Here is a 44637-nt window from a genome sequence, read left to right on the forward strand (position 1 = left end):
GATTAAAACATTTCATCAGGAATCCCGTGTGCTACGCACACTCGCATCGTGCTGACGCACGCTGCGCCGTCTCATGCAGAATCTGACGCGCCCTCGGCGCTATAAAAAGCTTTTAAAGCTTTTTATCAGATTCTAGTATAAACGCACATAAAACCAGCCCGCAGCGGAAACACTTCCGTTGCGGGCTTTTTCTGTCCCGATTTGAATCATCCGGAGGGATCGCGAATGCAGAAACGAGGAACATGGCTTCGGGCCGGGCTGACCGGCGCGGCGGCCGGGGCAGTAAACGGTTTATTCGGCGCCGGGGGCGGCATGCTGCTGCTTCCCCTGCTCCATCGCCTGACCGATCTGCGGGAGCATGAGGCCTTTGCCTGCAGCGTCTGCACGATGCTACCGCTGTCCGTCGTTTCTCTTGTTGTCTACTGGCTTCGCGGCGGTGAATTCCTGACTGCGGCCCTCCCCTATCTTGCGGGCGGCGCGCTGGGCGGCATTGCGGCAGGACTCCTGCTGCGCCGCCTGTCCGCCGTGTGGCTGCACCGCGCGCTCGGCGCGCTGATCGTTTGGGGCGGACTGCGCCTCCTGCTGCGATGAATGCGTGGTGGGCCGCAGCTCTCGCAGGCGCAGTCTGCGGCCTGCTCTCCGGCCTCGGCATCGGCGGCGGCACGCTGCTCATGGTCTGGATGACCGGCGTTGCAGCCCTCCCGCAGCAGACCGCGCAGGGCATTAATCTGCTGTATTTTCTGCCGTCGGCTGCCTGCGCGCTGTTCTTTCATATTCGCAACAGGCTGATCCGCTGGGATATCGTGCTCCCGGCCGCATTGGGCGGCTGCGTGACGGCGGCGATCGCCGCATGGATCGCCACGGGGCTGGACGTCTCGCTGCTGCGCCGCCTGTTCGGCGGCTTCCTGCTGCTCACCGGCCTGCGCGAGCTGTTTTTCCGTCAGCAGCGCGACAAGAACGCCAGATAGCCCTCGAGGATCAGCGAGGCGGCGACGGCGTCGACGGTATTTTTGCGCTTTTTCCCGTGATAATTGCAGTCACTCAGGATCTGGTGTGCCTCAACGGTCGTCCGCCGTTCGTCCCAGAGCACGACCTCCATGCCGCAGGCAGCCTGGATCGTGGCGGCCATCTCGCGGTACAGCGCCGCGCGCGGGCCCTCCGTGCCGTCCATATTGCGCGGGAATCCCATCACGAGCCGCTCCGCGCCGCTCTCCTGCACAAGTGCGGCAATGGCTTCCGCTGTCTGCTGCGGGCGGCGGCTGTGGATGACGGTCGTGCGGCCGACGATGCTGCCGCTCGCATCGGAAATGGCGATCCCCGTCCGGGCATCGCCGTAGTCAATGGCAAGAACTCTCATGGTGCCTCCGTGGTTTTTTACTTTACCAACACTGCACAATTGCAGCTTCAGCCTACGCCGGATATTTTTCGCCGATCCATCGGCTTGAAAAGGTTGAGGTACACAAAGTACATCTGCGCCTTTCAAGTCTTGTCTCGACAAAAAATTTTTCGGAGTTCTCTTGCTGAATTATGCGGTGCTTTTCTTTCATTATAGCATGCTTTTACGTACAGGACAAGGGAAATCAACCTGGCTGGAAGTTTCTTTCGACTCCGCTTCAAATCAGCATTGGCTTTATCTTCAAACTATGCTAAAATAAGAGAAAAGGCGGCGCTTCCCGCGCCGGACAAAGGAGGAACCCGCATGGCTTCCCTGCTCATTCGCGATCTTGACACCGTGGTCACCTGCGACGATGCGGACAGCGTGCTCCGGCACGTCGACCTGTACTGCGAGGACGGACGTATCCGCGCCATCGGCCCTGATCTTGCCGTTCAGGCCGACGAGGTGCTGGACGGCTCCCATCTGCTGTGCTATCCCGGCCTCATTAATACGCACCACCATCTTTATCAGCAGTTCTCGCGCAATCTTCCGGAGGTACAGAATCTTGAACTGTTCCCCTGGCTCAAGGCGCTCTATGAGATCTGGAAAAACCTCGATACCGAGGTCGTGCACGCTTCCTCGCTGACCGGCATGGGCGAGCTGATGAAAAACGGCTGCACGACCTGCTTCGATCACCACTATGTCTTCCCTGCCGGGTGCGGTGATCTGCTCGGCGCGCAGTTTGCGGCGGCCGACGAGCTCGGCATGCGCATGGTCGCCTCGCGCGGCAGCATGGACCTGTCCGTGAAGGACGGCGGCCTGCCGCCCGACAGCGTCGTGCAGAGCGTGGACGCCATTCTGGAGGACAGCGCCGCGCTGATCGAGCGCTGGCACGATCCGTCCTACGGCTCCATGCGGCAGATCGCGCTGGCTCCGTGCTCGCCGTTCTCCGTTTCGCGCGAGCTGCTGCTGCAGAGTGCGAAGCTGGCGCGGCAGTATCATGTCCGCCTGCACACACACCTTGCCGAGACGAAGGACGAGGAGCGCTACACGCTTGACCGTTATGGCCTGCGTCCGCTTGCCTATCTCGAGTCGCTCGGCTGGGTCGGCCCGGACGTCTGGTTCGCGCACGGCATCCACTTTACAGACGCGGAGCTCGACCTTCTCGCAGAGACCGGAACGGGCGTGGCGCACTGCCCCGTTTCCAACATGAAGCTCTCCTCCGGCGTGGCGCGCATCCCCGAGATGCTGCAGCGCGGCATCCACGTCGGCCTCGCCGTCGACGGCTCAGCCTCGCAGGACGGCTCCGATTTGCTTGAAGAGATCCGCATCTGCTATCTGCTCCATCGCCTGCATTCCTCGGCCGCTGCGCCGAGCGGCTACGACGTGCTGAAGCTCGCCACGCGCGGCTCCGCCTCCCTGCTCGGGCGCGACGACATCGGCTGCCTTGCGGTCGGCAAGTGCGCGGACCTGTTCCTCGTCGATTCTCGGCGGCTCGAGCTCGTCGGCGCGTGCTATGATCCCAAAAACGTCTTCGGCACGGTCGGCCTGCGCGCCCCGGTGGATTACACCGTGGTCAACGGCTGCATCACCGTCGCGCACGGCAAACTGACCGGCATCGATGAGGCCGAAACAGCCGAGAATGCCCGCCATGTCTGCGACCGCTACCTCGGCAAAAACTGATCTCAAAACAATTGCTCCCCTCCCGGAAATGCGGGAAGGGAGCGATTTTTATACGGACAGCTCTGTCCAGAAATCCAGACTGCGGAAAAACAGCGTCAAGGCCAGCAGATCGGCGCTGCCGCCGGGGCTGAGGTTGCGGCGCGTCATTTCGGCGTCCAGTGCCGTGAGCTCGGCCTCCCACTGTGTCTGCGGGAGCCGGAGAATGCGCTCCGCTTCATTTTGCGCAAAGGCCAGACCGGCCTCTCCGCCGCGGTAGAGCAGGTTGCTGTCAGACAGATGCGTCATGCTCCACAGCAGCACACCGAGCGGCGGCTGGCTGCGCGTGGCCTGCAGCAGGGCCTGCAGCGAAGGAAAGCCATCCATGGCCTCCTCACGCGCGCCGGGGCGGCCGTAGCGCCGCCGGACCTGCGAGCCATGCGTTCCGACAGGCGGAGCCAGCGCTGCGGCATCGGCTGCGGCAAGCGAAAATACGGACTCCTGCGCGCCGCTCAGATGCCTGCCCATCGCCGCCAGCAGCAGCGAGAGTGCATACAGCGCGCCCTTGTGCGTGTTCACGCCGCCGGTCGCCTGCAGCATCTGTGCCTCTGCCTGCCGTCCTGCATTCTGCAGCTGCGCAGGTGCAGCGCCGTCCAGCCCGAGGCGAACCATCCGGCAAAACCACGGCCGGAGCGTCTCTGCGCTGCGGAGCATGAGCAGAAGGTCCATATCCGTGTGTGCGCCATTCGTGCGTGCGTCGACAAGGCCGGGCTTCGGGGAAAGCGCCGCCTCCTCGCGAAGGGCATCCGCCGCCAAATTGCTGAGCGTTGTGCAGGCAAATTCTGCGAGCCTGCGGGCAGTCTCGGCGCAGATGGCATCCAGCCCATGCGCGCGGCTGCGGGAGCAGACCGCAACGGGTCCGCCGCAGACGAGGCAGCGGCGCATTTCCGGCCGCGAGAGCTTTTCTCCCGCGGCATCCAGCACATCCAGATCGTAGAGCCGCCCGACCTCCGTCGACTCCAGCTCCATGCAGACGTCCTTGAGCGCCTGCGCCGGGCGGTCATATACCAGCAGGGCCTCGCAGCCGGTCACGGCTTCCGTCAGGCAGCATGAAACCGGTCCGCCGAGGCGTTTTGTAAGGGCGGCGACGCCTGCCTGAAAGGCAAAGCGCGACAGCGGCGTATCCTTGACAGGCCCTGCCATATTCATCGTAAACGAAACGAGCGGCAGGCCATACTGCGCAAGCAGCCGCTGCTGCCGCCCGGCCCGGTTCTCACGGGCAAGGAGCACCTGCTCCAAAGAGACTTCGACAGGCTTCATAGGTCGTTTTCGGGACCAGCGCGCGCACGGCGGCGAGATCGCCCTCCTGCAGGCGCGCACGGACTGTGGTGGCGGAGATCGCGTTCAGACGCGGGATCTCCGTAACATGGATGCCATAGGCGGGCAGAATGGCCTGCATACGGCGGTTATACTGCGCCGTGACGGCGCACGTCGGCTCCTGACCGACAAAGCGCTCCGTGATTTGGAGCGCGGGCGCGATCGCGCTGCCGAACAGCGTCAGGTCGAGATCGCATTTTGCCTCCGGCGCGCGGGCCTGATCCTTGAGGAAATAGGCCGGGAACGTCGCGGGGCTGATGAGATAGTCGGCGCCGGGATAGGCCCGGACATTCGGCAGATCGGCAGTTCCCTCGCGCACCAGCCGCAGGCGCAGCTCCGGTGGGAACAGGCTGTCCGTGTCGCTGAGGACAAAGACAAGGACCTGCGCGCAGCGCGCGGCGGCATAGGCAATGAGATGCCGGTGCCCCAGTGTGAACGGGTTGGCATGGCAGACGATGCTACCGACCGGCCGCTCCGGCCCGACCGGGATACCGGACAGAAAACGGCGCAGCCCGCCGCGGCCATGCTCCATCATCAGCATGTCCGCCGTCTGCGCCAGCGGCGTAAAGCCGAGCGAGCGGAACAGGCCGCTCTTTCCAGGCGCGGTAAACAGGAACGGGTGCGGCACGCCGTGGGCAGTTGCGTCCTGCAGCAGGGCCGAGACGACCTCGGCGCAGGCTCCGCCGCCCTCGGCCTCCGGCGAGACGGCGATCTGGCGCAGGACCTTGCCGCTGCGGGTGCCGCAGGCGAGGAGCGCACCGTCGTCTGCCAGCAGCAGCGCCGTGCACTCCCCCGCCTCCTCGAGCCGCAGCCCGGCCCCGGTCAGCAGGCGCGCATGGGCAGCCTGCAGACCGGGCGGGACAGCGGTGCAAAGCAGCAGATCAGGCATCCTCGTCGATCTGGCGGATGACGTCGATGATCGTATTGTCGCGATACATCACGACGCCGACGACGCGGTCCTTATAGCGGATCGGCTCCGGCACGCCGACGATCTTTTCGGCGCGCTGCTGGAGCTGCTCGATGGTAAAGACGTGCAGCCCGGCCTTCTCAAGCTTCTCCTTCACGTCGGGGCGGCGCGGATTGACGGCAATGCCCTGATCCGTCACGACGACGTCCACGGCGTCGCCGGGCGTGACGACCGTGTTGACGTGCTTCACGATGGTCGGGATACGGCCGCGCGTCAGCGGAGCGACAACGACGGACAGGCTCGCGCCCTCGGCCGTGTCGGGGTGGCCGCCGATAGCGCCGCGGATGACGCCGTCCGATCCGGTCAGAACGTTGACATTGAAGTCCGTGTCGATCTCCAGCGCAGAGAGCACAACAAAGTCCAGCTGATCGACGGCGGAGTCCACGAGATAGCTCGCGTAATACGTTGCGCCGATCTGATGGTGGAAGTGGTTATTTTTCAAGGACTTGGCCGCATCGAGATCAAAGCTCTGCACGTCGAGGATGCGGTCGATGAGGCCCTCCTCGTGCATGGCCGTGATCTGGCCGGTGATGCCGCCGAGGGCGAACCGGCAGTGGATGCCGCGGTCGAGCATCTTCTGACGGAGGAAACGCGCCGTGGCGAGCGAAGCGCCGCCGGAGCCCATCTGCATGGAGAAGCCGTCATAGAGGTAGCCCGCCGCGTCGATGACATTGGCGGCATTGCGGGCGATGAGCAGCTCCTTCGGGTCCTTCGTGTAGCGCGTTGCGCCGGACATGATGCCCTTTGGGTCGCCGATGTCATCCGTGACGACAACGTAGTCGACCTCGTCCTCCGGGATGGCCCAGGGAGCGTTCGGATAGGCGACGAGATGGTTCGTGATGATCACGACCTCGTCGGCATAGGCGGCGTCCGGGCGGGCGTAGCCCAGCGAGCCGCAGGCGATGCCCTCATCGTCATTGCGGCTGTAGCCGTTGGCATTGCCGTAGGGGTCGCACGACGGCGCGCCGAGGAAGGCGACGTCGATGTGCAGCTCACCCGTGCGGATGGCAGAGGCGCGCCCGCCGTGAGAGCGGAACACGACCGGACAGTCCATCAGGCCGCGGGAGACGGCCTCCGCCAGCTCGCCGCGCATACCGGACGTTTCGATGTGCGTGATAACGCCGTTCTGAATGTGGCGGATGAGCGGAGCGTGAATGGCTGAAAGCGACGAAGCTGCAAGCTTAAGATCGTGGAAGCCCATTTCTGCAAGCTTATCGAGCACCATATTGACGATATGGTCGCCGTTGCGGAAATGGTGGTGGAAGCTGATGGTCATGCCGTCGCGCAGGCCCGTCAGGCGAATGGCATCCTCCAGCGAGGGGACGACCTTGTTCTGGTGGTGATAGCGGTCGGCAAACGTCTCGGTGACGCGCTTGCCCACGCCGTGATATTCTCCGTGGTGCGCGATCTCGTCCAGATGCGGAATTTGATGCAGGTCCGGCATGTCAAATCTCCTCCACTTCATCGATCTTGCTGCCCGCCTCATAGAGGTCGAGCAGGCGGCGCGCGCGGGTGACGACCGGCTTGTCGATCATCTTGCCCTTGAGGCTGGCGACGCCGCTGCCGCGGGCGTTGGCCTCCTCAATGGCGGCCATGATGAGGCGCGCTTTGTTCAGATCTTTCTCGCTGGGCATGAAGACGCGGTGCAGCGGCTCGATCTGCCGCGGGTTGATGACGGACTTGCCGTCGAAGCCGAGCTTCTTGATGAGCATTGCCTCGGCGAGGAAGCCCTCCTCGTTGTTGACGTCGGAATAGACGGTGTCCAGCGCGGCGATCCCGGCGGCGCGGGCCGCATTCAGGATCATGCACCGGGCAAACAGCAGCTCGATGCCGTCAGAGCGGGTCGTCTTCAGATCGGTGACGTAGTCCTCTGCACCGAGGGCGATGCCGATGAGGCGGTCGCTGGCGCGGGCGATCTCCGCCGCGTTCAGAACGCCGTTGGCGCTCTCAATAGCTGCCATCATGCCGGTCGTGCCGACGGGGATGCCGGACTCGCGCTCGATGCGGGCGATCTCGCGCTCACAGTCGATCACGTCCTGTGCGGAGTCGGTCTTCGGCAGGCGGACGACCTGCACACCGGCGCGCACGACGGCCTCGAGGTCCTCGATGCCGAGGCCGCTCGAAAGATCGTTGATACGGACGACGGTCTCACGCGAGCCGAAATTCAGGGAGCGCAGCGCATTGTAGACGAGCAGACGCGCGGCGTCCTTCTCCGTGTAGGCCACGGAGTCCTCGAGGTCGAACATGATGCTGTCCGCGCCATAGATGTGCGCGTCGCGGATCATGCCGGGGTTATTGCCGGGAACGAACATCATACTGCGGCGCAGTCTGTCTTTGATATACATCACTTGACCTCCCAACGATACGCGGCAGAGCCGGCGCTGCGGAACAGCGCGGCCGTGACCCGCGCGCGGATGGTGCAGTCCAGTGCGCCCTTGTCCACGGCGGTCACGGCGGCGTTTTCCACGCCGTATTCCGTGAGCGTTTCCGTGATGACGCTGCGGATCTGTGCGCCGAATTGCTGCAGAACATTGCTGGTCAGATCGATCTGAATGCCGCCGGCCTCCGCCGGCTCCAGCGTGACCATGATGTCATTGGACTCCATGGTGCCCGCCGTGGCTGCTTTGCGCAAATCCATTGCATAACCCTCCTGCATGAGCCGGTCAGAGACTGGCTTCGAGATTGCCGCGGACAGCGGCGAGGAACGCTGCGGACGTTACGGCATGCGCCTGCACGCCCTCGTCCACGAGGCCGACCAGATCCTTCGTCATCGTGCCCTGATTCAGGGTCGTGAAGCAGGCCTGTTCGAGCTTGTCGGCAAACTGCTCCAGCTCCGTCAGGCCGTCGAGCTGGCCGCGCTTGCGCAGGGCGCCCGTCCAGGCGAAGATGGTCGCCATCGGGTTCGTGGAGGTCTCCTCGCCGCGCAGATGGCGGTAATAGTGCTTTGTCACGGTGCCGTGAGCGGCCTCATACTCCGTCGTGCCGTCCGGCGAGACAAGCACGGACGTCATCATGGCAAGGCTGCCGAAGGCCGTGGAGACCATGTCGCTCATGACGTCGCCGTCATAGTTCTTGCAGGCCCAGATGAAGCCGCCCTCGCTGCGGATGACGCGGGCAACGGCGTCGTCGATGAGGGTGTAGAAGTAGGTAATGCCGAGCTCCTCGAACTTCGCGCGGTAGTGCTCGAACTCCTCCTCAAAGACCTTCTTGAACTCGCCGTCATAGATCTTGGCGATGGTGTCCTTCGTGGAGAACCACAGATCCTGCTTCGTATCAATGGCATACTGGAAGCAGGAGCGCGCAAACGAGCGGATGCTCTTTTCCTTGTTGTGGGCGGCCTGCCAGACGGCGGGGCCGTCGACCTTCTGCACGAGAAGCTCCTTCTTCTCGCCGCTCTCGCCGACGAACGTCAGCGTGGCGGAGCCGGGCTCGGTCGTGTAGAGGTCGACCGACTTATACACGTCGCCATAGGCATGACGGGCGATGGTGATGGGCTTTTTCCAGTTCTTTACGACGGGATGGATGGTGTCGATGCAGATGGGCGTGCGGAACACGGTGCCGTCCAGAATGGAGCGGATCGTGCCGTTCGGGCTCTTCCACATTTCGGTGAGCTGCGGATACTCCACCATGCGCTGCTTGTTCGGCGTGATGGTGGCGCATTTGACGGCCACGCCGAGGCGGCGGGTGGCGTTGGCGGCCTCGACCGTCACCTGATCCTTCGTCTCGTTGCGGTGCAGCAGGCCGAGGTCATAATACTCGGTCTTCAGCTCCACAAAGGGCAGGATGAGTTCGTCCTTGATCATCTTCCAAAGGACACGGGTCATCTCGTCGCCGTCCATCTCCACCAGAGGGGTCGTCATTTTGATCTTTTCCACGCTGTTGCTCCTCCTGTCAGTTATGAATGTTATGGATTCAGTCCGCGATGCGCGCGGCGTAATAATTCATCAGGCAGCCGTCCAGAATGATCTCGCGCTCATCCTGCGTCAGGCCGCGGATATGCAGCATCAGGTCCTCAACGGAGCCGTCCTTGCGGATGACCTTCGCGGGGATATCCTCGCGGGCCTCCTCCACGGCTCGGCGGACGTCCGGGACGAATACGCAGTCGCCGTCGGCATAGTCAAACGGGGTGCCCTCGTCGATCGTGAACGGCAGGATGCCCCAGTTGATGCAGTTCGAACGATAGCGCTTCGTCGCATAGCTGTAGCAGATGTTGGCGAAGCCGCCCAGGACCTTCTGACAGGAGGCGGCCTGCTCGCGGGCAGAGCCGTCGCCGGGCTTGTTGGCGAAGACGGCGGAGCCGAACTGCGTCGTTCCGGCCAGTGCGGCAGCGTCGCCGACGGCGGACAGAACAGCCTTCAGGTGCTCCGGCAGCTTGCCCTCGCGCCGCTCGGCCTCCTGCGCGGCGATGTCCTTCGCATGGCCGACATATTCCGGCACGCGGCGGCTGAGCGTAAACTCGGCCAGACGCAGCGGATTCGAACGGTAGGACGACGTCTCGCCGGACGGGATGAGCTCATCGGTCGTCGTGACCGGGTCGTGGATGACGGCGGCCAGCTCGACGAGCAGGTTCTCGGTCAGCGGGTACATCTTCGGCCAGTCCGTGATGTTCGGGCCCATGACGAGCTCAACGGAGGGATCGGCCTTGCCGAAGCCGTAGTAAATGCGGTTGTCATAGACCGCACGGTCGAAGTGATAGGGCTGCGGCTCCGCAACATAGTCCATGTCCGTCGCGGGCGTGATGCGGCCGCCGTTGGCAGCCGTTGCGGCGATGGAGCGCGCGTCCATGAGGCACACGGCGGCGAACTGGCCCTCGCCGGGCTTCGAGCCCTCGCGGTTCGGGAAGTTGCGCGTCGTATGGCGCAGAGACAGGCCGTTGTTGGCGGGGACGTCGCCTGCGCCGAAGCACGGGCCGCAGAAGCTCGGCTTGATGACCGCGCCGGCCTCGAGCAGCTGTGCCGTCGCGCCGTTGCGCGTGAGCGCAAGCGAAACGGGGACGCTCGTCGGATAGACGTTCAGGCTGAATTCGCCGTTGCCGGTCGAGCCGCCGCGCAGAATGTCGGCAGCCTCGGTGATATTGTCGAACAGGCCGCCGCTGCAGCCCGCGATCACGCCCTGATCTGCCCAGACGCCGTCGTCATGCAGCTTGTCGGTCAGCTTGACATGGGCCTTCGGGAAGCGGCGGGCAGCATCCTGCTCGACCTTCTCCAGCAGCTCCTTCGCATTGGCAAGGAATTCCCGGATGGGATAGGCGTTCGAAGGATGGAACGGCAGGGCGATCATCGGCTCGACTTTGTCCAGCTCGATGGTGATCATCTTGTCATACCAGGCTTCTCTGCCCGGATGCAGCTCTGCATAGTCCTGCGGGCGGCCGTGCGTCTCAAAGAAGCCGCGCGTGATCTCGTCCGTCTCCCAGATGGAGGACAGGCAGGTCGTCTCCGTCGTCATGACGTCGATGCCGTTGCGGAAATCGATGGGCAGATTTGCGATGCCGGGGCCGCAGAACTCCAGCACGCAGTTGTTGACAAAACCGCTGGCGAACGTTTCCTTCACAAGAGAAATGGCAACGTCGTGCGGGCCGACGCCGCGGCGCGGCGCACCGGTCATGTATACGAGAACGACCTTGGGCATGTTGACGTCCCAGGTGTTCTTGAGCAGCTGCTTGGCAAGCTCCGGACCGCCCTCGCCGACTGCCATCGTGCCGAGCGCGCCGTAGCGCGTGTGGGAGTCCGAGCCGAGGATCATCGCGCCGCAGCGCGCGAGCTCTTCACGGGCATAGGAATGGATGACGCTCTGGTTGGCGGGCACATAGATGCCGCCATACTTCTTCGCGGCGGACAGGCCGAAGACATGGTCGTCCTCGTTGATGGTGCCGCCGACTGCGCAGAGGCTGTTATGGCAGTTCGTCAGCGCATACGGGATCGGGAATTCCTTCATGCCCGAGGCGCGCGCCTGCTGGATAATACCGACATAGGTGATGTCGTGCGAAACCATGGCATCAAAGCGGATCTTCAGGCGCTCCGGGTCGCCGGACGTGTTGTGCGCCTGCAGGATCTGCCATGCCATGGTCTGCTTTCTCGCTTCGTTTTGGGGAATGGACGCCTTCTCCTCCGGACGGCCGTCTACGAGATAGATGCTGTTCTCATGAAGTTGAATCATAATGCCACCCCTGGTTTTGTTTTGAAAGTATTTTCCGGCCGGCTTCCTCACCGGCAGGAATTTGAATGCCCCGAGGGCGCAAGGCCGCTCGTGGTACGTTTGTAGTGTAGCATATGCGCATGCATTCGTCAAGCGTCGGTTGGAAGAAGCTGGAATACAGGGCTTCTCTTTTTGGTACATTTGTTTTTGCTATGTGGACAGAAAACTTATACTTTTGTCTATTTTGCACAGAGATAGCTGCATATTCCACGCACGGTTGGCTCATAAAAGATGCATATCGTGGTTAATTATCCATGTCTTTCTCCGTCAAAATGAAAAAAGTGGAGCAGGCTCACCTGCTTAGCCTGTATTGTCCGAAAGTCTCGCAGAGTTCGCCCCCGCAGGAGGCGAATCAAGTGGAATCATTTTCTCCGGCGGCGTGTACGCCGGAGAAAATACAGCTCAGTCCGTCAGTGTGCGGCTCGTTCGCAAAAGCGGACAGCCGTGCGCGCAGCGGACTGCATCCCTTTGCCGGGAAAGGCCGAAGGGCTTTCCCGATTGAAAAAAAGTGGAGCAGGCAAACCTGCTCCACCAAATATAATGCGATATTGGAATAATTTAGTCCTCGTCGTTCTGCGGAACGAGCAGAGCGCGGATGGACAGAGAGATGCGCTTGCGGTCGGTGTCGACGTCGATGATCTTCGCCTCGACCTCCTGGCCCTCCTGCAGGGCGTCGGAAGCCTTCTCGACACGATGGTCAGAGATCTGGGAGATGTGGATCAGGCCGTCAACGCCGGGCATGATCTCGGCAAAGGCGCCGAAGTCGACCAGCTTGACAATCTTCACGGTGACGACATCGCCAACGGAGTACTTCGCGAGGAACTGGTTCCACGGATTCATCTCCGGGGTCTTGTAGCCGAGGGAGATCTTCTTCTTCTCCGGATCGAACTTCAGAACGAAGACTTCGATCTGGTCGCCGGGCTTCACGACCTCACCCGGCGTGCGGATGTGGCCCCAGGACAGCTCGGAGATATGGACCATGCCGTCCACACCGCCGATGTCGACGAAAGCGCCGTAGGAAGTCAGGGACTTGACAGTGCCCAGATACTTCTTGCCGACCTCGATCTCGCTCCAGAGCTTCTCAACGGCAGCCTTACGGGCCTCGGCGTTGACCATGCGGATGGAGCCGACGACTCTGCGGCGGGCACGGTTGAACTCGGTGATCTTCATCTTGACGGTCTGGCCCTTCAGCGCGGACATGTCGCCGCCCTTGGGGATACCGGTCTGAGAAGCCGGGATGAAGACGCGAACGCCCTTCACATTGGCCACGAGGCCGCCCTTGTTCTCTTCGGTGATAACGCCCTCGACCGTGTCCTTGTTCTCGGCAGCGGCCTCAACGTCGTCCCAGACCTTCATGCCGTCCAGCTTCTTCTTGCTGAGCTGCACGGTGCCCTCCTGATCGTTGACGCGAACGACGAAAACCTCGATCTCGTCGCCGACCTTGAGGATATCCTCCGCCTTGACGGTAGGATCTGCGCTGACTTCGTCATACGGAATGTAACCGGCATGCTTCGTGCCCAGGTCTACCTGGATCTCGGTGTTTCCGATTGCGGTAACAGTGCCAAGCACCTTATCTCCTGTATTTAAAGTCTTGATGCCCTGGCCGAGAAGCTCCTCAAAGCTCTCCTCCGCAGCTGCATCAACGGTAGTATTGATTTCGCTCATAGTGTGGTTGACCTCCTTTATTATCCACGCAGGCGTCGAAGCTCCTGCTGTGATGCCAATGGTTCCGGCCTGCCGAAGCTTCGGCAGATCCAGCTCTGACGCGTTGTCCACAAGGAAGACCTGCGGGCAATGCGCGGCGCAGATATGCGCCAGACGCCCGGTGTTGGAACTTTTCCGGTCGCCGACCACGATCATGGCGTCGCACTGCGCAGCCAGCGCAGCGGCTTCCGCCTGTCGATTTTCGGTCGCTTTGCATATTGTATCAAAAAACTCAAGATTTGTACACACTTTTTTTGCGATTTTCTTGCAGGAATCCCATAAAAACTGCGTACTTGTGGTCTGTGAGACCATGGTAAATGGCAGATCGTGTCGTTTTGGGTCGTCATCGAGCCATTTCTGCAGGGCTTCGCCGTCCGGGAAGACGAGCGGATGCCTGCACCAGCCTGCGATGGCCACGACCTCCGGGTGCTCCGGTGTGCCGATGATGAGCGGCTGGCGGCCGTTTGCCTCAGCCTCCTGTACGATACGGTGGATGCGGCTGACGAACGGGCATGTTGCATCGATGATCTCCAGCCCGCGCGCCTGCAGCGCTTCATAGACGGCGCGCGAGACGCCGTGCGAGCGGATGATGACGGCGCTTCCCCCCGGGACCTCCTCGGGAGAGGCGATCTCCCGCACGCCGAGCGCGGCAAAATGCTGCACGACGTGGTGGTTATGGATGATCGGCCCGAACGTGACGGCGCGCTTTCCTTCGCGCACGGTCTGCTCCACCAGACCGACCGCGCGGTCGACCCCGAAACAGAACCCGGCCGAAGCAGCTACGCGGACGGACATTGCATGCCTCCGAGTGCATAGCACTTATCCATCATTTCCTGCGTCAGGTGCTCGAGCTCATCGGACGACGGGCGGCGACCCTCAAACTGCGGATGATAGGCTTCGCCGAACACGAGTGTCAGGGGCGCCCAGAAACGCTTCTTGCGCGTCAGGAACACCGGAACGATCGGCGCGTCCGTCCGGCAGGCGAACGTCACGGCGCCGACATGCGGGTGGGAAACATCGCCCTCGCGCACGCGCGTCCCCTCCGGGAAGATGAGGAGCTTGTCCCCCTCGCGCAGCACGCCGAGCGCCGTTTTCACGGCATGGATATCGTTGGCCTCGCGGTCGACCGGGAAAGCGCCGAGCTTTGTAATGAACCAGCCGAGCACGCGGTGCGAAAACAGCTCTTTTTTTGCCATCGTGCGGAAAATGCGCTTCTGATGAGAGCAGACGATCACCCAGATCGCGTCGGAGAACGAGCTGTGATTACAGCAGATGACGGCGGGGCCGTCCGGAATATTTTCAAGACCGCGGACATGGACGATCGGATGCGCGAAACCCATGAGGATGCGGATGGGCCAGAAGACTGCGTGGTAGAATTTCTGCGGAAAACCGCTCATACTGTGACCTTCTTCCGAATGAGCTTTAAGATTGCGTCGATGCTCTCCTGCAGCGTCATGCCGGAGGTATCGAGCAGCACGGCGTCATCCGCGGGGCGGAGCGGCGCAATGGCGCGGTTGGAATCCCGTTCATCGCGGGCGATCAGATCGGCAAGGACGGCCTCATAGGTGTCAGGAGTCCCCTTCTCCTGCAGCTCGAGCCAGCGGCGGCGCGCGCGTACCTCAGGCGAGGCAGAGAGGAATATCTTCACATCGGCATCCGGCAGAACGACCGTGCCGATGTCGCGCCCGTCCATGATCACGTCATGCGTGCGGGCGACCACGCGCTGCTGCTCCAGCAGGAACTGACGCACGACCGGCAGGGCCGAAACGCGGGAGGCCGCCGTGGAGACTGCGGGCGTGCGGAGCTCGGAGGAAATATCGGCTCCGTTCAGCCAGACGTGCTGCACGCCGTCCTCCGTCCAGCGGAGCTCAAGCTGCAGCGACGGGAGCAGAGCCGAAACGGCAGCCTCGTCCGACGGATCGATGCCGCGGGAAAGGGCCGCGCAGGCCACCGCGCGGTAGATCGCGCCGGTATCGACATAGACAAAGCCAAGCTCCGCCGCGGCTCTGCGCGCAATGGTGCTCTTTCCTGCGCCGCCGGGGCCGTCGATCGCGATGCTGTAATGCTGCTTTTCCATGTTGGATCCTGCTCTCCCATTCAAATACTGAGAAATATTATACTCGAAAATAAAATTCTTGTCAACTTCAAATTGTGCCGGATTCCCTGCTAAACGTCCAAAAATTGCGGTCTCCGCAGCGGAAAAACTGAAAAAAGTGAACAGAGACCGCGCAGTGCTCGCTGCACAGTCCCTGTTTTACGCACATTATTCTATTACAGTACCTGTGCCGCCGCATGCGCCGTGGCCCATGCGATCTGCAGATTGAAGCCGCCGGTGTAGGCATCGCAGTCGATGAGCTCGCCCGCAAAATACAGGCCGCGCACGAGCTTCGAGGCCATGGTCTTTGGGTCGATCTCCTTTGTGCTGACACCGCCGCGCGTGATAATGGCCTCCTCCACCGGCCGCGTGCCGGAGATGGGGATCACAAAGCGCTTCGTCTCCTCGAGCAGGGCGCGCCGCTGCTGCCTGGTCAGGGAATTGGCGCGCAGCGCCGGGTCGATGCCGGCGCGCCGCAGCAGCACGGGGATCATGGAGTGCGGGAAGAGGTCTGCCAGCGCATTTTCCATGCTGCGGTTGGCATAGGCCTCGAGATCGCGCAGGAAGCGCGCATCAAGCTTTCCCTCGTCCAGCGCAGGCTTCAGATCGAGCACGAGGGAATAGGACTTCCCCGGCTTCAGATGCGCCGAGGCCGACAGGACCGTCGGGCCGGAGACGCCGAAATGCGTGAACAGCAGCTCGCCGAAGTCCTGATAGACCGTTTTCCCCTTTTCGTCGCGGAGCTGCACGCCCGTGTTGCGCAGGGACAGGCCCTGCATCTCGGCGCAGGCTTCATCCGGGCTCACGAGCGGCACGAGCGAGCCGCACGGCGGCTGGATCGTGTGCCCGGCCTGCTCCGCCAGACGGTAGCCGTCGCCGGTCGAGCCGGTCAGCGGATAGGACGCGCCGCCGGTGCACAGCAGCACCGTGCTGCATGCGACCGGGCCGTCCGAGGCCAGAACGCCGTTTATCGCGCCGTCCGCGATCGAAAGGCCCGTCACCGTCGTCTGCCGCCGCTCGACGCCGCCGCGCTGCAGCGCGCGCTCCAGCACGTTCAGAACATCGGCGGAGCGGTCCGAGACGGGAAACACGCGGTTGCCGCGCTCGACCTTGAGCGGGCAGCCGCCCTGCTCAAAAAAGGCCATTGCCGCTTCCGGCGGGAAGGCCGCCATGGCGCTGTAGAGGAAGCGCCCGTTGCGCGGAATATTTTTCAGCGCCTCTTCGGCGGTGCAGGCATTTGTGACATTGCAGCGGCCCTTGCCGGTGATGAGGAGCTTTTTGCCGCAGCGGCTGTTTTTTTCGAGCAGGAGGATCCTACGCCCGCGCGCGGAGGCCTGAACTGCGGCAAACAGCCCTGCCGCTCCCCCGCCCACGATCACGGCGTCAAATGTGGACTTTTTCATAGACATGGTACTGATCCCAGACCTGCTCCAGGCGGTCGAGCGTCTGCGCGGTCTCGTGCTTGCGGCGGGACGTCAGCGCGACGATCAGGGCGTTGACAACGCTCATCGGCGCGACGAGCGAATCCACGAGCGAGACCATGTCGCTCTTGGCCGTGAGCAGATAGTGCGCGCTGCGGGCGATGGGGGCCGTTTCGGAGTCCGTCAGGGCAATGACCTGCGCGCCTGCCTCGCGGCAGTACTGCAGCGCCTTGCCCGTCGCCGTGGAATAGCGCGGGAAGCTGATGCCGATGACGGCGTCCTGCGGCGAGATGCGGACGAGCTGCTCAAAGACCTCGCTCGTCGACGGCGTCGTGATGAGTCGGACGTTTTCAAACATATAGTGCAGGTAATAGCTCAGGGAGCTCGCGAGAGCCGCAGAGGAGCGGACGCCGAGCACATAGATGCAGCGCGCCTGCAGCAGGGCCTCCACCGCGCCGGAGAAGGCCTCGCGGTCGAGATGCTCGTTCGTATGGCGCAGCCGGTCCATATCCGCCTGCAGGATCGTCGAGACGACGTCCTGCTCGCCGAGGCGCTCATCCGTGACCTCAATGCGCTGCACGGAGGTCAGGCGGTTGAGCACCATTTCCTGCAGCGCGCGCTGCATGGCGGGATAGCCGTCATAGCCCAGCTCCGCCGCAAAGCGCACGACCGTCGACTCGGACACCTGCGTGATCTTGCCGAGCGCGCCCGCCGTCAGGAAGGCCGCCTTATCATAGCTCTCCAGAATATAGGTCGCGATGCGGCGCTGGCCCTTGGAGAATGTTGTCAGCTTGTTATGTATGTTCGTCAGGATGTCTGCCGTCATACAGGATCTCCCCCTTCTGTTTCCTGCCGCAGCGCGGCAAGCTCCGCTTCGGTGAGCGGACGCCATGCGCCGGGCGCGAGCGTTCCGAGCTGCAGCGGTCCCTCTGCAATGCGCCGCAGCCGGAGCACCTCCAGCCCGGCCGCCGCGCACATGCGGCGGATCTGGCGATTTCTGCCCTCGTGGATCGTGATGAGAAACCGGCCCGGCGCGGTCTGCTCGACCTCCGGCGGGCGGATGCGATAACCGTCGAGCACGAGCGGACGCCGCAGCCGCTCAGCCGCGCCGTCCAGAGGGCCGCGGGCCGTGACCTCATAGACCTTGCTGATCTCGCGGCGCGGGTGCATCAGCCGGTCGGCCAGCGCGCCGTCGTTCGTAAAGAGCAGCAGGCCCTCAGAATCATAGTCCAGCCGCCCGACCGGATAGACGCGCGTGCCGCAGTCTACGAGCGAGGCGGCCGTTCGGCGGCCGCGTTCATCCGACAGCGTTGTGATATAGCCGCGCGGCTTATAAAGCATCAGATAGACGTGCTCCGGCGGAGGCGGGATGGGAACGCCATCGACCGCAATGGTCCGGCAGTCCGGCTCCGCCGTTGCGCCAAGCGCACACGGCACCCCGTCCACCGTGACCCGGCCCTGCCGGATCAGCTCCTCCGCCGCGCGCCGCGAGGCAACGCCGCGCGCAGAAAGGATCTTCTGAATTCGTTCCCTCATCGGTACACTCTCCCCAGAGCAGCGGGATGCGCGCGATGCAGCGCGTCCCGAGAAATACGCCGCCCTCTCCGGCGGGTTCGCCGGGCGTTCCGGCAGAAAAGGCCACACGCGGCCAGAGCGGCCGTACGGTAACGGTTTCCCCGTCGCGCTGCGCATAAGTGACGGACTCCCCTGCCATAAGCTCAGCGCTTCCGCCGGACAGCAGCGGCACGGACGCGACGCACGCCCCGGCCTTCACCGCTTCACGCTCGGAAAAGGCGGCAAACGCCTCGTCATACAGGCAGGCATGATCCTGCCAGTCGTCCGGCGCGCACAGCGTGACGGCAATGAGCCGCCGTCCGTTCCGTTCCACGGCGCTGACGAGCGTCCGCCCGGCTGCGCGGGTGAAGCCTGTCTTCACGCCGATCGCGCCGTCCAGAGACCACAAAAGGCGGTTGTGGTTTGTAAAGCTGCGCCCCTCGATCGTGATCTGCCGCGTGGCGACGACCTCGGCAAAGGCCGGGACCTGCAGCGCGGCGCGCGTCAGGCGCGCAAGGTCGAGCGCCGTGGAATAGTGCTCCGGCGCGTCCAGACCGTTCGGGTTCGTAAAATGGGTGTCCTGCAGGCCAAGCTCCCGCGCCCGTCCGTTCATGGCCTCCACAAAGGCGCCGACCGAGCCGCTGTGCGCCAGAGCCAGCGCGACGGCGGCATCGTTGCCGGAGTGCAGCAGCAGGCCGTAGAGCAGAGCGCGGACCGTGAGCTGCTCCCCCGCCTTGAGATAGAGCGAAGAGCCTTCGATCCCGACTGCCTCCTGCGGCACGGTGACAACGGCATCCGGATCGCAGTCTTCTGCGATGAGCAGACCCGTCATGATCTTTGTCGTGCTGGCGATGAGCGCGTGCTCTGAAGCATTGCGTGCAAAGCAGACCTCTCCGGTGTCCGCGTCCAGCACGGCGGCGCGGCAGGCCGACAGGGCCGACGCGCACGGAGACAAAAGGGCGGCAGCGATCAGAAGCGCCGCCGCCCGAAGCATTCGTTTCATTCTTCCTCACCGGGCCTAGTATGCCCGGTGAGGCGCGGTTCATGCGAGGTCGACGTCGACCTTTTTCTCCGCGCGGTACTGCGAGATCATCTCGTTGATGCGGTCGACCAGCTCCGGGATCTGCTCGATGAGGCGGTCAGCCGTCGAGGTCGCAGGCTCAGTGATCGGGAGCATACGCACCCGCTCGCCCTGCAGCACCAGAAAGGCAACCGGGACGATCTTCACGCCGCAGCCCGCACCGCCGCCGAACGGGAGTGCAGAGGCGGCTGCCTTCGGCTTGAGGTCGCTGCCGCCGGAAGCCATGGCAAAGCTGATCTTGGAGATCGGGATGAGCGTCGTGCCGTCGCCCGTGGAAATGGGCGTACCGACAACGGTGTTGGCATCGACCATCTCGCGCACCTTCGCCATAGAGGCGCCGAGAAGCTCCGAAACATTCTGACTCATGATTCTGTTTCCTCCTCCTGCTGCGGCAGTTCCTGTTTGCCGAACTGCATTTTTTCGATCTCCGGCAGCTCGTCCAGCGATTCCAGACCGAACGTGCGCAGGAAATCCGGTGTCGTGCGATACAGAATGGGCCGTCCGGGCACATTCAGCCTGCCGCACTCCTCAATGAGGTGCTTATTGAGCAGCGCGCCGACGGAATAGGCGCTGTCGACGCCGCGGATCTGCTCGATGTAGGCCCGCGTTGCGGGCTGATAATAGGCAATGACCGTCAGGGTCTCCAGCTGCGCGGACGAAAGCCGGGGCGGCTTGCGTGTTTCCAGTGCTCGGGTCACATAGGAGGACATCTCGCCCGAGGAGCACATCTGATAGGCGTGCTCGAGGCGCAGGATACGGATGCCGCGCCGCTCGTAGGACAGGCGGTCCATCAGCGAACGCACGGCCTGCTCGGCCTCGTCCGGGTCGCATTCAGCGGCCATGGCAATGCGTTCGAGCTCGACCGGCTCGCCCGCCGCAAACAGGATGGCCTCAGCTACCCGTTCCAGCTCCGTCTGTTCCATGTTCTACCCTTTCCTCCGGCATTTTGCAAAAGCGGATGTTCAGATCGTCGTCGCCGTCCTCCAGCCTGACGGAATGCACGCGGCAAAGCTCCAGTACGGCGAGGAACGTCGCAACGATCTCACTGCGCGAGCGGCTGCCGCGGAACAGCGCGCAGAATTTCTCCACGCCGCGCATCAGCAGCTGCTTGAGCACCTGCGCGGCCTTTTTTGTCACGGGATACGGCTCTAAGCCGACGATTCCCTGAAAATTTGAGAGCTTCGGCGGCAGACGCCGCTCGCTGCGCTCTGCCATGGCCGCCATGGCGCGCAGAAGATCCTGCGGCTCGTGGCGGTAGCGATAGGTCGCGTCCGGACGGAGCGGCTGCGGCGCATGTGGAAAAAAACCGTTGCCGATGTCGCTGCGCGGCTCAAGGAAGGCCACAGCCGTGCGGATCTGCTCATAGGCCTCCGCGCGCTGCTTTTCCTCGAGGGAGCGAATGAGGAGCTCCATCTCGCTCATGGCCTCCTCGCGCTCGGCGGCGGAGAGCAGCATCTTTGTTTTGATGAGCATGAGATGGGACGCCATGGCGATGAATTCGCTGGCGATCTCCATATCCAGCCGCTTCATCTCGTCGAGATAGGCCAGATACTGCTCCAGAATGGACGTGATGCTGACGTCCTGAATTTCGATCTTGTTTTTGCTCAGCAGAAGCAGGATGACGCTCAGCGGACCGTCAAAATCTGCGGGCAGCTCATCGCGCGTGTGCATGACGCCCGCAAGATGATAGGTTGGTTCTTCCATGCGCCTCCGGCTCCTTTCACTTTAGAGTATACCATTATTTTAGGAAAATGGCAACCCACAATCCTTAGCCGACCGCGTCAAATATGGCGCGCACAAGGGCCTCGCGGCCGGTCCCCTTCTCTGCGGAGAACGGCAGCAGCGGTGTCTGCTCGCCCAAACGCAGCGTTTCGCGGATGCAGGCAAGGTTCGGCTTGATCTCGCGTGCCTTCAGCTTATCGAGCTTGTTGGCAACGACGAGGAACGGCCGCCCGGTGCTGCGGAACAGGTCCGCCATGACGCAGTCGAGCTTCGTCGGTGCGTGGCGGGCATCGACGATCATCACGCCAAGGGCGATGGGCTCCGGCTCGGTAAAATAGGCCTCCATGAGCTTGCCCCAGCGTTCCTTTTCCGATTCAGCGACCTGCGCATAGCCATATCCCGGCAGATCGACGAAGTGCGCCTTGCCGTCCACGCGGAAATAGTTGATGTGGACGGTCTTGCCCGGCTTCTGACCGACGCGCGCAAAATTTTTGCGCTGCAGCACGCAGTTCAGCACGGAGGATTTTCCGACGTTTGATTTTCCGGCAAAGGCGATCTGCGGCAGGCCGTCGTGCAGGAACGCACCGGCCTGCGCCGCAGATTTTACAAATTCCACTCGCTGTAAATTCATCATTGGCGGATCCCCTGATTCGGCTGGGCCGTGTCATGCTGCGCGACCGGGAGGACGCGCTCCGTGGTCTTGCGCACCGCAGGCTCCTCCTGCACGGGGCGGACGAGCGCGGCGTCCAGCACGGCGTCGGCATGGTCGACGAGCAGGAAGTTGAGCGCGCGGCGCACCGTCTGATCGATCTCCTGCAGATCCTTTTCGTTCTCGTGCGGAATAATGACGGTCTTCACGCCGTGGCGCAGCGCTGCCATGGTCTTCTCCTTCAGGCCGCCGATGGGAAGCACGCGGCCGCGGATGGAGATCTCGCCCGTCATGGCGATATCACGGCGGACCGGCGTCCCGCTGAGCGCGGAGGCCAACGCCGTGCATACGGCGATACCGGCAGACGGGCCGTCCTTCGGCACGGCACCCTCCGGGAAGTGGACATGGATATCGCGCGTCTTGTAGAAGTCGGACGGGATGTGCAGCTGCTCAGCACGCGTGCGCAGATAGCTCACGGCCGCCTGCACGGACTCCTTCATCACATCGCCGAGGTTTCCGGTCAGGATGAGCTTGCCGCTGCCGTCCATGACATTGCACTCGACCTCGAGAGTCTCACCGCCGACGGAAGTCCAGGCAAGGCCGGTCACAAGACCGATCGGATCGGTCTCCGGCAGCTTATCCGGCAGGATGCGGCGCGGGCCGAGGAAGCTCTCCAGATTCGTGCCCGTCACGGTCACGCGGCGCGGGGCCTCGTCTGAAAGGAGCTGCACGGCGCATTTGCGGCAGAGCTCCCCGAGCTTGCGCTCGAGATTGCGCACGCCGGATTCGCGCGTGTAGCAGCGGATGATCTCGCGCAGGGCATCGTCCGTCACGCGGACCTGCGATTTCTTCAGGCCGTTTTTCGCGAGCTGGCGCGGCAGCAGATGGTCGCGCGCGATGCTGCGCTTCTCCTCGTCCGTATAGGAGCCGAGCTCGATGACCTCCATACGGTCGAGGAGCGGACGCGGGATGGTGTCGGCCGTGTTGGCCGTCGTGATGAACATGCACTCGCTCAGGTCGAACGGAATTTCGAGGAAATTATCCCGGAACGTTGCGTTCTGCTCCGCATCGAGCACCTCGAGCAGGGCGGATGACGGATCGCCGCGATAATCGCTGCCGAGCTTGTCGATCTCATCGAGCAGCAGGAGCGGATTGTGCGTTCCTGCCTGCTGCATGGCAGTCAGGATGCGGCCGGGCATCGCGCCGATATAGGTCTTGCGATGGCCGCGGATCTCGGCCTCGTCGTGCACGCCGCCGAGCGAGATGCGGGCAAGCTTCCGGTTCAGAGCGCGGGCCACGCTCATGGCGATGGACGTCTTGCCGACGCCCGGAGGGCCGATGAGGCAGATGATCTGCCCCGGCTGCTCCGGGGCAAGCTGGCGCACGGCCAGAATTTCCAGAATGCGCTCCTTCACCTTCTCAAGGCCGAAATGGTCCTCATCGAGGATGCGGCGGGCGACGCGGATGTCCGTGCGCTCGCGCGTGCGGGTATTCCACGGCAGTTCGAGAGCGACGTCGAGGTAATTGCGGATGACGCTGGCCTCGGCGGAGCCATACGGCTGCTTTTCCAGCCGCTGCAGCTCCTTGTGGAGCTTCTCGTCGGCCTCCTGCGGCAGGTGGAGCTTCTCGATCTTCTCGCGGTATTCATCGATCTCCGCGTCCTCGTCGTTTTCGCCGAGCTCGCCGCGGATGACTTTGAGCTGCTCACGCAGATAATAATCGCGCTGGCCCTTGTCAATGCTCTGCTGCGTCTTCTCCTGCAGCTGGGCCTCGAGGCGCAGGACCTCCAGCTCCCGCGCAAGCAGCCGGTTCGCCGTTTCCAGACGGCGCACCGGCGCAAGCTGGGACAGAACGCGCATTTTTTCCTTATAGTCATAGGATGCCGCCTGCGCCGTCATGTCGGCCGCAGAGCCGGGATCCTTTTCGGACAGCAAATGGAGCATGATGTCCTGCATCGGGCGCTGCGACAGCTCCGCATATTCGCCGAACAGCTCGATAGCCTGCCGAAGCAGGGCCTCCGTGCGCGGCGTAATGCTCGGCGTCTCCTCCTCGGGGATCGACTCGACGCGCGCCATCATGCACGGCGCCGTCTGCAGCATCTGCGTGGCACGGGCGCGGTATTCGCCCTGCACCAACACACGCACGGTGTCGCCGGGGATCTTCAGAACCTGCAGGACGTGGGCGACCGTGCCGATCTCATAGAGATCACCGAAGCCGGGATCATCCTGCTCGATCTCCTTCTGGGTCACCAGAAAAATGTGCTGGTCGGCGTTCATCGCCGCCTCCAGCGCGCGAACGGACTTCTCCCGCCCCACATCAAAGTGCATGGTTGCCTGCGGAAAAAGGACCAGCCCGCGCATGGCGAGCACCGGCATCCGTTCAGACAAAATCAGTTCGTTCATAGTTCTCCTTCCTCCCCGCCGGATGCGGGGACGGACCACAAAAGGGGCGCACAGACACCCAAGTGTCCGCAACGCCCCCTTCTGTGTCTTGTTATCCTGCGCTCGGACGCTTCCGGCGCGCAGCGCCGGCCTTGTGCCGGATCTCCGGCTCGCTTCCGTCCTCCACGCAGGCGCGTGTGATCAGGACCTCGGAAATCGTGGGATCCGAGGGAATGTCATACATGACCTTCGTCATCACGCTCTCCAGCACGGCGCGCAGACCGCGCGCACCGATCTTGCGGTCGATGGCCTTCTGCGCAATGGCGTCGAGCGCCGCATTTTCAAATTCCAGCGTCACGTTGTCCAGCTCGAGCAGCTTGCGGTACTGGCGGCACAGCGCGTTCTTCGGTTCGGTCAGGATGCGCACGAGCTCTTCCTTCTTCAGGCTGCCGAGGGTCGTGACGACCGGCAGACGGCCGACCAGCTCCGGGATGATGCCGAATTTCAGAAGATCGTGCGGCTGCACCTGCCGGAACAGCTCGCCGACGTCCTGCTCCTTCCGGCTCTTCAGCTCTGCGCCGAAGCCGAGGCTGCTGCGGTCCACGCGGCGCTCGATGATCTTGTCGAGGCCGTCAAAGGCGCCGCCGCAGATGAAGAGGATGTTCGTCGTGTCGATCTGGATGAACTCCTGCTGCGGGTGCTTGCGGCCGCCCTGCGGCGGCACGTTCGCCGTCGTGCCCTCGAGAATTTTCAGCAGTGCCTGCTGCACGCCCTCGCCGGACACGTCGCGCGTGATGGAGGTGTTCTCGCTCTTGCGGGCGATCTTATCCATCTCGTCGATATAGATGATGCCGCGCTCCGCCAGCTCGACGTCGAAGTCTGCCGCCTGCAGCAGGCGCAGGAGAATGTTCTCGACATCCTCGCCGACATAGCCCGCTTCGGTGAGCGTGGTCGCATCGGCGATGGCGAACGGAACGTTCAGGATTTTGGCGAGCGTCTGCGCAAAGAGCGTTTTGCCGCAGCCCGTCGGGCCGATGAGCAGGATATTGCTCTTCTGCAGCTCCACATCGGAGTCGCCGCCGTAGAAAATGCGCTTGTAATGGTTATACACCGCCACGGACAGGGCGATCTTCGCCTCATCCTGACCGATGATATAACCGTCCATATATTCCTTGATCTCTTTCGGCGTGGGCAGATGATCGGGAACGGCCAGCTCGGAGCTGCCGGTCTCATACATCTCCTCGTGCAGGATCGTGCTGCACAGCTCCACGCATTCGTTGCAGATATAGGCATTCGGCCCGGACATGATCCGCTTGACCTGTGCCTGCGTCTTGCCGCAGAAGGAGCATCGGATGAGTTTTTCTGCCAAATTTACTTCCTCCTCGGGTTTAGCGCTGATAGATCACCTTGTCCACGATGCCGTATTCCTTCGCCTGCTCGGCCGTGAGGAAATGGTCGCGCTCGCAGTCGCGGGCGACTTCTTCAACGGGTCTGCCGGTGTTCTTCGCCAGAATTTCATTCAGACGGCGCTTCACATCCGCGATGCGCTGGGCGTGGATCTCGATATCCGTGACCTGACCCTGCGCGCCGCCGGACGGCTGATGGATCATGATCTCCGCGTTCGGCAGGGCGAGGCGCTTGCCCTTCGTGCCGGACGACAGCAGGAACGCGCCCATGGACGCGGCCATGCCGATGCAGATCGTGGAAACATCGCACTTGATATACTGCATGGTGTCATAAATCGCAAGTCCGGCCGTTACCACGCCGCCCGGGCTGTTGATGTAGAACTGAATGTCCTTGTCGGGGTCCTGCGCCTCCAGATAGAGAAGCTGGGCGACGATCAGGCTGGCGGTCGTGTCGTTGACCTCCTCCGACAGGAAGATGATGCGGTCGTTCAGAAGGCGGGAGAAAATGTCATAGGAACGCTCTCCGCGGCTCGTCTGCTCGACGACATAGGGAACCAAACTCATAATCATGCTCCTTTCTGCGTGCATTCCCGCCGGGGTCACCGGCGGGAGTGCGGATCGCCTGCCGCAGCAGGAATCAGAAACATTCTAACCGCTCTGCAGGCGGATTATTCCTCGGAGGCAGGAGCCTCTTCGGCGGCCTCGGGGGCCTTGGGTGCAACGGCGACAGCGGAGTCGGCGATGAGACGGGCAGCCTTGCGCAGCTTGAGATCGCTCTTCAGGCCGTCGGCGTTCAGGGCCTTCTTGACGTCGTCCAGCTCCATCTTGTAGCTCTCGGCGAGCTTCTTGTATTCTTCCTCGCACTCTTCCTCGCTGACCTCGATGTTCTCAGCGGCAGCAACGGCGTCCAGCAGGACGTTCGTGCGGACAGCGGCCTGAGCGGACGGACGCAGGCTGTTTCGGATGGCGTTCATGTCGCCGCCCATCATCTGGGCATAGGCCTGCAGAGAGGCACCCTGAGAGCGGAGCTCATAGTCCATGCGCTCCATCTCCTGATCGAGCTCCTCGTCGATCATGCTGTCGGGGATCTCGACGGTCATGTTGGCGGCAGCCTTCTCGACGGCGGCGTTCTCGAACGCGCGGTCGATCCCGGCCTGCTTTTCGTCGCGGATGCGCTTCTCGATGTCGGCGCGCAGCTCGGCGACGGTGTCGAACTCGGAGACGTCCTTGACAAACTCGTCGTCCTTCTCGGGAACGACGGTCTCCTTGACCTCATGGACCTTGACCTTGAAGACGACGGGCTTACCGGCAAGCTCCTCGGCGTGATAGTCAGCCGGGAACGTGACGTCGATGTCCTTCTCCTCACCGGCGCTCATGCCGGCGACCTGCTCCTCAAAGCCGGGGATGAAGGTGTGGGAACCGAGCTTCAGCTCGTAATTCTCGCCCTTGCCGCCCGCAAAGGCCTTGCCGTTCTCAAAGCCCTCGAAGTCGATCACGGCGGTGTCCCCCTCCTGTGCCGGGCGGTCGACCGTGGTGATGCGGGCAACGTTCTGGGCCATGCGGTCCAGCTCGGCCTCGACCTCGGACTCCTTGACCTCGACCTCGGCCTTCTCGATCTCGAGATTCTTATATTCGCCAAGCTCAGCAACGGGATACAGATCCGTCACGATCGTCAGCGTGACGGCGCCGTCGTCGGCGATGTCCATCTTGGAAACGCTCGGGCGGCCGACGGGACGGATGTCCTGCGTCAGGACGGCATCCTTGTAGATATCCGGGAACATATCCTCGACAGCGTCCTCAAAGAAGACATGCTTGCCATAGGCAGCCTCGATGACCATACGCGGAGCATGACCCTTGCGGAAGCCGGGGATCATGATATCCTTGCGGTACTTCAGATAGGCGCGGTTCAGGGCAGGCTCCAGCTCCTCACGGGTCAGTTCCACCGTAACGGATGCGCGGGTCGCTTCTTTCTCTACGCTTTTGACATTCATTTCTAACATCCTCCTATGTGCTGCGCCGGTCGGCGCGCATTGATACCTTGATGAATCCGCACTATTTTATCAGACTATTCACAAAAAAACAAGTCGATTTTGTGAATTTTCGGTTTTTCCGCAGGAAAATTACAGGGAAAATATTCAGCGAAGCCGGATCGGGGCAAAATTCGTATAATCCGCAGCGCAGAGCCGGTAGGTCACGCCGTGGTGCACGCCCTCGATGGCAAGGCGGTGGCTGCTGCCGTGCAGGTGGCCGTAGCAGCATTCCTTCACGCCGTAGCGCTCGAGGAGCGCCAGAATTTCCGGGCATTCGTAGCCGCGGTAGCGCGGCGGATAGTGCAGAAAGCACAGCTTTTCGGGCGTATCTCCCGCCGCGCGGAGCGAGGCCTCCAGACGCAGCAGCTCCCGCTTGAAAATTTTATCGTTATGACTGCCGTCCGGCGCGTCCTCTTCAAAGAACCAGCCGCGCGTGCCGGTCAGGGCGATGCCGTTATAGAAATAGCAGTTGTTATTCAGCAGATACAGGTCCGGAAAGCCGTTTTCCTCGCAGAAGCGGTAGAATTTCGCGGCCGTCGTCCACCAGTAGTCGTGATTTCCCTTGACGATGATCTTCCGCCCCGGAATGGCGGCGATCATGGCAAAATCCTCGCGCGCGCCGTTCAGGTCCAGCGCCCAGGACAGGTCCCCGAGCAGGACGGTCGTGTCCTCCGGCCCGATGACGGACAGGCCTTCGCGGAGCTTGTCCACATAGCCGACCCACGCGCCGCCGAAGACGTCCATCGGCTTGTCGCTGCCGAGGGAAAGATGCAGGTCTCCAATCGCGTAAAGGGCCATCCCTCACGCTCCTTTCATTGCAGCAGTTGCAGAAGGTTCCGGAAAAAGATCCGGTCGAGCAGGTCCGCGGGATAGCCCGCAGCCTGTAAATACGCATAAAACGAAGCCCACGAGGAGACGTCCGTAAAGCCGCGCGCCAGCTCGTCGCAGCCGTCGAGGTCGCCGCCGAGGGCCACATGGTCCTCGCCGCAGAGCGTGAGCATGTGCTCGAGATGGGCGCGCAGCGTGTCGAAATCCGCTCTCCCGCCGAGGAACGGCGGATAGAGGTTCAGGCCGACCGTGCCGCCGGTCTGCGCCAGCGATCGGAGCTGATCGTCCGTCAGGTTCCGCGTGCAGTCGCACAGAACGCGGCAATTGGAATGACTGGCCAAAATGGGAGCCTGCGTGCAGTCCATGAGCTGCCAGAACGCAGCTTCGGACAGATGACTCACATCGATCCGCAGGCCGAGCCGCTGCGCCTCCCGGACAAAGTCGCGCCCACGCGGCGTCAGGCCAAGCGCGGAGCCGTGCCAGCCCGCAAGCGCGTTGTCGGCATTCCACGTCAGCGTGAGCATGCAGAAGCCCTGCTCCCGCAGCCATTCGAGTCTGCCCGGGTCGCAGCCGATGACCTCGCAGCCCTCCACGGACAGCAGCGCGGCGATCCTCCCCTGCTCCGTCAGGCGCAGGGCCTCCACACCGTTTGCGGCAAAGCCGATGCGGCTGCGGTTCTTCTCCACCTCGCGGCACAGGAGGGCCAGCGGCTCCGTCAGCAGGCGCTCCGTCCCGCCGCCAGGCCGGCCGGCGTTGCTGCAGAAGGCAAAGACCTGCGCATAGGCCTCCAGTCCGGCCGCCTTCTGCAGGTCGATATGGCAGGAGTTTCGCGCCAGCCCCTCGCCGCGCTTCAACAGCTCATAGGCGGTGTCGCAGTGTCCGTCAAACAGCTTCATGAAAATGCATCCTCCAGATGCCGGATCTCCGGCCGCTTTGTCTCCGTGCCAAAAGGCGCGTAGACCTCGATGACGTCGAAGCGCGGCTGCTTCGTCTGCTCCGGGTGCTCACATAAGTACAGTTCTGCCGTGCGGCGGATGCGTTCCTGCTTGTGCCGGTCGACAAATTCCAGCGCTTCGGCAAATGCGGCGCTTTTGCGCAGCTTGACCTCGACAAAGACGAGATAGTCGCGGTTTTCCGCGATCAGGTCGATCTCGCCGAGGCGGCAGCGGTAATTCGCCGCCACGATGGTATAGTGCCTGCGGCGCAGATAGGCCGCCGCAGTCTCCTCGCCCCAGCGGCCCGTCAGATCATTCCGCATGGAGATTCTTCAGGAACGTGCGGCGATGGATGGGGCATGGGCCGAATTCGCGCAGCGCCGCATAGTGCGCGCGCGTACCGTAGCCCTTGTGCGTGGCAAAGCCGTACTGCGGATATTTCTCGTCCATTTCCAGCATGAAGCGGTCCCGCGTCACCTTGGCCAGAATGGACGCAGCCGCGATATTGGCGCTCAGGCTGTCGCCCTTGACGATCGTCTGCACGGGAAGACCGAAGTCCGTCTCGCGGTTGCCGTCGATCAGGGCGATATCCGGCCGCACCCGGAGCTGGTCCATGGCGCGGCGCATCGCGAGGAACGTCGCCTGCAGTATGTTGATCTCGTCGATCTCCTGCTCGGAGGCAAACGCGATGCCGTAGGCGAGCGCCTGCTCCGTGATAATGTCATACAGCGCCTCGCGGCGCTTGGCCGTCAGCTTTTTCGAGTCGTTCAGGCCGGGAATGTCCAGCCCGCGCGGCAGGATGACTGCCGCAGCGCACACCGGTCCGGCCAGCGGGCCGCGCCCGGCCTCGTCTACGCCGCAGACCGTCTCATAGCCCGCCTCCCAGCAGCGGTTTTCGTAATTCCAAAGTTCCGTCATGCCAATTCCTCATTTATCTTAGGCAATACCGCACAATTCAGCAAGTGCATTCGGCGAAAAATGTCCGGCGAAGGCCGAAGAGAATTATGCGGTCTTGCTCTTTCTTAATCATCCGGTGTGAAGCTCAGGCGCTGATGCAGGCCGTCCGCCACCACGTCGAATATGATGCTGCCGTCTTCGTTGTCCGTGCGGTCCATCGTGACGTCCTTACCGCGGCAGTATGTCCGCGCGACGGCCTCCGGGTCCGAGGTCTCTACCTCACTGACGAACACGTCGCGCATCTGGTTGTTGCTGCAGAGATTGAAGATCTCGCGGATCAGTTCGTAGCGCATGCCTCTGTCCTTTCCGGAGGGTCCTCCAGCGTAAAGCGGCCGATCTTACAGCTGCGGTATTCCTCCAGCAGCACACGCGCCATGCGCTCCGTGTCGATCTCGCCGCGCGCCAGCAGGAAGCCGCGGCGGCGGCCCGCCTCGGTCAGCAGATCATAGCCGAAGGCGTCCTCCGGCGGGTCGAGCTTATAGCGGGCGCGCATGGCCTCGGGGTAACGCGCCCAGAGCATGGCCGCCAGATGGCAGGCCAGCGTCTCCACATCCAGTACGTCGTCCTTGACCGCGCCGGTATAGGCCAGCCTGCGGCCGACCTCCTCATCGTCGAATTTCGGCCAGAGGATGCCCGGCGTGTCGAGCAGCAGAAGGCCGCTGTCCACCGTGACCCACTGCTTGCCGCGCGTGACGCCGGGGCGGTTCTCCGCCTTTGCGCCCTTGCGCCCGGCGATCTGATTGATGAAGGTCGATTTTCCCACGTTCGGGATGCCGACGATCATCAGCTTCAGTGCGCGGCCGGTCTGTCCCTTGTCCGCATAGCGCTGCAGCTTCTCCGCCAGCATGGAGCGGACGGCGGGCACGAAGCGGTCGATGCCGCGGCGGCTCTTGCAGTCCGTGCGCACAACGGTCATGCCCTGCGCCTGCCAGTAATTCTGCCAGACGTCCGTAGCGGCCGGATCGGCCAGATCGATGCGGTTGAGGATCATCATGCGGGGCTTCTGCCCGCAGATGGCGTCAATGTCCGGGTTCCGGCTGGAAAACGGGATGCGTGCGTCCACGATCTCGCAGACGGCGTCCACGAGCTTGAGGTCAGCCTCCATATTCCGCCGGGTCTTGGTCATGTGGCCCGGATACCACTGGATATTCATGCGGTCATCCATTGTCCAGCGCTCCGATCCGTCCAAAGTCGCGCGAAGCGCTCTCGCCGCAGCCTGGGAACAGAATGCACAGCACCTTGCCGATGACCTGTGATTCCTCGATCTGCCCAATGGAGGCATAGCGGCTGTCAGCAGAGCGGTTGCGGTTATCGCCCATCACGACGAGGCAGCCCTCGTCCACGGTCAGGGGGAAGCTCGTGCGGTCATAGTAGGGCTGTACCATCGGTTCCAAGATATAGGGCTCGTCCAGCGGCTCGCCGTCGACGTAGACCGTGCCATAGCCGTTTCCGTCATAGAGGATATCCACGGTCTGACCCTCCGTGGCGATGACGCGCTTGACGATCGGCTCGCCGTTTTCAAAGCTCTCCTTGCGCGCGACGATGACGTCGCCCTGCTCGAGGTCGCCCATAAACAGATTGCTCAGCAGTGCCACATAGTCGCCGTCCTGCAGCGTCGGCATCATGGACGGGCCGTCCACGCCGACGAGACGGACGAAGAACACAAACACGATCGTGATCGCGGCCAGAATATAGACAAGGTCATGCAAAAGCGAGTAGCAGTCATAGAGCGGATTTTTCGGTTCCTTCTTCGGAGTCTGCTCCTGCAGGTCCTCCATCGGCTGCTCCGCGTCGAAATTCTCCATCAAAGTCATCCTTCCTGTCTGGCGGCAGGCCGCCATTCATTCAGAATAAATTATACACCAACTCGTTCCAGAAATAAAGCCCAAAAAACGGAGCTGCCGCAAATCCATGCAGCAGCCCCGAAATGGCGGTCGATAAAAATCAGAGATCCTTCAGCCGTGCTTCGCTCTCCTCGAGCTGACGCAGCAGGGCGGCGTACTTTTCGGCCTTCTCCTGCTCTGCGCGGACGACCTGCTCCGGTGCCTTTGCGGCAAAGCCCGGATTGCCAAGCTTAGCCTGCACACCGGCAAGGCCCTTCTGGACCTTCTCCTTCTCCTTGGCGATGCGGGCGAGCTCCTTGTCCACATCCACAAGCTCCTCCATCGGCAGGAACAGCTTGGCGTCGTGCGTCACGCAGGACACCATGGAGCCATGGCCCTCCGGCTCCTCAGCCAGGACGACAACGCGCTCGGCATAGGCCAGACGGGTGATGAACGGGATACCGGCAGAGAACAGATCCTGCTTCTCCGTGACGATATAAAGCGTCGTGCGGCGCGCAGGCGGTACATTCATCTCGGCGCGGCGGTTGCGCACGGCGCGGATGGCCTGCATGATGCTCTCCATGCCGTCCTCCTCCGCCTGGAAGCAGAGATCCTCGCGGTACTTCGGCCATGCGGCGACGATCAGTGCCTCGCCCTCGTGCGGGATGGCCTGCCAGATCTCCTCTGTGATGAACGGCATGAACGGGTGCATCAGGCGCAGGATCTGGTCGAGCACATACAGCAGCACCTGCTGGGCAGAGCGCTTCTGAGCCTCGTCCTCGCCATAGAGGCGGGCCTTTGTCAGCTCGATATACCAGTCGCAGTAGCTGTCCCAGATGAAGTCATAGATCTTCTGGACGGCGACGCCGAGCTCATACTTGTCGAGGTTCTCCGTGACGTCGGCAATGAGCGTATTGAGCTTCGAGAGGATCCACTTGTCGGACGTCTCGAGCTCGGACAGGGCGGGCAGCTCGTTTTTGTCGATGCTGAGGTTCATCATGACATAGCGGCTGGCGTTCCAGAGCTTATTGGCAAAGTTGCGCATGGCCTCGCAGCGCTCGATATAGAAGCGCATGTCGTTGCCGGGCGAATTGGACGTGAGCATGTTCATGCGCAGAGCGTCCGAGCCGTAGCGGTCGATCATCTCGAGCGGATCGATGCCGTTGCCGAGGGACTTGGACATCTTGCGGCCCTTGTCGTCGCGGACAAGGCCGTGAATCAGCACGGTGTGGAACGGCGGGCGGCCCGTTTGCTTGCAGGCCGAGAAGATCATGCGTGCGACCCAGAAGAAAATGATATCATAGCCCGTCACGAGCACATCCGTCGGATAGAAGTACCGGAAGTCCTCCGCATTCGTGTCCGGCCAGCCGAGGGTCTCGAACGGCCACAGCGCCGAGGAGAACCAGGTGTCAAGCACGTCCTCATCGCGGGTGATATGCTTGCTGCCACACTTTTCGCAGCAGGTCGCATCCTCGCGGGAAACGGTCATATGGCCGCAGTCGGCGCAGTACCACGCCGGGATCTGATGGCCCCACCACAGCTGACGGGAGATGCACCAGTCACGGACGTTCTCCATCCAGTTCGTATAAATTTTTGTGAAGCGCTCCGGAACAAACTTCGTCTCGCCGTCGTTCACAACGCGCAGCGCCTCTTCGGCCAGCGGCTTCATCTTTACGAACCACTGAGCGGAGATGATCGGCTCGACGTCGCGGTGGCAGCGGTAGCAGGTGCCGACATTGTGGTTATACGGCTCGACCTTCACGAGGTAGCCCTGCTCCTCGAGGTCGGCGACGATCTGCTTGCGCGCCTCATAGCGGTCGAGGCCCTGATATTTGCCGCCGTTCTCGTTGACGACACCCTTGTCGTCGAGGACGCGGATGACCTCGAGGTTGTGGCGCAGGCCGACCTCAAAGTCGTTCGGGTCGTGAGCCGGCGTCATCTTGACGCAGCCGGTGCCGAAGTCCATTTCGGCATAGTCGTCCGCCACGACGGGGATCTCCTTGCCGACGAGCGGCAGAATGACGTTCTTGCCGACGATGTCCTTGTAGCGCTCGTCGTTCGGGTTGACGCACACGCCGGAGTCGCCGAGCATGGTCTCGGGCCGGGTCGTCGCGATGATGACCTCGCCGGAGCCGTCTGCCAGCGGATAGCGCACATGCCACAGATGGCCGGGCTTGTCGACATATTCGACCTCGGCATCGGACAGAGCCGTGACGCAGTGCGGGCACCAGTTGATGATGCGGCTGCCCTTGTAGATGAGGCCCTGCTCATACAGGTTCACGAACACCTCACGGACAGCCTTCGAGCAGCCCTCGTCCATGGTGAAGCGGGCGCGGTCCCAGTCGCAGGACGCGCCGAGGCGCTTCTGCTGCTCGACGATACGGTCACCGTACTGATGCTTCCAGGCCCAGACGCGCTCGAGGAACTTCTCGCGGCCGAGGTCATAGCGGGTCTTGCCCTCCTTGCGCAGCTCCTCCTCCACGCGGATCTGCGTGGCAATACCGGCATGGTCCACGCCGGGGATCCAGAGGGCGGAATAGCCCTGCATGCGCTTGAAGCGGATGAGCACGTCCTGCATGGCAGCGTCCATGGCATGGCCCATATGGAGCTGGCCTGTGACATTGGGGGGCGGCATGACGATGGTAAAGGGCTTCTTGTCCGGGTCGCGCTCGGCATGGAAATAGCCGTTGTCTACCCAGAATTTGTAGAGCCGGTCCTCAACGTCGCGCGGCTCGTAGGTCTTTGGCAGTTCTTTCATAGTCTTCTCCTTTTTGACGATAAAAATCGCCCTGAGCTTCATAATATGCTCAGGGCGATGCAGATTACCGTGGTACCACCTGAATTCCCGCCATGGGCGGGCACTCTGGCTCTGTAACGGGAGCACCCGTGCGGCCTACTGCAGGTTCGGCACGCCCGCTCCGAAGCGACCTTCTCCCGACCTGCGCAGGGGCTTTCAGCAGCCGCCCCCTCTCTGCAGCGCGCGGATGGGATACTCCTCTTCTTCCATGCGTTTTCACTATGCGGTTATGATAGCCGAAAACCGGCCGGTTGTCAAGCGTTTTTGGGCAGATAGCCGCTCATTTCGGCGGCCATATCGTCCAGCAGCTTCATGGCTGCCGCGCGGTCGGCGTCGACGGCGGTCAGATAAATCTTGACCTTCGGCTCCGTGCCGGACGGACGCAGGATGACCGTACCCATCTCGCCGAGCTGAAGCACGAGCACATTGGACTTCGGCAGCGTGACCGCTTCCTCCGTGCCGTGGACGAGATCGCGCGTGACGCGCGCCTGATAGTCCGTGACGGACGTGACGGCGATGCCGCACACAGCCTTCGGCAGCTCGCGGCGCATCTGCGCCATAAAGCCAGCGGAAATTTCCATGGCGTCCGGACCCTGCAGCTCGCAGCTCAGCACGCGCGCCTCATGCCAGCCGAAGCGGCTGTAGAGCGCGTCCATGTGCTCGGCCAGATTCGTTCCCTCACGCTTGAGCGCGGCGGCGAGGTCGCACGTCAGCATGGAGGCGACGACGGCGTCCTTATCGCGGGCATACGTTCCCTTGAGGTAACCGCAGCTCTCCTCAAAGCCGAAGACGAAGCGGTTCTCCTCGTGCTTCTGCTCGAGGGTGAGGATCTCACCGCCGATGTACTTGAAGCCCGTGAGGACCCTGCGCATCTTCACGCCGTAGCTTGCGGCGATCTTGTCTGCCATCGGGGTCGAGACGATGCTGCGCACGGCGACAGGGTCTGCCGGGAGCGTGCCCGCCTTCTGCATCGTGCCGAGGATGTAGTCCAGCAGCAGGCAGCCCAGCTCGTTGCCGCTGAGCTTGCGGAAGCCGCCTTCCACCGGGACGGCCACGGCCACGCGGTCGCAGTCCGGGTCAGTGCCGAGGATGAGGTCCGGGTGCGTCTCGCGCGCGATCTTGTAGCTCTCGTTCAGCGCGGCGTCCGTCTCCGGGTTCGGATATTCGCAGGTCTTGAAATCGCCGTCCGGCTTTTCCTGCGCGGGAACGACGGCGACGTTCACGCCGATGCGGCCGAGCACGGTGCGGAACGGCTTGTTGCCCGTGCCGCACAGCGGCGTGTAGAGCAGATTCAGGTTATCGGACGGGACAGTGGCAAGGCGTTCGCCGAGAACGGTCTCATAGTAGCGCTCCCACAGCTCCGGCGCGATGAATTCCACGCCGCCTTCCGCAAGGAAGTCCTCAAAGCTCTTTTCCGCCGGGAGGAAATACGGGATTTTCTCGATCTCGGCAAACACGCGGGCCGCCGGCTCATCCGTCATCTGGCAGCCGTCCGGGCCGTAGCACTTGATGCCGTTATAGATGCCCGCGTTGTGGCTGGCGGAAACGACGATGCCGCAGCCGCAGCCGAGCTGGCGCACGGCAAATGAGAGCATCGGCGTCGGGGCCAGCTCGTGATAGACATAGACATGCACGCCGCGCTCCGCGAGGGCCACGGCGCACAGCTCCGCATAGCGGCGGGAGTTGTGGCGGGAGTCATAGCCGATGGCGCAGCGCTGCGGCAGTTCCGTCGAGGTCAGCCATGCGGCAAGGCCCTGCGCCGTGCGGCGAACGGTGAAGTCGTTCAGGCGATTCGTGCCGATGCCCATAATGCCGCGGATGCCCGCGGTGCCGAACTGCAGCTCTGCGCCGAAGCAGCCCTTGCGCTCCGTCTCGTCGTTCTGCATGGCGGCCAGCGCAGCGCGCCCGGCCTCATTCAGCGGCGCCTGCTCGCACCACTGCTGATAACGTTCCAGTTCCGTCATTTCTGCCTCCTGTAAGTTATGTAGTAACACGCCCCGCCCCAATGGGACGGGGCGCTGTGTCGTCCGGTTATTTCAAAAACGGTTCGATCAGGCGCTGCGTCTCCGCATCGCCCGCGCGCGTCTCCCGCAGCGATTGCAGAAGAGCCTGTGCCGCCTGCTCCGTCTCCGCCGGGGCGATGACGAGCACCGGCGTGCCGGTCTCTGCAAACGCGCCGTCCGCATCGCGGTGCAGCAGCACAATGAGCTGCTCCCCGGCCGCGTCGCACCAGAGCGTGTTGTCCTGCCAGAACATCCAATCCGAGTCGATGTCCGACGGCAGGATCAGGCTGTCCATGATGCGGCTGCCGTTTACGAATACGCCGCCCGGATCGTTTGCCTCAAAGGAATCCGCGTGATTCCGGAAAAGGTAGTGATACGAAATGCCGCTGATGAGGACGGTACAAGGCTCCGCGGAGCCATCCTCCTGCAGAGCGATCGCCTGCATCGTCCGGCTTTCCGTCTTTGCAATCGGCGTGTTCCAATACGAAATGATCACGGTCCCGAGAACCACGAGCGCGGCAAGCGCAATACAGGCTGCGGCAATGGCAGCTGCATGCTTTCTGTTTTCTGCGGTTTTCATATAGCACCTTCCCTTTCAGCATAAAACGGGTAATCGTTAACCACGGGTCACTTGAGATAAGGGGAGATCGCGTTTTTTGTCTCATCCGGGAGCGCTTCCTGCAGCGACTGTAAAAGCTCCTGTGCCGCCTGCTCTGACTCTGCCGGAGCGACGACGAGCGACTGCGTGCCGGGAAGCGGCAGGACGAGCGTGCTGCCGTCGGCTGCGATCCAGAACGGATCGGTATCCGCCTGCATTGTGAGCCACGGGTCAAAGGCGTCGTCCGGCAGGATAACGCCGGAGCAGACGCGCGTACCGTCGACATAGATGCCGCCGTCCGTCCCCGTCTCGAACGCGCCGACTCTGCCGCCGAGCAAATAGGAGCGAGACGTGCCCGCGATGCGCACGGTGCACGGCGTGGCCGAGCCGTCCGGTGCGAGGGTCATGCCCTGCATGGTCCACTCGTCGGCGCGCTCTGCCGCATGGTCGCGGTTGGATGCGAAGAAAATGCCGATGCCGCAGACCACAAGGAGCGCAGCCGCGACGGCGGTAATGAGAATACGGTTCCGGCTCATGGCGCCGGTTTACACGTCTTCGATGATCGCGGAGTTGTTCTTGGCCTGCGGATTGACGAGGGCGCGGAACTTCGAGCGGGAATTGCGGATCTCGCTCAGAGCCTCGGCGACGGCCTCCTCCGTGCGGCGCAGGGAATCGTCGACGTAGTCGTTCGTGACCTTCTTGAGCTCCTTGATCTTATCCTGCGCGGCGCGCACCATATCGTTGGCCTGATTCTTGGCCTCGAGGTAGATGGCCTCCTGCGAGACGAGCTGGCGGGCCTGTGCCTGCGCGGACTTCATGATATTCTCTGCCTCGCGCTTTGCGTTCGTAATGAGCTCGCTGCGGGAGTCCACGATGGTCTTTGCCTGCTTCAGCTCGCCGGGGAGCTGGTTGCTGATCTCATCGAGCAGGTCGAGGACCTTTTCGCGCTCAACAGCGCACTTATCGCTGCTGAACGGCACGGAGCGTGCGTCCTGCACCATTTCATACAGGGTGCCGATCAATTCTTCAATGCCGTGTTCGTTCATGATATTGCCTCCTAATCGTTGCCGCCGCCCGCCCCGGTCTTGCGGAGCAGGGTGATGGTCGTTTTTCCGTAATGATAGTCTTTTGAGCGGGTCAAGCCCGGAAATTCCTCCGCAAGCGGTTTGCCGAGGGGCCTTTCTGTGATAATTATACCACCATCCGACAAAATGTCAATTTCCGATAGGCGCTGAATCGCCGTTTCGAGGGATTTTTCTGCATAGGGCGGGTCGAGGAAGATCAGGCGGAATTTCCGCCTGCACCGCGCAAGATACTGTGTGAAATCCGCGCACACGACCTCTCCCCTGTCTTCAAAATGCGTACGGCGCAGATTCTCGCGCACAAGGGCCGCGGCGTCCTGCCGGTGGTCGACGAAAACGGCGCGTGAGGCCCCGCGGCTGAGCGCCTCGATGCCGAGCTGGCCGGTTCCGGCGAACAGGTCGAGTACGTCGCCCGCAATGTCGAACTGGATGATGTTGAACAGGGCTTCCTTCACGCGGTCCGTCGTTGGGCGCGTGAGCATGCCCTCCGGCGTTTTCAGCTTTGTGCCGCGCGCCGTTCCGGTGATAACTCTCATGGCTGTGTTTGCTCCTGTCCGTGAAAATGGTCATAGACCGCCTGCGCCTGCGGCGCGGGCAGCACCTCCTGCAGCTCCTCCCGGCTGGCGGCACGGATGGCCGCGAGCGAGCGGAAGCGGCGCAGGAGCTGATTGCGGCGCTTTTCCCCGATGCCGGGGATGGCATCGAGCTGCGAGCCGCGCACATGGCGGCTGCGCAGGGTGCGCTGATAGGTAATGGCGAAGCGGTGTGTCTCCTCCTGGATGCGCCCGATGAGGGCGAACACCGCCGGGCTGCTCTGGATGCTGATCTCCTGCCCGTCCGGCGTAACAAGGGCGCGCGTACGGTGGCGGTTGTCCTTGACCATGCCGAAGATCGGCAGGAACACGCCCATTTCCGACAAGGCGGCACGGACCGTCTCGGCGTGCACGGCACCGCCGTCGATGAGCAGGGCGTCCGGCCGCTCAGCAAAGCCGCTGTCGCCGTCGAGATAATGACGGAAGCGGCGGCAGAGCACCTGCCGCATGGAGGCGTAGTCGTCCTGATCCGTCAGGCCGCGCACCTGAAAGCGCTTGTAATCGCTCTTTTTCGGCTTGCCGTCCTCGAAGACCGTCATGGAGGCGACGATGTCCGTCCCCGCGATGTTCGAGATATCATAGGCCTCGAGGCGGCGCGGCGGTTCGCGCAGGCCGAGCATGCCCTGCAGCAGCACGAGCGTGCCGCTCAGGCGCTCTGCCTTTGAGGTAGCGCGCTCGGCCTCCTCGCGAGCGTTTTTCTCCGCCAGCTCCACGAGCCTGCGGCCGTAGCCGCGCTGCGGCGTGCGGATGAGCACATGCTTGCCGAGCTCCTGCAGCAGAAGCTCCTCGAACAGTGCGGCGTCGTCCATCTCCGCCGGGAGGAATATGCGGCGCGGCGCGGCCTTGCGCGTCAGATAGTACTGCTTGACAAGCGACGACAGCGCGTCGTCCGGCTCCTCCGGCACAGGCAGGACCTCATAGTCCTTATCCATGAGGTTGCCCTTGATAAAGTGCAGCACCGCGAAGCAGGCTTTCGCCTCCGTCTGGTACCAGCCGATGACGTCGGTGTCCGCCATCGTGCCTGCCGTGACGAGCTGCTTCTGCCCGAGCAGCTCAATGGCGCGCAGACGGTCGCGGTATTCCGCCGCGCGCTCAAAGCGCAGCTCCTCGGCCGCGGCCTCCATCTTCTCCTGCAGCTCCTGACACAGGCTCTGGTGCTTGCCCTCGAGCAGAAGGACGGCCTGCTCCAGCCGCGCGTGATAGTCCGCCTGCTGCATGCAGGGCCTGCACCAGCCGTCACAGCGCTCCATCTGATAGTTCAGGCAGGGCCGCTCCCTGCCGATATCGCGCGGGAATTTTTTGGAGCAGCCCGGCAGGCGGAACGTCGTACGCAGGGCGTCGATGACCTGCTGCGTGCGCCCGCGGCTTCCGTAGGGGCCGAAATAGCGCGCGCCGTCGTCCGTGACGCGCGTGGCCAGCGTGATGACGGGATAGGCCTCACGCAGGTCGACGCGCAGGTAGGGGTAGCCCTTATCGTCCTTGAGCAGGATGTTGTATTTCGGCATATAGTGCTTGATGAGCGAGCATTCGAGCACGAGCGCCTCAAACTCCGTCGCGGCGGCGATCGTCTCGAAATGATCGACATTCGACACCATTTTGCGCGTTTTTGCATTATGCGCCGCCGTATCCTGAAAATACTGGCTGACGCGGTTTTTCAGTTTTTTTGCCTTGCCGACGTAGATCACGGTCCCGGCGGCGTTTTTCATCAGATAAACGCCCGGCTCATAGGGCAGCGACAGCGCGGCCTGCTTCAATTCCTCACGGGTCATGCTTGCTCCATTCTGACGAGAAAGCTGCCCCAAACGCCGCCGATTCCGTGCGTTTGGGGCAGCCGTTCATGTTGAGCGGATCAGAAAATATCCTTGACGAGCATCTGCGCCAGCGTCTTGACGGCCGCTTCCTCGTCCGGGCCTTCGGCGATCAGCGTGACCTCCGTGCCCGTGGTGATGGCCATGGAGAGTACGCCCAGCAGGCTCTTGGCATTGATCTTCCGGTCGTCGACCTCGATCCAGATGCTGGAACGGAATTCATTGGCCTTCTGAATGAAAAACGTAGCCTGTCTGTTGTGCAGACCAGACTCACACTTGACCACCGATTTTTCTGTATACATCCTGTGTCACTCCTTCAAATTTGAGGCTGCGCGAGGTGATATGCTTCTCTTAGAATATAACAAAACAGGGGCATTTGTCAACTGTTTTCTCAAGTTTGCCGGGATTTCCCGTCAGGCCAGCTCGGCGATGGTCACACCGTCCTCGCCCTCGCCGTAGACGCCGAGGCGGTAGCGCTTCACGCAGCGATTGCGCTTCAGCTCGTCCTGCACGGCCTTGCGCAGGACGCCCGTGCCCTTGCCGTGGATGATACGCACGGAGGCGAGATTGGCCATCATGGCGTTATCGAGGAAGATATCCAGCGTAGCAACGGCCTCGTCAGCCGACATGCCGCGCAGGTCCAGCTCCGTTGAGGCGCCCGCGCTGCGGAAGACGCGCTGGCTTCGCTCGATGATCTTCTTGGCCTGCTGCTTCGTCTCCTCGATGAGATATACCTCGTCCGGCTGCGCCGTGACCTTCATGATCCCGGCCTGCAGCAGATAAGAGCCGTCCTTGTTAATGGCCAGCACGCTCGCTCGGGTGCCGAAGCGGACAAGCTCGACCGTGTCGCCGACGCGGATGGCACGCGCGGCCTGCGGGCGGGACTTCGGCGCGTCGTCATGCCCGGCAAGGCGGTCCTCTGCCTCGTTGAGCCTGCGGCGCAGCTCGGTCTGCTTCGCGTTCGAGCCCTGCACGTCCGCGTTTTCCCGCAGCTGCTTGCGCAGCTGCTTCAGCTCGTCTGCGACCTCGTTCGAGGTGCGGCGGGCATCGTCGATGATGCTCTGCGCCTCGGCGCGGGCCGCACGCACGGCTTTTTCGCGCTCGCGCTTGATCTCGGCGTAATAGGCCTCGGACTTCTCCTTCATCTGCTCCGTTTCCTGGCGCAGGCGCTCGGCCTCGAGCTTTGCGGCCTCCATCTGCTGGCGCTGCTGCTCGAGCTGGTTCAGGACGTCCTCAAAGTTGCGGTCGTTTTCGTTCACAAGGCCCTTTGCCTTGTCGATGATCGGCTCCGGCAGGCCGAGGCGGCGGGAAATGGCAAAGGCGTTCGATTTGCCGGGGATGCCGATGAGCAGGCGGTAGGTCGGCCGCAGCGTCTCCACGTCGAACTCGCACGAGGCGTTCATGACGCCCTCCGTGCGCATGGCATAGAGCTTCAGCTCGGCATAGTGCGTCGTGGCGGCCACGCGGCTGCCGCACTGGCGGCAGAACTCGATGAGCGCATTGGCGAGCGCCGCACCCTCGGCCGGGTCCGTGCCCGCGCCCAGCTCATCGAACAGCACGAGCGTGTCGCGGTCACAGCCGGCAACGATGTCGACGATATTCTTCATGTGGGCGGAGAAGGTGGACAGCGACTGCTCGATGGACTGCTCGTCGCCGATGTCCGCCAGAACCTGCCGGAAGACGGAAATGGCGCTGCCGTGGTCGGCCGGGATATGCAGGCCGCACTCCGCCATCAGCGTCAGAAGGCCGATGGTCTTGAGCGTAACGGTCTTGCCGCCGGTGTTCGGGCCGGTGATGATGAGCGTGTCGAAATCCGAGCCGAGCCGCAGCGAGACGGGAACGACCTTCTTGCGGTCGATGAGCGGATGGCGCGCCCGCACGAGTTCCAGACTGGCGTTCGTGCGGATCTCCGGCTCCATGCCGTCCATCTTGTGCGACAGGCGCGCGCGGGCAAAGATGCAGTCGAGCTGCACGAGCATCTCATAGCTGTGGCAGATGCCCTCGCGGAACGAGGCCGCCTCGGCCGACAGTGCGGCCAGAATGCGTTCGATCTCCTTCTTCTCGCGGATCAGCAGCTCGCGCAGGGCGTTGTTCGCATTCACGGCGGACATCGGCTCGATGAAGAACGTGCTGCCCGTCGAGGACACATCGTGGACCAGACCGGGAATTTCACTCTTGTATTCGCTCTTGACCGGCACAACATAGCGGTCGCCGCGCAGCGTGATGATCGGGTCACGCAGATACTTGGAAAAGCTCGGCGAGGAGATGATCTTCTGCAGCGAATCCTTGACCTTTGCGCTCTGGATGCGCATATGGCGGCGGATATCCGCCAGCTCGCTGCTGGCCGCGTCGGCGATCTCCTCCTCGGAGAGAATGGAATTCGTGATCTTCTCCTCAAGATAGCGATTCGGCGAAAGCTCCTGAAAATAGACGTCCAGCACAGTCGGCTCGCCGTCCTCGCTGTAATAGGCCTTGACATTGCGGATGCAGCGCAGCACACCCGCAATGCGCAGCAGCTCCACCGGCGTCAGGCAGCCGCCGCGGTCAGCGCGCTCGAGGCTGGCTGCCACGGGCTTGAGCTCATGGAAGCCCGGCGCGCCCTTGCGGACGATCATGCCGCAGGCCGCCGTCGTCTGCTGCTGGAGCAGGCGGATCTCCTCTGCATCGTCCAGCGGCAGCAGGGCGCGGCAGCGGTCCTTACCGTCCTCGGAGTTCGCGCAGTCTGCAAGCTGAGCCAGCACGTTGTCCAGCTCGAGCTTGCGCAGGGATTTTTCGTATAGTTCTGTCATGGTACGGGTACCTCAGATATGGATTCAAAGAAATAGAGATTTATAGAAATCCAGCGTGGAAAAGCCGCGCTCCAGCCGCGTGCAGAGATAGCTCTCCGTGATCTGCCCCAGCTCGGAGAGCGACGGTTCCGCAAGTCGGAACGAAAACACGCGCGAAGATGGCGCGGAGTCCAGATAGCGCAGGGCGGCGCGCGTCCCGGCACTCATGGGAAGACGGATGTCGTTCTCTTCCTCCGTGCGGCAGGCAGCGCACTGCAGCACGCCCTGTGAGATATTGAAGCGATCCGGCTCCGGCGCTCCGCACACGGCGCAGCCGCGCAGGTCCGGCTCATAGCCGCTCAGGCACATGGCGCGCAGCTCAAAGACCGCCTTGACGAGCTTCTGCGGCAGGCCGAGCCTGCCGAGCGCATAGAGGGCGTTGAGCAGCAGTGATACGAACGGCGGATTCTCCTCGCCCTCCGGGCTGAGCACGTCCGCGGCCTGCGCAAAATAGGACGCCAGCGACAAAAGCTCCAGATCGTTCCGCAGCTCCGGAAACATCTCCTTTGCCGTGGCCTCCGTAACGACATAGCGCCCGCCGCGCTCGAGCAGCGTGAACTCGGAATAGGCCAGCAGTTGGCAGGCCGCCTTGCTGCGGCTGCGGCTGCTGCGGACGCCGCGCGCCCGCACAGTCAGCTTGCCGTATTCGCGCGTCAGCACGGTCAGCAGCTTATCGCTGTCCTGATAGGCGACCTCGCGCAGGACGATGCCGTCTGTTTTGATGTACATGCTCCGACCTCCTGCCGGGCTTTGCGGGACGGCTCACCGC

42 protein-coding genes, 2 pseudogenes and 1 other annotated feature are annotated in these 44637 nt (G+C 62.7%); of the genes and pseudogenes, 3 read left to right on the forward strand and 41 right to left on the reverse strand.

Annotated features, from left to right (window positions below; genetic code table 11):
* Positions 1–225 precede the first annotated feature (225 nt).
* Together ACMKFF_RS00995 and ACMKFF_RS01000 are read left to right on the forward strand one after the other, a co-directional pair.
* A complete protein-coding gene (locus ACMKFF_RS00995; protein WP_349135446.1) occupies positions 226–591 on the forward strand; it encodes a TSUP family transporter in 366 nt (121 codons plus the stop codon).
* Positions 588–968, forward strand: coding sequence for a TSUP family transporter (locus tag ACMKFF_RS01000; RefSeq protein ID WP_418464858.1), 381 nt, complete (start codon positions 588–590; stop codon positions 966–968). Before ACMKFF_RS00995 ends, ACMKFF_RS01000 begins: the two co-directional genes overlap by 4 nt.
* Here ACMKFF_RS01000 and ruvX read toward each other — a convergent pair.
* Positions 941–1357, reverse strand: coding sequence for a Holliday junction resolvase RuvX (gene ruvX, locus ACMKFF_RS01005; protein WP_349135448.1), 417 nt, complete (start codon positions 1355–1357; stop codon positions 941–943). The two genes, ACMKFF_RS01000 and ruvX, sit on opposite strands and share 28 nt — an antisense overlap.
* Positions 1358–1699: 342 nt before the next feature.
* Between ruvX and ACMKFF_RS01010 the strand changes: the two genes are divergently transcribed.
* Positions 1700–3058, forward strand: a complete 1359-nt coding sequence (locus ACMKFF_RS01010) for an 8-oxoguanine deaminase (RefSeq protein ID WP_419495769.1) — start codon at positions 1700–1702, stop codon at positions 3056–3058.
* Between the two features lie 48 nt (positions 3059–3106).
* On the opposite strand, the gene citX is transcribed toward ACMKFF_RS01010, so the two are convergent.
* From citX to recO, 40 genes and pseudogenes are all read right to left on the reverse strand, one after another.
* On the reverse strand, positions 3107–4354 hold the full coding sequence (gene citX, locus ACMKFF_RS01015; protein WP_419495770.1) for a citrate lyase holo-[acyl-carrier protein] synthase: 1248 nt from the start codon (positions 4352–4354) through the stop codon (positions 3107–3109).
* Positions 4308–5300 (reverse strand): [citrate (pro-3S)-lyase] ligase, encoded by a 993-nt coding sequence (locus ACMKFF_RS01020; protein WP_419495771.1) that lies wholly within the window; start codon positions 5298–5300, stop codon positions 4308–4310. The genes citX and ACMKFF_RS01020 overlap by 47 nt, the downstream gene beginning before the upstream one ends.
* The gene (gene citF / locus ACMKFF_RS01025; RefSeq protein WP_419495772.1) at positions 5293–6822 is read right to left on the reverse strand and encodes a citrate lyase subunit alpha; all 1530 of its coding nucleotides are present in this window, start codon (positions 6820–6822) and stop codon (positions 5293–5295) included. Before citF ends, ACMKFF_RS01020 begins: the two co-directional genes overlap by 8 nt.
* A 1-nt stretch (position 6823) precedes the next feature.
* A complete protein-coding gene (gene citE / locus ACMKFF_RS01030) occupies positions 6824–7723 on the reverse strand; it encodes a citrate (pro-3S)-lyase subunit beta (RefSeq protein WP_419495773.1) in 900 nt (299 codons plus the stop codon).
* A complete protein-coding gene (citD, locus tag ACMKFF_RS01035) occupies positions 7723–8016 on the reverse strand; it encodes a citrate lyase acyl carrier protein (protein ID WP_367927608.1) in 294 nt (97 codons plus the stop codon). The genes citE and citD overlap by 1 nt, the downstream gene beginning before the upstream one ends.
* Before the next feature lie 25 nt (positions 8017–8041).
* Positions 8042–9253, reverse strand: coding sequence for an NADP-dependent isocitrate dehydrogenase (locus ACMKFF_RS01040; protein WP_349135455.1), 1212 nt, complete (start codon positions 9251–9253; stop codon positions 8042–8044).
* 37 nt (positions 9254–9290) lie between these two features.
* Positions 9291–11534 carry a hydratase gene (locus tag ACMKFF_RS01045; RefSeq protein WP_419495774.1) on the reverse strand — a complete coding sequence of 748 codons (2244 nt, stop codon included), beginning with the start codon at positions 11532–11534 and terminating at the stop codon, positions 9291–9293.
* 597 nt (positions 11535–12131) lie between these two features.
* Positions 12132–14072: a bifunctional 4-hydroxy-3-methylbut-2-enyl diphosphate reductase/30S ribosomal protein S1 gene (locus tag ACMKFF_RS01050; protein WP_419495775.1), complete on the reverse strand. Its 1941-nt coding sequence runs from the start codon at positions 14070–14072 to the stop codon at positions 12132–12134.
* Positions 14057–14674, reverse strand: a complete 618-nt coding sequence (locus ACMKFF_RS01055) for a lysophospholipid acyltransferase family protein (protein ID WP_349135458.1) — start codon at positions 14672–14674, stop codon at positions 14057–14059. Before ACMKFF_RS01055 ends, ACMKFF_RS01050 begins: the two co-directional genes overlap by 16 nt.
* Positions 14671–15354: a (d)CMP kinase gene (cmk, locus tag ACMKFF_RS01060; protein WP_419495776.1), complete on the reverse strand. Its 684-nt coding sequence runs from the start codon at positions 15352–15354 to the stop codon at positions 14671–14673. The genes ACMKFF_RS01055 and cmk overlap by 4 nt, the downstream gene beginning before the upstream one ends.
* 194 nt (positions 15355–15548) lie before the next feature.
* A complete protein-coding gene (locus tag ACMKFF_RS01065) occupies positions 15549–16781 on the reverse strand; it encodes an NAD(P)/FAD-dependent oxidoreductase (protein ID WP_419495777.1) in 1233 nt (410 codons plus the stop codon).
* On the reverse strand, positions 16756–17619 hold the full coding sequence (locus tag ACMKFF_RS01070) for a MurR/RpiR family transcriptional regulator (protein ID WP_349135461.1): 864 nt from the start codon (positions 17617–17619) through the stop codon (positions 16756–16758). The genes ACMKFF_RS01065 and ACMKFF_RS01070 overlap by 26 nt, the downstream gene beginning before the upstream one ends.
* A complete protein-coding gene (locus ACMKFF_RS01075; protein ID WP_367927634.1) occupies positions 17616–18134 on the reverse strand; it encodes a pseudouridine synthase in 519 nt (172 codons plus the stop codon). The genes ACMKFF_RS01070 and ACMKFF_RS01075 overlap by 4 nt, the downstream gene beginning before the upstream one ends.
* Before the next feature lie 135 nt (positions 18135–18269).
* A pseudogene (locus ACMKFF_RS01080) lies at positions 18270–18485 on the reverse strand (hypothetical protein); the annotation flags it as partial.
* 163 nt (positions 18486–18648) lie between these two features.
* A pseudogene (locus tag ACMKFF_RS01085) lies at positions 18649–19350 on the reverse strand (D-alanyl-D-alanine carboxypeptidase family protein); the annotation flags it as partial.
* A gap of 39 nt (positions 19351–19389) precedes the next feature.
* Entirely contained in the window at positions 19390–19794 is a 405-nt protein-coding gene (gene ytfJ, locus ACMKFF_RS01090; RefSeq protein ID WP_349135462.1) for a GerW family sporulation protein, read from the reverse strand.
* On the reverse strand, positions 19791–20351 hold the full coding sequence (gene scpB, locus ACMKFF_RS01095; protein WP_418464866.1) for an SMC-Scp complex subunit ScpB: 561 nt from the start codon (positions 20349–20351) through the stop codon (positions 19791–19793). Before scpB ends, ytfJ begins: the two co-directional genes overlap by 4 nt.
* Complete coding sequence (locus ACMKFF_RS01100) at positions 20320–21132, reverse strand: segregation and condensation protein A (RefSeq protein ID WP_418464867.1); 813 nt, start codon at positions 21130–21132, stop codon at positions 20320–20322. The genes scpB and ACMKFF_RS01100 overlap by 32 nt, the downstream gene beginning before the upstream one ends.
* A 64-nt stretch (positions 21133–21196) precedes the next feature.
* Positions 21197–21784 carry a ribosome biogenesis GTP-binding protein YihA/YsxC gene (gene yihA / locus ACMKFF_RS01105; RefSeq protein ID WP_419495778.1) on the reverse strand — a complete coding sequence of 196 codons (588 nt, stop codon included), beginning with the start codon at positions 21782–21784 and terminating at the stop codon, positions 21197–21199.
* A complete protein-coding gene (lon, locus tag ACMKFF_RS01110) occupies positions 21781–24201 on the reverse strand; it encodes an endopeptidase La (RefSeq protein WP_419495779.1) in 2421 nt (806 codons plus the stop codon). Before lon ends, yihA begins: the two co-directional genes overlap by 4 nt.
* A 91-nt stretch (positions 24202–24292) precedes the next feature.
* Entirely contained in the window at positions 24293–25549 is a 1257-nt protein-coding gene (gene clpX / locus ACMKFF_RS01115; RefSeq protein ID WP_417323893.1) for an ATP-dependent Clp protease ATP-binding subunit ClpX, read from the reverse strand.
* A 19-nt stretch (positions 25550–25568) separates the two neighbouring features.
* Entirely contained in the window at positions 25569–26150 is a 582-nt protein-coding gene (gene clpP / locus ACMKFF_RS01120) for an ATP-dependent Clp endopeptidase proteolytic subunit ClpP (protein ID WP_349135490.1), read from the reverse strand.
* Between the two features lie 104 nt (positions 26151–26254).
* Positions 26255–27577 (reverse strand): trigger factor, encoded by a 1323-nt coding sequence (tig, locus tag ACMKFF_RS01125; RefSeq protein WP_419495780.1) that lies wholly within the window; start codon positions 27575–27577, stop codon positions 26255–26257.
* Positions 27578–27721: 144 nt separating this feature from the next.
* Positions 27722–28414: a metallophosphoesterase gene (locus ACMKFF_RS01130; protein WP_349135469.1), complete on the reverse strand. Its 693-nt coding sequence runs from the start codon at positions 28412–28414 to the stop codon at positions 27722–27724.
* Between the two features lie 14 nt (positions 28415–28428).
* A complete protein-coding gene (locus ACMKFF_RS01135) occupies positions 28429–29340 on the reverse strand; it encodes a dipeptidase (protein ID WP_419495781.1) in 912 nt (303 codons plus the stop codon).
* A complete protein-coding gene (locus ACMKFF_RS01140) occupies positions 29337–29702 on the reverse strand; it encodes a YraN family protein (RefSeq protein ID WP_417323896.1) in 366 nt (121 codons plus the stop codon). Before ACMKFF_RS01140 ends, ACMKFF_RS01135 begins: the two co-directional genes overlap by 4 nt.
* Positions 29692–30297, reverse strand: coding sequence for a ribonuclease HII (locus ACMKFF_RS01145; RefSeq protein ID WP_349135472.1), 606 nt, complete (start codon positions 30295–30297; stop codon positions 29692–29694). Before ACMKFF_RS01145 ends, ACMKFF_RS01140 begins: the two co-directional genes overlap by 11 nt.
* Before the next feature lie 104 nt (positions 30298–30401).
* Positions 30402–30629: a hypothetical protein gene (locus ACMKFF_RS01150; protein ID WP_349135473.1), complete on the reverse strand. Its 228-nt coding sequence runs from the start codon at positions 30627–30629 to the stop codon at positions 30402–30404.
* The gene (gene ylqF / locus ACMKFF_RS01155) at positions 30614–31501 is read right to left on the reverse strand and encodes a ribosome biogenesis GTPase YlqF (protein WP_419495782.1); all 888 of its coding nucleotides are present in this window, start codon (positions 31499–31501) and stop codon (positions 30614–30616) included. Before ylqF ends, ACMKFF_RS01150 begins: the two co-directional genes overlap by 16 nt.
* Positions 31494–32141, reverse strand: a complete 648-nt coding sequence (lepB, locus tag ACMKFF_RS01160) for a signal peptidase I (protein WP_419495783.1) — start codon at positions 32139–32141, stop codon at positions 31494–31496. Before lepB ends, ylqF begins: the two co-directional genes overlap by 8 nt.
* 139 nt (positions 32142–32280) lie before the next feature.
* Positions 32281–34917: a valine--tRNA ligase gene (locus ACMKFF_RS01165; protein ID WP_419495784.1), complete on the reverse strand. Its 2637-nt coding sequence runs from the start codon at positions 34915–34917 to the stop codon at positions 32281–32283.
* 47 nt (positions 34918–34964) lie between these two features.
* Positions 34965–35174: a binding site (T-box leader), on the reverse strand.
* A gap of 36 nt (positions 35175–35210) precedes the next feature.
* A complete protein-coding gene (locus tag ACMKFF_RS01170; protein WP_419495785.1) occupies positions 35211–36920 on the reverse strand; it encodes a phospho-sugar mutase in 1710 nt (569 codons plus the stop codon).
* Positions 36921–36987: 67 nt separating this feature from the next.
* Positions 36988–37539, reverse strand: a complete 552-nt coding sequence (locus ACMKFF_RS01175; protein ID WP_419495786.1) for a hypothetical protein — start codon at positions 37537–37539, stop codon at positions 36988–36990.
* A 47-nt stretch (positions 37540–37586) separates the two neighbouring features.
* Positions 37587–38093, reverse strand: coding sequence for a hypothetical protein (locus tag ACMKFF_RS01180; protein WP_419495787.1), 507 nt, complete (start codon positions 38091–38093; stop codon positions 37587–37589).
* A gap of 9 nt (positions 38094–38102) precedes the next feature.
* Positions 38103–38603: a hypothetical protein gene (locus ACMKFF_RS01185; RefSeq protein ID WP_349135480.1), complete on the reverse strand. Its 501-nt coding sequence runs from the start codon at positions 38601–38603 to the stop codon at positions 38103–38105.
* A gap of 11 nt (positions 38604–38614) precedes the next feature.
* On the reverse strand, positions 38615–39175 hold the full coding sequence (gene rsmD, locus ACMKFF_RS01190) for a 16S rRNA (guanine(966)-N(2))-methyltransferase RsmD (protein WP_367927628.1): 561 nt from the start codon (positions 39173–39175) through the stop codon (positions 38615–38617).
* Positions 39172–41001 carry an excinuclease ABC subunit UvrC gene (uvrC, locus tag ACMKFF_RS01195; protein ID WP_367927629.1) on the reverse strand — a complete coding sequence of 610 codons (1830 nt, stop codon included), beginning with the start codon at positions 40999–41001 and terminating at the stop codon, positions 39172–39174. Before uvrC ends, rsmD begins: the two co-directional genes overlap by 4 nt.
* An 80-nt stretch (positions 41002–41081) precedes the next feature.
* On the reverse strand, positions 41082–41342 hold the full coding sequence (locus ACMKFF_RS01200) for an HPr family phosphocarrier protein (protein WP_349135483.1): 261 nt from the start codon (positions 41340–41342) through the stop codon (positions 41082–41084).
* Positions 41343–41453: 111 nt separating this feature from the next.
* Positions 41454–43829, reverse strand: a complete 2376-nt coding sequence (locus ACMKFF_RS01205; RefSeq protein ID WP_419495788.1) for an endonuclease MutS2 — start codon at positions 43827–43829, stop codon at positions 41454–41456.
* Between the two features lie 24 nt (positions 43830–43853).
* A complete protein-coding gene (gene recO, locus ACMKFF_RS01210) occupies positions 43854–44597 on the reverse strand; it encodes a DNA repair protein RecO (protein WP_418467801.1) in 744 nt (247 codons plus the stop codon).
* Between the last annotated feature and the right edge of the window lie 40 nt (positions 44598–44637).

Origin of the sequence: Faecousia sp., assembly GCF_048519415.1 — a bacterium.
In the GTDB taxonomy this organism is placed as follows: Bacteria; Bacillota; Clostridia; order Oscillospirales; family Oscillospiraceae; genus JAZOXB01.

Bases quoted from the DNA above. Each gene is read 5' to 3' on its own strand.
- yihA (WP_419495778.1), bottom strand. From the start codon at position 21,784: ATGATGAATTTACAGCGAGTGGAATTTGTAAAATCTGCGGCGCAGGCC.
- citX (WP_419495770.1), bottom strand. From the start codon at position 4,354: ATGAAGCCTGTCGAAGTCTCTTTGGAGCAGGTGCTCCTTGCCCGTGAG.
- ACMKFF_RS00995 (WP_349135446.1), top strand. From the start codon at position 226: ATGCAGAAACGAGGAACATGGCTTCGGGCCGGGCTGACCGGCGCGGCG.
- rsmD (WP_367927628.1), bottom strand. From the start codon at position 39,175: ATGAGAGTTATCACCGGAACGGCGCGCGGCACAAAGCTGAAAACGCCG.
- ACMKFF_RS01170 (WP_419495785.1), bottom strand. From the start codon at position 36,920: ATGACGGAACTGGAACGTTATCAGCAGTGGTGCGAGCAGGCGCCGCTG.
- lon (WP_419495779.1), bottom strand. From the start codon at position 24,201: ATGAACGAACTGATTTTGTCTGAACGGATGCCGGTGCTCGCCATGCGC.
- ACMKFF_RS01075 (WP_367927634.1), bottom strand. From the start codon at position 18,134: ATGCTTTATAAGCCGCGCGGCTATATCACAACGCTGTCGGATGAACGC.
- ACMKFF_RS01175 (WP_419495786.1), bottom strand. From the start codon at position 37,539: ATGAAAACCGCAGAAAACAGAAAGCATGCAGCTGCCATTGCCGCAGCC.
- ACMKFF_RS01180 (WP_419495787.1), bottom strand. From the start codon at position 38,093: ATGAGCCGGAACCGTATTCTCATTACCGCCGTCGCGGCTGCGCTCCTT.
- ruvX (WP_349135448.1), bottom strand. From the start codon at position 1,357: ATGAGAGTTCTTGCCATTGACTACGGCGATGCCCGGACGGGGATCGCC.
- ACMKFF_RS01145 (WP_349135472.1), bottom strand. From the start codon at position 30,297: ATGACGGAACTTTGGAATTACGAAAACCGCTGCTGGGAGGCGGGCTAT.
- scpB (WP_418464866.1), bottom strand. From the start codon at position 20,351: ATGGAACAGACGGAGCTGGAACGGGTAGCTGAGGCCATCCTGTTTGCG.
- recO (WP_418467801.1), bottom strand. From the start codon at position 44,597: ATGTACATCAAAACAGACGGCATCGTCCTGCGCGAGGTCGCCTATCAG.
- clpP (WP_349135490.1), bottom strand. From the start codon at position 26,150: ATGAGTTTGGTTCCCTATGTCGTCGAGCAGACGAGCCGCGGAGAGCGT.
- ACMKFF_RS01200 (WP_349135483.1), bottom strand. From the start codon at position 41,342: ATGTATACAGAAAAATCGGTGGTCAAGTGTGAGTCTGGTCTGCACAAC.
- ylqF (WP_419495782.1), bottom strand. From the start codon at position 31,501: ATGGATGACCGCATGAATATCCAGTGGTATCCGGGCCACATGACCAAG.
- ACMKFF_RS01150 (WP_349135473.1), bottom strand. From the start codon at position 30,629: ATGCGCTACGAACTGATCCGCGAGATCTTCAATCTCTGCAGCAACAAC.
- ACMKFF_RS01070 (WP_349135461.1), bottom strand. From the start codon at position 17,619: ATGACGGCAGACATCCTGACGAACATACATAACAAGCTGACAACATTC.
- ACMKFF_RS01000 (WP_418464858.1), top strand. From the start codon at position 588: ATGAATGCGTGGTGGGCCGCAGCTCTCGCAGGCGCAGTCTGCGGCCTG.
- ACMKFF_RS01100 (WP_418464867.1), bottom strand. From the start codon at position 21,132: ATGGAAGAACCAACCTATCATCTTGCGGGCGTCATGCACACGCGCGAT.
- ACMKFF_RS01140 (WP_417323896.1), bottom strand. From the start codon at position 29,702: ATGCGGAATGATCTGACGGGCCGCTGGGGCGAGGAGACTGCGGCGGCC.
- citE (WP_419495773.1), bottom strand. From the start codon at position 7,723: ATGTATATCAAAGACAGACTGCGCCGCAGTATGATGTTCGTTCCCGGC.
- ACMKFF_RS01010 (WP_419495769.1), top strand. From the start codon at position 1,700: ATGGCTTCCCTGCTCATTCGCGATCTTGACACCGTGGTCACCTGCGAC.
- ACMKFF_RS01205 (WP_419495788.1), bottom strand. From the start codon at position 43,829: ATGACAGAACTATACGAAAAATCCCTGCGCAAGCTCGAGCTGGACAAC.
- ACMKFF_RS01045 (WP_419495774.1), bottom strand. From the start codon at position 11,534: ATGATTCAACTTCATGAGAACAGCATCTATCTCGTAGACGGCCGTCCG.
- cmk (WP_419495776.1), bottom strand. From the start codon at position 15,354: ATGGAAAAGCAGCATTACAGCATCGCGATCGACGGCCCCGGCGGCGCA.
- ACMKFF_RS01165 (WP_419495784.1), bottom strand. From the start codon at position 34,917: ATGAAAGAACTGCCAAAGACCTACGAGCCGCGCGACGTTGAGGACCGG.
- ACMKFF_RS01020 (WP_419495771.1), bottom strand. From the start codon at position 5,300: ATGCCTGATCTGCTGCTTTGCACCGCTGTCCCGCCCGGTCTGCAGGCT.
- citD (WP_367927608.1), bottom strand. From the start codon at position 8,016: ATGGATTTGCGCAAAGCAGCCACGGCGGGCACCATGGAGTCCAATGAC.
- ACMKFF_RS01130 (WP_349135469.1), bottom strand. From the start codon at position 28,414: ATGGCCCTTTACGCGATTGGAGACCTGCATCTTTCCCTCGGCAGCGAC.
- ACMKFF_RS01055 (WP_349135458.1), bottom strand. From the start codon at position 14,674: ATGAGCGGTTTTCCGCAGAAATTCTACCACGCAGTCTTCTGGCCCATC.
- uvrC (WP_367927629.1), bottom strand. From the start codon at position 41,001: ATGACCCGTGAGGAATTGAAGCAGGCCGCGCTGTCGCTGCCCTATGAG.
- ACMKFF_RS01135 (WP_419495781.1), bottom strand. From the start codon at position 29,340: ATGAAGCTGTTTGACGGACACTGCGACACCGCCTATGAGCTGTTGAAG.
- ACMKFF_RS01185 (WP_349135480.1), bottom strand. From the start codon at position 38,603: ATGAACGAACACGGCATTGAAGAATTGATCGGCACCCTGTATGAAATG.
- ACMKFF_RS01065 (WP_419495777.1), bottom strand. From the start codon at position 16,781: ATGTCTATGAAAAAGTCCACATTTGACGCCGTGATCGTGGGCGGGGGA.
- citF (WP_419495772.1), bottom strand. From the start codon at position 6,822: ATGCCGGACCTGCATCAAATTCCGCATCTGGACGAGATCGCGCACCAC.
- tig (WP_419495780.1), bottom strand. From the start codon at position 27,577: ATGAATGTCAAAAGCGTAGAGAAAGAAGCGACCCGCGCATCCGTTACG.
- lepB (WP_419495783.1), bottom strand. From the start codon at position 32,141: ATGGAGAATTTCGACGCGGAGCAGCCGATGGAGGACCTGCAGGAGCAG.
- ACMKFF_RS01050 (WP_419495775.1), bottom strand. From the start codon at position 14,072: ATGTCCGTCCGCGTAGCTGCTTCGGCCGGGTTCTGTTTCGGGGTCGAC.
- ytfJ (WP_349135462.1), bottom strand. From the start codon at position 19,794: ATGAGTCAGAATGTTTCGGAGCTTCTCGGCGCCTCTATGGCGAAGGTG.